Source organism: Streptomyces albus subsp. chlorinus (assembly GCF_013302895.1).
Lineage (GTDB): Bacteria > Actinomycetota > Actinomycetes > Streptomycetales > Streptomycetaceae > Streptomyces > Streptomyces chlorinus.
In genome coordinates this window covers 3,030,012-3,087,682 of record NZ_VJOK01000001.1, presented here as the reverse complement: position 1 = coordinate 3,087,682, position 57,671 = coordinate 3,030,012, and the positions used below count along the sequence as shown (strand labels likewise).

Below are 57,671 nucleotides of genomic sequence, written 5' to 3'. Positions count from 1 at the left end.
AGGCGACGCCGTCGGCGAACCCCCGGACAGCGGGACGGTGCGGCAGTTTTCCGTTGCCCAGGATGAGCGCGGCGACGTAGACGGCCAGGAAGCCGGAGCCGTGGGCCATGGCGCCCCCGGCGTAGGCGAGCACGCACAGCGCCAGCACGGCGATCGGGTAGAGGCCCGAGGAGGGCAGGGCCACATGGCGCATGCCCAGTTCGCCGAGCTTGCCCACCACGAGGCCGGCCAGCAGGCCGATGGCGAGTTCCAGGGCGATCTCGCCCAGCAGGAAGTACCAGGTGTGATGTTCGGAGCCGAGTGAGGAGAAGGTGACGACCAGCAGTACGACAGGCGCGTCGTTGAAGCCCGACTCGGCCTCCAGTACACCGGTGAGCCTCCGGGGCAGCGGCACCCTGCGCAGGACGGAGAAGACGGCGGCGGCGTCCGTGGAGGAGACCACGGCGCCCATCAGGAGCGAGGCCTGCCAGTCGAGACCGACCAGGTAGTGCGCCGCGAGTGCCGTGACGGTGACACTCACGGCCACGCCGAAGGTCGAGAGCACGGCGGCGGCGGGGACGGCGGGCCGGATGTCGCGCCACTTCGTACCGAGTCCGCCCTCGGCGAGGATCACCACAAGGGCGGCGTAGCCGAGGACTTGGGTCAGTTCGGCGTCGGAGAACCCGAAGCCGATGCCGTCCTGCCCTATGGCGACGCCTATCCCGAGGTAGACCAGCAGGCTGGGCAGCCCGCTGCGCGAGGAGAGGCGGACGGCCACGACGGCGATGAGCAGAACGAGGGCGCTGAAGAGCAGTAGCTGGTTGAGGCTGTCGACGGTCAGGGCACGGTCCTCTCTCCCGGGGCTTGCTCCTTGAGTGCGCGAGTGCGTCGGGGGTGTTTCTGACGGTCTCCTGACGGTTTCCTGACGTGTTCTTAACGCGTCACCCATGGTTGTGGGTGGCTTCCGGACAGTTGTCCGGGAGCCTCTAGTTCGTTTGGGTAGCTAACAATTTACCATTGCTTGAACAAGGCGCCGGGATGATCCGTAGTTGGCGACTCCCTGTCCGGGCGCGCGGAGGGTCGGCCTATGGTTGCTCCGTACGGATCGATTCCGTCCGGTCCCCAGTCAAGGTCCACCCTGCCCCTCGAAGGACAGCGATGCCCGCCAAGAAGACCTCGCGACGCGCCCGCCTCATCGTGATCGTGGTCGTGCTGCTGTTCCTGGCAGGCGTCGGCGGAGGCACGTACTGGGGCATCAGCACCGTGCGCGACTCCTTCCCGCAGACGACGGGTTCACTCAAGCTCGGCGGCCTCTCCGCGCCGGTCAGTGTCAAACGGGACGGCAACGGCATCCCGCAGATCTACGCCGACAAGTCCGAGGACCTCTTCCTCGCCCAGGGGTATGTGCAGGCTCAGGACCGCTTCTGGGAGATGGATGTGCGCCGCCACATGACATCCGGGCGGCTCTCGGAGATGTTCGGCGCCGAGCAGGTGGAGACCGACGCCTTCCTGCGCACCCTGGGCTGGCGTCGGGTGGCCGAGAAGGAGTACAAGCAACTCCCGGGCCGCACCAAGAATTTTCTCAAGGCCTACTCCGCCGGCGTCAACGCGTACCTCAAGGACCACAAGGGCTCCGCGCTGTCCGTCGAGTACGCGGCACTCGACCTGGCGGGCAAGGGCTACCAGCCCGCCAAGTGGAGCCCCGTGGACTCGGTCGCCTGGCTCAAGGCGATGGCCTGGGACCTGCGCGGCAACATGTCGGACGAGGTCGACCGGGCGCTGATGACCAGCCGTCTGGACAAGGACCAGATCGAGGACCTGTACCCGGAGTACCCCTTCGAGCGGAACAAGCCCATCGTCGACCACGGCGCTCTCGACCAGTCGACCAAGGAGTTCGATCCCGGGGCCGAGGCGGACCCGTCCGGCTCGCAGGGCGCCGCGGACGGCACCGGGTCCGGGCCGGGGACGGGCACGGGCCGGTCCGGCACGGGTGGTCAGGGCGCGGCTGAGGGCTCCGGAGGGGCTGCCACGACTCCTGGGGACTCCGGCTCCGCGAACGGCGCTCAGGGAGCCGGTCAGGCCGCTCAGGGGGCCGGCACCCAGATGGGCACCGTGGCCAAGAAGCTGGAGAAGGTCCCCGGTCTGCTCGGCCCGAACGGCAGCGGCATCGGCTCCAACTCCTGGGTGGTGGCCGGGAAGTACACGACGACCGGCAAGCCGCTGCTCGCCAACGACCCGCACCTGGCGCCGCAGCTGCCCTCCGTCTGGTACCAGATGGGCCTGCACTGCCGCTCGCTGGACAAGTCCTGCCCCTACGACGTCTCCGGCTTCACCTTCTCCGGCATGCCCGGCGTGGTCATCGGCCACAACCAGAAGATCTCCTGGGGCATGACCAACCTCGGCGCCGATGTGACCGACCTCTACCTGGAGAAGGTCAAGGACGGGCACTACCTCTACGACGGCAAGGAGGTGCCCTACCGCACCCGCGAGGAGACCATCAAGGTCGCCGGTGGGAAGAGCCGCACCATCACCGTCCGGGAGACCAACAACGGGCCGGTCATCTCCGACCGCGACAGGGAGCTGCGCAAGGTCGGCGACAAGTCACCCGTCGGCAACGCCGCGCCCGACAGAGGCGACGGCTACGCGGTCTCCCTCAGGTGGACCGCCCTGGAGCCCTCGAAGACCGTGGACGCGGTCTTCAAGCTCAACGAGGCCTCGAATTTCTCCGAGTTCCGCAAGGCGGCCCGCGAGTTCGCCGTCCCCTCGCAGAACCTCATCTACGCCGACGCCAAGGGGAACATCGGCTATCAGGCGCCGGGCCGGATCCCGGTGCGCGGCAAGGGCGACGGGCGCTACCCCGCGCCGGGCTGGGACCCGGCCTACCGGTGGAAGGGCTACATCCCCCAGCGCTCCCTGCCGTGGGAGTACAACCCCGGGCGCGGCTACATCGTGACCGCCAACCAGGCTGTGGTGGACCGGAAGAAGTACCCCTACCTGCTGACCGACGACTGGGGGTACGGCGCGCGCAGCCAGCGGATCAACGACCTCATCCAGTCGAAGATCAAGGACGGCGGGAAGGTCTCCCTCAAGGACATGGAGACCATGCAGATGGACAACAGCAGTGAGATTGCCAAGCTGCTGGTGCCCTACCTGCTCAAGATCGAGGTCAAGGACAAGTACGTACGGGACGCGCAGAAGCTGCTGGAGGGCTGGGACTACACCCAGGACTCCGACTCGGCGCCGGCCGCCTACTTCAACGCCGTCTGGCGCAACCTGCTCAAGCTCGCCTTCGGTGACAAGCTCCCCAAGGAGCTGCGCGTCAAGGGAGACTGCCTGTACGTGGCTCCCTCCGACGACTCCGGCCCGGTCGACGACCTGAACGGCAACGAGCGGCTGGTGCGCGAGTGCGGTGAGCGCTCACCCGACACCGCGCAGCCGGACGGCGGCGACCGCTGGTTCGAAGTTGTACGCAAGCTGCTCAAGCAGCCCGACAGCGAGTGGTGGAAGACGCGCGGGACCGCGCGGCGAGACGGTGACAAGAACCGTGACGACCTGCTGGCGCACGCCATGAAGGACGCGCGCTGGGAGCTGACCTCCAAGCTCGGCAAGGACATCAACACCTGGAGCTGGGGCAGGCTGCACCGGCTGATGCTCAAGAACCAGACCCTCGGCACCGAGGGGCCCGGTGCCGTGCAGTGGCTCCTCAACCGCGGCCCCTGGGACCTGGGCGGGGGCGAGGCGGCTGTCAACGCGACGGGCTGGAACGCGGCCGGCGGGTACGAGGTGACCTGGGTGCCGTCGATGCGGATGGTCGTCGACCTGAGCGACCTGGACAACTCCCGGTGGATCAACCTCACCGGTGCCTCCGGGCACGCCTACAACGCGCACTACACCGACCAGACCGACAAGTGGGCCAGGGGCGAGTTCCTCAAGTGGCCCTACAGCGAGAAGGCGGTCTCCAAGGCGACCGAGGACCAGATGGCCCTCACGCCCTGAGTGCCGCCCCGGCACCTGCTGGACGCCTTCCGGGTATCTCTTCGGGCCGGGCGGGACGGGTGACACCGCCCCGCCCGGCCCGGTGCTTCAGACGCTCCTGTCCGCGGCCCCGAGGCGGTGTACTCCGCTCGGGGTCACTGCCGTGCCGACCGGACGGTCGTGCCGCTCGCCCTCGATGTGCTCGACCACCTCGCCGTCGTGCAGCAGCACCGCACAGGGGGGCTCGGCGCCGGCGGCGGCCAGGCGGGTGAGCACTCTGTCGTAGCAGCCGGCACCCCGGCCCAGCCGCAGCCCGCGCCGGTCGACGGCCAGCCCGGGCAGCAGGAGTGCGTCCACCTGGAGGACCGCGTCGGGGCCGAGCCGCTTCCCGTTCGGTTCCCGCAGCCCCCTTCCCGCGGCGACCACGTCCGCGGGGCCGGTGTACTCGGCCCAGTCGAGGTCGTTGTCGGGCAGCAGGACGGGCAGGAGCACCCGCACCCCCCGTGCGCGCAGCGCCTCCAGCAGAGGAGCGGTTCCCGGCTCTGTACCGACCGACACATAGGCGGCGACCGTACGGGCGGCGGCGACCTCGGGGAGCTGGAGAACAAGCCGTGCCAGCTCCTGGGCGGCCGCCTGGAGGTCATCCGGCGTCAATGTCCCTCTCATCGCCAGGACAGCGCGGCGCAACTCGCGCTTACTACGGTGTCCGGCACTCCCCGGATCGCGCCTCACTGGTCCCACCCTCCTGGGTTCGCAAAACGCAACAAACCATGCGGACCCTTATCTTCCGGATCAAGTCAGCGGTTATGGTGCGGGACATGACTTCTCCCCGCTCCCGGATCACCAAGGCAGTCATCCCCGCCGCCGGCCTGGGCACACGCTTCCTGCCCGCGACAAAGGCCACCCCCAAGGAGATGCTCCCGGTCGTCGACAAGCCGGCGATCCAGTATGTGGTCGAGGAAGCCGTGGCGGCCGGGCTCTCCGACGTGCTCATGGTCACCGGCCGCAACAAGCGGCCCCTGGAGGACCACTTCGACCGCAACTACGAACTCGAACAGGTGCTGCGCGACAAGGGCGACGACGGGAAGCTCGCCCGGGTGCAGGAGTCCAGCGACCTGGCCACCATGCACTACGTCCGACAGGGCGACCCGCGCGGACTGGGGCACGCCGTCCTGTGCGCGGCACCGCACGTGGGGGACCAGCCCTTCGCCGTCCTTCTGGGCGACGATCTGATCGATCCGCGCGATCCTCTGCTCTCCCGGATGCTGGAGGTGCGGGAGGAGCGCGGAGGGAGCGTCATCGCGCTGCTGGAGGTCGACCCCAGGAGCATCCACCTGTACGGCGCCGCCGCGGCCAGTCCCACCTCGGACGGCGACGTCGTCCGTGTCTCCGACCTGGTGGAGAAGCCCCCCGCCGACCAGGCGCCCAGCAACCTGGCCATCATCGGCCGCTATGTGCTCGATCCGGCGGTCTTCGAGGTGCTCGGCAAGACGGAGCCCGGCAGGGGCGGCGAGATCCAGCTCACCGACGCCCTCCAGGCCCTCTCGGCCGACGAGTCCCTGGGCGGGCCCGTGCACGGTGTCGTCTTCAGCGGACGTCGCTATGACACCGGAGACCGGGGAGACTACCTGCGTGCCATTGTCAGGCTCGCGTGCGAACGTGAGGACCTGGGCCCGGAGTTCCGGGAGTGGCTGCGCGGTTACGTCACCGAGGAGATGTAGGTCTTGAGCGATACCTGGTCCGTCGACGATCACCTGGAGGACATCCTCCGCGGCATCCGCCCGCTGGACCCCATCGAGCTGAACCTGCTCGACGCGCAGGGCTGCGTCCTGGTCGAGGACGTCATCGTCCCGGCACCCCTCCCGCCGTTCGACAACAGCTCGATGGACGGTTACGCCGTACGGACCGCGGACGTCGAGGGAGCCAGCGAGGAGTTCCCCGCGGTGCTCACCGTCATCGGGGACGTCGCCGCGGGCAGCGGGGGACTGCCCACCGTCGCCTCCGGCCAGGCCGCCCGCATCATGACCGGCGCCCCGCTGCCGCCGGGCGCCGAGGCCGTCGTCCCGGTCGAGTGGACCGACGGGGGGACGGGAGGCGGCCCGGTGGACGCCATGCGGGCGCACAGCCACGCCCCGCAGGACGCCACGGGGCAGGTGCGCGTGCACCGCCCGGTCGTTCCGCGGCAGCACGTGCGGGCCAAGGGGAGCGATGTCCGGCCGGGCACGGTCGCCCTCCGTGCGGGCACTGTCCTGGGCCCCACCCAGGTGGGCCTGCTGGCGGCCATCGGGCGCGGCTCCGTCACCGTGCGGCCCCGCCCCCGCGTCGTCGTGCTCTCCACCGGGAGCGAACTGGTGGCACCCGGAGAGGCCTTGGGCCCCGGGCAGATCCACGACGCCAACAGCTATGTGCTCACAGCGGCGGCCCGCGCGGCCGGCGCCATCCCCTACCGGGTGGGGGCGGTGGCCGACGACGCCGAGACACTCCGCTCCACCATCGAGGACCAGCTCATCCGGGCCGACCTGATCGTCACCAGCGGTGGCGTCAGTGTCGGCGCCTACGACGTCGTCAAGGAGGCGCTCTCCCGGGTGGAGGCGTTCGCGCCCGGAGGGGAGGACGACGAACACCTCGACGGCGCCCGGGACGCGGTCGAGTTCCGCAAGCTGGCGATGCAGCCGGGCAAGCCGCAGGGCTTCGGCCTCATCGGACCGGACCGCACCCCGATCCTCACCCTGCCGGGCAACCCGGTCAGCGCGTACGTCTCGTTCGAACTGTTCGTGCGGCCCGCCCTGCGCGCCCTGATGGGCCGTGAGCCCCTGCAGCGCGACACCGTGCGCGCCCGGCTGACCGGAGAGGCCGCACTGACCTCCCCCGAGGGCAAGCGGCAGTTCCTGCGGGGCGCATACACCCCGCCGGGCGACGAGGAGGAGCTGGGCGGCGTCAGCCCGGTCGGCGGGGCCGATTCCCATTTGATCGCCGCCCTGGCGCAGGCGGACGCCCTCATCGACGTCCCGGAGAAGACCACGCGGCTCGCGCCGGGTGACGAGGTGACGGTCATCCCCCTCGACTGACGCGCCGGACAGTGCCCTTGCCCCTGCCGGTACCGTGTCTGGGCACAGCACAGGACCGGGAGAACCATGACCAGCCCCCAACAGCACCTCACCCATGTCGACGCGTCCGGGGCCGCGCGGATGGTCGACGTGTCCGGTAAGGACGTCACCGCGAGGACAGCACGCGCCACCGGACGGGTGCTCGTCTCCCCGCAGGTGGTCACCCTGCTGCGCGGTGAGGGCGTGCCGAAAGGGGATGCCCTCGGCACCGCACGCATCGCCGGGATCATGGGGGCGAAGAAGACACCGGATCTCATCCCTCTGTGCCACCCGCTCGCCGTCTCCGGAGTGAAGGTGGATCTCGCGGTCGCCGACGACGCCGTCGAGATCACCGCGCAGGTGAAGACCACCGACCGCACAGGCGTGGAAATGGAAGCGCTCACGGCGGTTACGGTCGCCGCTCTGACGGTCATCGACATGGTGAAGGCCGTCGACAAGTCGGCGGTCATCACGGACGTCAGGGTGGAGGAGAAAACGGGCGGCAAGTCGGGAGAGTGGAAGCGGGAGCCGCTCACCGGTGAGGAGGGCGTATGAGCGGTACGGGACACCACGGGTCCGGCACGCACGGTCACGGGCACGACGGCGGGAACGGCGGTGAGCACGGCCACCGTCCCCACCGCGCCCTTGCCGTGACCGCCTCCAACCGCGCCTCCGCGGGGGTGTACGAGGACAAGGGCGGCCCTCTTCTCGTCGAGGGCCTGACAGCCATGGGGTTCGCCGTCGACGGGCCCACAGTGGTGCCGGACGGTGAGCCCGTCCGCGCGGCGCTGCAGGAGGCCGTCGAGGCCGGATACGCGGTCGTGCTCACAACCGGGGGCACCGGCATCTCCCCGACCGACCGCACCCCGGAGGTGACCCGCTCCCTCCTGGATCACGAGATCCCGGGAATCGCCGAGGCCATCCGGGCGGAAGGCCGGGCGAAGGTCCCCACAGCGGCGCTCTCGCGGGGTGTGGCGGGCGTCGCGGGCCGGACCCTCATCGTCAATCTCCCAGGCTCCACAGGGGGCGTCAGGGACGGGCTGGCGGTACTGGCCGGCCTGCTCCCGCACGCGGTCGACCAGATCCACGGCGGCGACCACCCCGCCGAGCCGGGAGCGTCCGGGCAGCAGAGGGCACTCAGAGGGGACGACCAGCGCTGAACGCGCCGTGGCCCGCCGAGCTGGTGGACGGCCCCACGGCCCTCCGCCCCATAAGGCTGCGCGACCAGCGCGCCTGGCGTGAGGTCAACCAGCGCAACCGCGACTGGCTGCGCCCCTGGGAGGCCACCATTCCTCCGCCGCCCCCCGGACACCTGCCGCCGCGCCGCCCCACCTACCGCCAGATGGTGCGCCACCTGAGGGCCGAGGCACAGGCCGGAAGAATGCTGCCCTTCGTCGTGGAGTACGAGGGCAGACTGGCCGGCCAGCTGACTGTGGCGGGTATCACCTGGGGATCGATGTGTTCGGGGCACATCGGCTATTGGGTCGACCGCGCGGTGGCGGGGCGGGGTGTCATGCCGACAGCCGTGGCGCTCGCGGTGGACCACTGTTTCCGCTCCGTCGGACTGCACCGTGTGGAGGTGTGCATCCGTCCGGAGAACACACCCAGCAGGCGTGTCGTGGAGAAGCTCGGTTTCCGGGAGGAGGGCACCCGTCCGCGCTATCTGCACATCGACGGTGCGTGGCGCGACCACCTGGTGTTCGCTCTGACGGCGGAAGAGGTACCCGAGGGGCTGCTGACCCGATGGCACCGGTCCCGGCCCGGTCGCTCGACAGAAATAAAATAAACGTTCGAATATAGAGGTGGTAAGCCACCTCTTGCCGAACGAAAAGCGCCCTTCCGGTATTTATCGCCCCTCCCGGCATCATTCAGGCCGGCAAGCACGAAAAACGGTGGAGGGATCGGCCAGATCGTGCGACACACCGGGCTATTTGGCAGATGGGCTCACGTGATCCCCTCTACCGTGTGAGGGTGAGCAGCAGTGGCCTCATCTACGCAGTCATCGTCGGGGCCTGGGCCGCCTACTTGGTGCCGATGTGGCTTCGCCGACAGGACGAGCTGAACGAAGCCCGTCCGACGGAACGCTTCAGCACCGCCATCCGGCTGCTGTCCGGCAAGGCAGGCATGGAGCGCCGTTACGCGAGAGCCGCGGCCCGGCGCCGGGTGCGCGAGGGGTGGGAAGCGGAGGACCCGTACACGCCGGGGAACGACGCCGAGACCGGCTCTCCCAGCGCGTACGGCGGGCACGACGGTTACGACGACGATGCGTACGGGAACGAGCCGGACGCCGCCGGAGAGTCGGTGGACGTCCGGGCCTTCGCCGACCCCAAGACCATGGTCTGCGCCCCTGGATCCGAAGCACTGACCGAAGTGCTGCCCGCCGCACGCGCTCACCGCAGGCCCGAAAACGCCCCGCAGCGGGACACGCACGGTGTGCCCGACGGGCATACGGATACCTCCGCGCGCGACGCGCACGGTGACTCCGGCGGCTCCGGTCACAGTGACCAGGAATCCGCACGCCCCTCCGGCATCCCTGGGGAAGCGTCCCGTGAGCAGTACGGGCACGAGCAGGACGAGCGCCGGGACCACGCCGCGGAGGCGCGCGCCGCCGCGCTGGAGGGCAGGCGTGCCAAGCAGGCCAAGCGGGCCAAGCTGCTCGCCCGCCGTCGGCGCACCACGATGCTGCTGTTCCTGGCCTTCACCGTGGGCAGTGTCATCGCTGCCGTGCGCGGTCTGGCCCTGCTGTGGGTACCCGCGATTCCGGCCGTCCTTCTGAGCACCTACATCGCATACCTCCGCGTTCAGGAACGGCGCCGTTTCCTCGCCTCCATGGACCGGCGCCGGGCCGAGCAGGCCGCCCGTACGCTGCACGCGCGCGAGTCGCGTGGTGCCGCAGGGCGATCCCGTGCGGCAGACCGCGAAGCGGCACAGGAGGCCGACACCGAGCCGGGGGCCTCGGCGCGAGCCGCCCGCGCCGCCGTACGCGAGCCGCAGCGGCCCGACGCGGAACGGCTCTCCTCCGGCCGCGGCGAGCCCCGCCGGGACCGCACTCCGGGCGGCGCCCAGGAAGTCGTGGAGAGCACGTCTGGCGCCTCCGGAGACGCCCACCGGGCAGACCGGCGTACGGAGCGTACGGAGGAGGGGTGGAACGCGCAGGAAGCCCGTGTCCGCGCACGGGAAGCCCGCGCCCGCATGGAGGAGCAGGAGGCCGCCGAGCGTCGCGCCCTGGTCGAGCAGACCGACCACGCCGAGTGGGTGGACCAGCAGCGCGCCCGGGACCGCGACTCCTCCGACGGAGAGGGCTGGGATCCCGTGCCGGTGCCACTGCCCACCTACGTCAGCGCCCCTGTCGCCCCCCGCGCCACCCGGGGCGTCGACCTGGAGGCCCCCGACGCGTGGAGCTCCGCCCGCTCCAGCACCGTTCCCGCCGCTGAACCGCAGCCCGCGGAAGGCGGGCCCCGCGACGCCGAACCCGCCCGCCCCCGCGACCGCACCCCTCTCTTCGACCAGTACGAGGACGAGGACCGCCCCCGGGCCGCCAACGAGTGACCCGGTCCGGTCCGCTCCCGTGACCAGCACAGGAACGGATTTCCTCCCTGCCCGACGAGGATGCTAAGGTTTCACCCGTCGCAAGGGCCTGTAGCGCAGTCCGGTAGCGCATCTCGTTCGCAACGAGAGGGTCAGGGGTTCAAATCCCCTCAGGTCCACCGCACGAAAGAGCCCCATCGGATCCCGATGGGGCCCTTTCGTTGTGTTCTGCCGCACTGGCCGCGTGACAGGGTCAGTGGGTGCAGGAGCGGGCTGTGTGGATGGTGGTGGCTGTGAGGTAGAAGGCGTCGGGGCGCCAGAGGATGCTGGTGGGGGATTCAGGGTGCAGGAGGGCGTCGAGGGTGCTGAGGTCCTCGGCGTCCAGATAGGGGGCCAGTTGTTCCCGTCGGCGGGTCAGGTGGTCGTGCAGGTACTCGCGGGCGGCCGGGCCGAGGGGAGCCGGGTGGTCGGTGAGGAAGGTGCGGGTCCCGGTGGGCACGAGCCCCGCGCACGAGAGCATCGCGGGCCAGTCCTCGACCGTGGAGACGGAGCCGGGCAGGCCGGCGCGCATCGCGCTGAAGCTCTCCTCCGCCGCCGCGTCCATCCGCGCCTGGAGGCCCGGGCGGCCGATGCCGATATCACGGGGCAGGAAGCGGGGGGTCAGGCCGCGTTCGGCCACGGCCAGCAGGCCACCGGGGCGCAGGCGGCCTGCGAGCGCGTCCAGTGCGGCCTGCTGGTCGCCGAGATGGTGGACGGCGTGACTGGTCCAGATCAGCTCGGCTCGCTCCAGACCGTCCATCTCCTCGGGCAGGTCCGCCCGTCGAGTGGCGACACGGTCGGACAGGCCGTGCGCGGCGGCCCGCCGCCGGGTGCGCTCCAGGAGGCCGGGTGCCTGGTCGACGGCGACGACCTCGGCCTCGGGGAAGCGCTGGGCGAGCAGGCAGCTCACGACGCCGGGGCCGCTGCCGATGTCGAGAACGCGGCCGACCGCTCCCTGAGCCGCGCTGCCGGCGCACAGGAGAGCGTGCAGCCAGTCGGCCGTCGACTCCAGGGCGGCCGAGTGGAGTTCGGCCTCGCGCTCCAGCGCGGTGCCGAGGGCCTCCCAGTCGAGATCCGCGGCGGGACGGTGTGTCATACGGCAGCTCCCTCGGGGGCCGGGCGCCCCGCCGTGCGGTGTTCCTCCACGGCACGCTCGACCTCTTCCTCGAGCAGGTCGTGGACGATCGCGAATGCGGCCGCCGCTCCCATGCCTGCGGCCGTCGCCACCAGCGCGCGGGGGTCCGCCACATTGCCGACTGCCCACACACCGAATGCGCTGGTGCGGCCGGAACGGTCGGTGACGACCCAGCCGTTGTCGTCCTTCTCGCAGCCCAGGCCGTCCAGAAGCGTGTCGTTGGGGCTCATGTGGGGGATGACGAACACCGCGTCCCGGGCAACGACGCGGCCGTTGGTGAACTCGACACCGTGCAGCCTGTCATTGTCCACCACCACGCGCTTGACCTCGCCCTCGGCGATCCGGACACCGCGAGCGGACAGCTTTTCGCGATCCTGGCCGGACAGTGGGCGGGTGTGCGGGAAGTAGACGAGGTCGGGCGACCACTGGGCCAGCAGCAGGGCGTGCTGGGGTGCTCCCGGGTGGGTGCCCAGGACGCCGAGGGGCCGGTCCGCCACCTCGTAGGCGTGGCAGAAGGGGCAGTGCAGTACGTCGCGTCCCCACCGCTCCTGTACACCGGGAATTCCCGGAAGGCCGTCGCGCAGTCCGGTGGCCACCACCACCCTGCGTGCCTTGAGGACCGGGCCGCCGGACAGATGCACGAAGAAGCCGGGGGCTATGTGGTCAACATGGTTGTCGAAGAGAGGTACGCCGTACCCGGCCAGTTCTGCCCTGCCGGCCTCCACGAGGGCGGTGGGGGACATGCCGTCCCGGGAGAGGAAGCCGTGCATATGGGACGCCGGGGCGTTGCGGGGCCGTCCGGCGCCCACTACGGCCACCCTGCGGCGCGCCCTCGTCAGCAGCAGCGCCGCGTTGAGACCGGCGGCGCCCGCGCCCACCACGACGACGTCGTACACCGGCTCGCCCGTCCCGGAGCCACCCGCCGCCCGCTGTCTCACATCCTGTGTGTCGCTCATTGCGATCACCTCCTGCCCGCAGGCTGCGCCTGCCCCGGAGCCGGTGGCAAAGTTTGTTGCCATTTCCGGGACAAGCAGGCAGAGCGGGAGGGGCAGGGATTACTGGGAGCGGTTCCGGCGGCTTCCGGCCGCCGGGAGAGGACGCGTGCGACGGGGACTGGTGCGCGGGGCGTTCCGGTGAGAGTCCAGAACCGTTTCAGCCGGCCGAGCGGTGGCGGTTGGTGCCCTTGGGCGGACGGGCGTGCCGGGAGGGCGCGGTGGGTACCGGCGGGAGATCGAGCTGCCGCACCAACTGGTGGAAGCAGAGCAGCGCGGTGATGGGCGGCAGGCCCGCCACGGCGATGCCCGCAGGAGTGGCGGGGGCGTCGGCGACGCACAGCAGAGAGGCGACCGCGGCGAAGAAGAGCACCACCAGCCAGGAGTGCACCGTGCGGCGACGGTAGGCACGGGTGCGCAGGATGGAAAGCGTCGCGGCAACCCATGGGGCGTAGATCAGCAGTGGCCACGCCTGGGCGACGCTCGGGGGCGCCGACTCCTGGGCGAGGTCGTAGAGCGAGGGGTAGGACGCCTTTGCACCCAGAAAGCTGACCAGGACTACGATCATCGCGGTGAGAGTGATGGAGAAGGCGCTCAGGACCCGCCGCCAGGTCAGCTCGCCCCGGTGCTGCTGCCGCACCCGGTCAAGGGGGCCTTCTTTGCGGTGCCTGGCCCGGGCGAGCGCTGCGTGGGTCTCGGCCACCGCCTGCTGCTCGACGGTGTCGAGGAAGTGGGCGAGTTCAGCTTCCAGATCCGGGTGTTCGGGCTGCTCCGGGTACTCGACGCGCTCGGGGTGCGGCGGCGGGGGGAAGCGGAGGCCCAGGGTTCCGGTGTCGGTGGTTCCCGCGCGGGCGTAGAGGTCCTCGCTGACCGCCGTCGCGCCGTACGGATACGCGGAACTCGTGTCCGGTTCGGGAGGTTTTCTCGGACCGGGGAGGGCGCCGTCCTGGTCACGAGGCGCGTAGGACGCGTACATGTGCGACGTCTCGGTCAAGACTGAACTCTCTTCTGTGCGGGCAGGTTCAGACGACGTGTGCCGGGGCCGGTCCCGTCTGCGCACGGCGCTGCCAAAGGTGACCTACGGCGCGTAGCCCTGAGTCGTCCGCAGTGACCGGTGCTGGGGGAGGCCGGGGACGACCGTCTCGGTTACAACTCGTCAACGAATACTCCAGCTAGCGGAAACCCCTGTTCGCAGTACTCAGACTTATGAGCATGCGGTTGTCGGCCCGCGATTAATCCCTGAGTGCGAGGGGTTCGTGGCACTGGAGTGAATCCGTGTACTTTCACCAGATCTACGGCTGACATGCGCGGGGCGCCGCCCCGTCCCGCCGCAGCGCGCCGGGTATCCCTGTGCACTCCGCTCCGCTGGGCATGTCATGCTGCTACGAACGGGTGCCCTTGAGCGCTCCGTCGCGGCTCCGCCGTACTTCCGGAGCGAGTGACCATCCATGTCCCGTGACGCCTGCATGTCTTCCGCTACCGGTCCCGCCACCGGCCGGTCCTTCCCGCACTTCGCCCGCCGGTCGACGCGGGCACATCGCGATGGTCGGCATCCCGGCGGTCAGTCATGCGCTGCCGGGCCTGGAGGTCATCCGGCAGGGCGCTGCTGATCTCGCTGGGGCCTGCGTGCAGCGGGCAGCCGGAGTTCTTCGGTGCCGATCTCGCCGGTGTCTCACTGCGCGCCGACGACCTCGACTGGTCGTTGGGGACGGGGCCGCCGGTATCCGGCGCGGCGCAGGACATGCTGCTGGTCGCCTTCGGGCGCCGGCTGCCTCCCGGCCGGTTGCGGGGAGAGGCGGCGGACCGCTTCACCGCCGACGGGCCCCGGACGTGCGGCGGTAGCCTGGGAGGCCGTTCCCGGCCCGAGAAAGCACCCCCATGTCCGAACCGTCCGCCGCACGTCCCCGGGGCCCGCAGAGCGCTGCCCGCGGGGGCAATGACGTCCCTCAGGACCGCGACACCCGCCAGGACCGGGACCCGGCGCGGCGTAGCCCCTGGGAGACGCTGACAGGCGTCGTGCGCTGTCCCGTCTGCCAGGACCGGCTGGAGGCGGCCGAACGGTCGCTGCGCTGTCCGCGCCGGCACACCTTCGATGTGGCCCGGCAGGGGTACGTCAGCCTGCTGTCGGGCGGCAAACGCACGGTGAACGCCGACAGCGCGGCCATGGTGCAGGCACGCACGGAGTTCCTGGCCTCGGGCCACTACGCACCGCTGACGGACGCCCTCGCGCGGACTGCCGCCTCGCTGGGGCTGCCCGAGGACGCCACCGTTCTGGACGCGGGCGCGGGTACCGGGCACTACCTGGCCGCCGTCCTGGAGGCGCTGCCCGGTGCGGTCGGGCTGGCACTGGACGCGTCGCCCTACGCGCTGCGCCGGGCCGCGCGGGCGCATCCACGCGCGGGGGCGGCCAGCTGGGATGTATGGCGGCCTTTTCCCGTGCGGAACGGATGCGTCGATGTCGTCCTCAACGTCTTCGCGCCGCGCAACGGTGCGGAGTTCCACCGGGTACTGCGTCCGGGGGGAGCGCTGCTGGTCGTCACGCCGACCGGGCGGCATCTGCACGAACTGCGTAGCCGCCTGGGGCTCCTGGAGATCGATCCGGACAAGGAGGAGCGCCTGGAGCGCACGCTGTCCGGTCACTTCGTACGGGAGAGCTACGAAACGCTGGAGTACACCGCCTGGATGTCCGCACGGGATGTGGAGAGCCTCGCCTTCATGGGGCCCGCCGCACGCCACGTCGAGCCGGAGGAGTTGCGGACCCGTGTAGCTGCGCTGGGGGAGCGGGTGGAGGTGACGGCATCCTTCGGCGTGGCCGTGTACCGGGCCGGTGCGGACAGGTGACGGGCCAAGACGGCCGGGGGACGAAGCCCGGGCAGGCCCGGGCTCAGGCGGCGGTCCGTGCGCGCCCGGCGCCGTCCTGCGCCGCCTGCCTGAGGTGGTCCGGCGCCGCGGCGAGGACGTCGTCGAGAAGCCCGCGTGAGGTGTGCAGGGCCTCGATCTCGGCCGTCATGCGGTCCCGCTGGGTACGCAGTTGGGCGACCAGGTCGGGACAGGTGGGGACCAGGCGCTCCCCCTCGTCACGCAGGCACGGCAGGATGCGCGCGATCATCGCGGTGGGCAGTCCGGCCGTCAGCAGGCAGCGCACCCGGCGCACGGTGTCGACATCCGCCTCGCTGTACTCGCGGTAGCCGCTGGGCAGGCGCTTCGGGCTCAGCAGGCCCTGCTGCTCGTAGTAGCGCAGCAGCCGTTCGCTGACCTGGGTGCGGCGCACCATCTCCTTCATGCGCATCGCGTACGTCCCTCTGTATGAGGCCCGCGCCGTGCGGGCTTGACTCTGACACCGGTGTCGGAGTTTACCTTCGGGCGCATGACCAAGGAAAACCTTGCGGCGCCCGCCGCTGTTCTGACACGTCCTGACATGTCGTCCCCTGCCGACACCTCCTCCCGTGCCGACACCTCCTCCCGTGCCGGCGGGCCCTCCCGTATCGACGCGTCCCTCCTCGACGTCCATGTGCGGGGCAGCGGTCCCGCACTGCTCCTCGCGCACGGGGCGGGCGGCGGGATCGAGCCCAACTTCGGGCAGGTGCTCGACGACCTGGCCCGTGACCACACCGTCGTCGGACCGCACTACCCGGGCGCGGGTGCCTCCCCTGTGGCCCGTGAGCCACTGGATCTCGACGCTCTGGTGGACGCCGTCGTGGAGTCCGCCGTCTCGCGGGGACACGAGCGGTTTGTGCTGCTGGGGGAGTCGCTGGGAACGGTGGTCTCCCTCCGCGCGGCGGCGCGGTACCCACAGCGGGTGACCGGACTCGTGCTGACGGCGGGCTTCGCCGTGGCCGACCCTGTGCTCTCGGTCGCCGCCGAACTCGTCACCACGCTGGCACATGCCGGGGAGTGGGACACGCTCGCACGGTTCGCCACCTACGCGGGCCTGACCGACCGCGAGCTGAACGAGCTGCCCGGCGAAGCACTGGAGGCAGCGGTCGCTGCGACACGGGAAGGCATGCCCGCGGGCATGGCCGACCACTTCGACCTGGTCCGCCGGATCGACGTACGGGCCGATCTCGCGAGCATCCGCGTGCCCGCACTGGTGCTGATGCCGACCGGTGACCGCCTGGTGCTGCCCGACAGTTCACGGCGCCTCGCCGAGGCCCTCCCGGACGCCACTTTGGTGGAGATCCCGGGCGGCGCCCACATCCTGGGCGAGCGGGACCGCACGCTGTGGCTCGGGCACGTGCGGGAGTTCCTCACCGGGCTGCCCGGGTGACTCAGCAGCCGCCGCAGTTGTAGTAGGTGACGTCCCAGTGGTTGCCCTCGCCGTAGTAGATGTTGCCCGATCCCGACTTCCACTTGGAGCCGCCGATGGAGGCGAAGGTCCGCGTGTGTAACCGTCCAGGCAGCTGGAGAGCGACATGTCCAGCTTGTAGCCGTTCCAGTAGCTGTACGTACCCGAGGCGTGGCCGGTCTCCGTGCCGCCGGTGAGACGGACGGCGCAGCCCGATGCCTTCTTCAGCGTGACGGCACCGTCCGCCGTCTCCGAACGCAGTCCCTCGAACGACGTGCACGTGGGGTTGTTGCGGTCCGAACAGCCGCCGGAAGAGGACCAGGTGATGCCCGCGGCACGGAACTTGGCCGTCGCCTGCGCGTGGGTGAGCTTCGCGAGGAGCTGTGGGTTGTCCGCGGTACGGAGCGCACCGGGCACGCTGTCTGCTGCGTTGCCCGGTGCGCCGGCGGGTGTACCGCCGGGGGCACCCGGGCGTCCAATGCCGGCAGGGTGCCGCCCGGCGGTCCTGTCAGTGCAACAGCTTCAGCCCCACCACTCCGCCGACGATCAGCAGCAGGCACAGCAGACGCGCAGCCGACGCCGGGTCGCCCAGGACGGCCATGCCGTACAGAGCCGTGCCGACCGCGCCGATACCCACCCACACCGCGTACGCGGTGCCGAGCGGGATCTGCGAGACCGCGTAGGACAACCCCGCCATGCTGGACGCGAGAGCCACCAGGAAGAGCAGTGAGGGCCACAGCCGGCTGAAGTTCTTCGACGCCTCCAGGGCGGTCGCCCAGAGTGTCTCCAGACACCCCGACACGATCAGCACGCCCCACGCCGGCCCCATGTACCGCTCCTTCTGGTTCCTGTGCCGCCCTAACGCCGCCACCAGTGTTCCTCGCGCCCGCTGGCCCTCTCCTTCTCGCCCTCCCCGTGCGGCCCCACCTCGTGCCCGTGCGCCGTGACGGGACCCGTGGGCGCGTCCGAGGGATTGGGAGGCGTCTGCGGGGTCGAGAGCGTCTCCTCCAGGTCCCGGCGCACCCGGGAGGCCAGATAACGGCTGACACCCGGCCCCATGGCCTCGTCGACCGGTTCCGAGGACTCCTCCTCGACGTCGGCCACCACGACAGTGCTGCCGGGCGGGATCTCCGCGGTCAGCTCCTCCAGTCCCTCGTTCGTCTCGATCACCCGCCGCGCGTCATGACTGCCACCGATCAGTCCGCCCGCGCCGAAGCCGACCAGCGCGCCTGCCGGACCACCCACCAGCCCCACCAGTGCGCCGATCAGCCCGCCGACGGCGAACCCTGTGGCACTGCCGATGTTGTCCACCTCGCCGACGATCTCCGCGTTCCCGTCCGCGTCGCGGCCGATCACCCGTGCCTCGCGCAGTCTGAGGGTTCCGGCCCGGTGCGCGTCCTCCAGCCCGTCGAGCGCCTGGAGGGCCGCTCGGGTGCCGCGTCCGGTGAAGTCGGCGAACACGATGTTTTCCGTCATACGCCCACCATCGGCGCTCTCGGGACGTACGGCATCCGCAGAACGGGCGCGCGGGCTTCGAGTGGCGGCTCCGACTGGCGCCGCGGGGCCGTCACGGGTGAGGGTGGCCGCATGAGTGTCGCTTTCCTCTTCCCCGGGCCGGGCTCGCTGCGGCGCGGCATGCTGCACCGGCTGCCGGACACCGAGTCCGCGGCAGCCGTGCTCGCCGAGGCCGAGTGCGGCCACCCGGGAGGGGTCGCGCAGCTGGACACCGCGGAGGCCCTCGCGGAGTCCGAGGTGGCACGGCACGTCTGCCTGCTCGTCGCCGGGGTGGCCGGGGCCCGGGCACTGACGGAGGACGAAGGTGTGGAGCCGGTCGCCGTCGCGGGGCACGGGCCGGGGTCCTTCGCCGCCGCGGTCACCGCCGGGCTGCTCACCCTCCCGGAGGCGCTGCGGGCGGTGCGCATCCGGGCCGAGCTGCTGGAGCGCGCTGAGGAGCCCCCGCGCGACCTCGCCATCCGTATGGCGCAGCACCTGGCCACAGTGCGGCGCCGTGCGCACACACTGACGTACGTGACCTGCACGGCCGGTTCCTGCCTGCACGGCGACGCGAACGGGGTCTTCGACGATCTGGCCCGCTCCGTCGCCCTGCCCGTGCGGTGGGGAGAGACGGCCAGGGCGCTGCTGGAGACCGGAGCCGACTGCTGGGTGGAGCTGCCGCCCGGGCGGGCTCTCACGGAGCGCTTCCAGGCGGAGGGAACCGATGGCGCGCGAGTGGTCTCCATGGAGGAGCTGGGGATCGCCGAGGTCGCCGACTTCGCGCGGGGCGGGGCGGGGGAGGGGACGATGGCTGTGGGGTGAGGCCGGGGCTGCTTGCGGCCTGCCGGGACTTGGGGACGGGTGGGAGGGGAGCTTCGTGGGTGTGCGTAGGTGAGCGGGTTGCGCTAATAGCTTCGCTAACCTAGTTAGTTAACTAGCTTCGTTCAGCGTGCGGTGGATGGCCCCCGCTCGGTGTCACACCGTGGCAAGGCCGGTTTGGTGAATCTGGTTTTCTAACGGGGTTTAGAACATGCTTAACTAACGGCGTTCGCAAACCTGCTAAATGAAACGTGGTCGCTTAGCAGCTTCACGAACCACCTTCACGAACCACTTCACCAGCCGTCTTTCCGCAGCGGCTTCACAAAGCACCGGCTCTCCTCGTGGAACCGGTAGAGGCCGAACTTCTCGGGCGCCGGCACGTACCCGGACGAGGTGTAGAGCGCGATCGCCTCCGGCTGGTGCACGCCCGTCTCCAGCACCATCCGGGTCCGGCCCGCCGCGCGGGCGTCGTCTTCCAGCATGGCGAGGATGCGCCGGGCCAGACCGCGGCCGCGGGCCTCGGGAACGACGAACATGCGCTTCAGCTCCGCGTCGCCGTCCGCGTAGTTCTCGTCCTCGACCTCGTCCCCGTTGTCGTCCCCGCCCTCGCTGCCCGCGCCACCCGCCTCATCTTCACCGCCCTCGGCGTTCCGGTCGCCCCGGCCGGCGTCCATGGCACGCCAGCCGCCGGTGGCGACCGGGCGGTGATGGTCGTCGTAAGCAAGCAGGTACAGCCCGCGGGGCGGCTGGAACATGGCCGGGGCGAGCGGGGTCGCGTCGCCCTCCGGGTCGCCGTAACGCTGTGTGTACTCCTGGAGCACGAGATCGTTGAGCTTCCGGGCGTCCGGGTGGTCGAAAGGCGCGGGAACGATCTGCATGCGGGCATCGTATGGTGCACGGATGCGCAAGGTGAGCACGGTGAACGTCAACGGTCTGCGGGCGGCGGCCAAGAAGGGCTACGCGGAGTGGCTGGCGACCACGGAGTCCGACGTGGTCTGTCTCCAGGAGGTCCGTGCGGAGCCGGAGCAGTTGCCCGAGGCCGTACGGCACCCCGAGGGCTGGCACGCGTTCTGGGCGCCCTCCTCGGCCAAGGGCCGGGCGGGTGTCGCCCTGCTCACACGGCGCGAACCCGACGCGGTGCGTGTGGGATTCGGCACACCGGAGTTCGAGGAGTCGGGCCGCTATGTGGAGGCGGATCTGCTGGGGGTGACGGTGGCCAGTCTGTATCTGCCCTCCGGGGAGGTCGGTACGGACCGGCAGGACGAGAAGGAGCGTTTCATGGCGGCGTTCCTGCCCTACCTGTGCGACCTGCGCGAGCGGGCGGCCGCCGCCGGGCGCGAGGTCCTGGTCTGCGGCGACTGGAACATCGCCCATCAGGAGGCCGACCTGAAGAACTGGCGTGGCAACAAGAAGAACTCGGGTTTCCTGCCGGAGGAGCGGGCCTGGCTCTCCCGCGTGTTCGACCCGGCCGACGGGGGTTACACCGATGTGGTCCGGTCGCTGCATCCGGACGTGGAGGGACCGTACTCGTGGTGGTCCTACCGGGGACGGGCCTTCGACAACGACACGGGCTGGCGCATCGACTACCACGTCTCGACGCCCGGTCTGGCGCGCCGTGCGGTGAAGGCGTACGTCGAGCGGGCGGCCACCCACGCCGAGCGGTGGAGCGACCACGCCCCCGTGACGGTCGACTTCGCGGCGCCCTGAGCGAACGCCCAAGGGTCTCTGTGCACACCCGCCCGTCTTCTGAGCGGGTACCGAAGAGCGCCCATCCACGTGCGCCCGTGAGCCGGGGCGTGGCGCTCACGGGATGGCCCGGCGGCTTCGCTGTACCGCGGTCTTGTGCCGTCGGCGGGGGCGGGGTCACCGTGGAGCCCGGTATCGCGTGGGGTGAGGGAGCCCCGCCGTCTCTGCTGGGGGAGGCCCGCCATGGCCGCTGCTGCCGCGGATTCCGGAGCTGTCGTCCTGCCGTGCACGCGGGTCGGTGAGGGCGCGCACCATGTGATCGCCGTGCACGGCTGGTTCGCGGACCGGCGCGCCTTCAGCCCGGTCTGTGACGTCCTCGACCGTGTCACGTTCAGCTACGCCGTGCCCGATCTGCGCGGCTACGGAGAGGCGCGTGGAACACCGGGTGCCTGGACGACCAGTGAGGCCGCGGGCGACATTCTCGCCCTCGCCGACGCGCTCGGCTGGGAGCGCTTCTCCCTGGTGGGGCACTCCATGGGAGGTGCCGTCATCCAGCGTGTCCTGCTGGCGGCGCCCCTCAGGGTGCGCCGGATGGTGGGGATCGCGCCGGTGCCCGCGAGCGGGGTGCCCCTGGAGGGCGAGCGGTGGGAACTGTTCGCCGGCGCGGCACAGCGACCGGCCGCCCGGCGCGCGATCATCGACCTGAGCACGGGAGGCCGCCGCCCGGACGCCTGGCTGGACCTCATGGTCGAGCGCTCCCTGGAGTGCTCCGATCCCGCCGCGTTCCGCGCCTGGCTCGACTCCTGGGCGCTGGAGGACTTCCACGAGGACGTACGGGGCAGCCAGGTGCCGGTGCGGCTGGTGGTCGGAGAGGGGGACCCGACGCTGTCGGCGGAGGTGGTCCGTACGACATGGCTGAAGTGGTACGCGGCCGCCGAGTTGGTGGAGCTGCCCGCCGCCGGGCACTATCCGATGGACGAGACGCCGCTGGAGACCGTCCGCGCGGTGGAGGACTTCCTCCGGGCCGACGGGGACGGTGGGACGGCGGACGGCGATGACCGCACGTCTCTCGACGGCACTGCTGTCGGTACGGGCGGAACCGCTGGTGGCGCGAGCACCGGCGCCGCCGCGGACGACGTCCGTACGGACGGCACCCCCGGTACCGACAGCAGGGCGGCGACTGACAGCACCTGTGCGGGCCCCTCGCCCGACGGGACGAACGACGGGCGGGACGGGGCGGCCGGGGGCCGTGGTGCCCGGTGAGCGGTGTCCCCGGGGGCTCTGCGGGCTCGTGGTCCGCCCCCGGGTCCGTCCCCGATCCCGTCCCCGGCCACGGCTCCACCCCCGTCTCCGGCTCCGTGCCCACTCCCGCGTCCCTTCCGCCGTCCGTGCGCGTCCCCGACGTGTTCGATCCGCGCCGTTACGCGGCCGGGCTGCCCCATGACGACTTCAGGTTCCTGCGGGACGAGCAGCCGGTCGCGTGGCAGGAGGAGCACGAGGTGCTGGGGTGGCCGGCCGGGCCGGGGTTCTGGGCGGTGACGCAGCATGCGGACGTGGTGCGTGTGCTGCGCTCGCCCGCCGAGTTCTCCTCGTACGAGGGCGCCACCCAGATCCGCGACCCCGATCCGGCGGACCTGCCGTTCATCCGGCGGATGATGCTCAACCAGGACCCGCCCGCGCACAACCGGCTGCGGACCCTGGTCAGCCGGGCGTTCACCCCGCGCCGGGTGGAGCGGTTCACGGCGGACGTACGGGAGCGTGCCCGGCGGTCCCTGGAGGCGGCTCGTGAGCGGGCGGGAGAGCCGGGCGGCTGCGATCTGGTGGCGGCCGTCACGGACGACTTCGCGCTGCTGAACCTCGCCGACCTCCTGGGTGTGCCGCCCGAGGACCGGGGACTGCTGCTGGAGTGGACCGAGCGGATCATCGGTTACCAGGACCCGGACCGGACTCCTGCGCAGGTGCGCACAGCCGATGGCCGCCCGGCCGATCCCCGGTCACCCGCCATGCTGCGCGAGATGTTCGACTACGCACGCCGGTTGGCGGCGCACAAACGTGCCCACCCTGCCGACGACGTCATGACGGCGCTCGCCCATGAGCTGACGGGCGCGGAACTGGAGATGTTCTTCTTCCTGCTGACCGTCGCGGGCAACGACACGGTGCGCAGCGCGGCACCCGGCGGCCTCCTCGCGCTGGCGGTACACCCGGAGGCGCAGCGCACCATGCGCGAGCTGGCACGGTCGGGGGACACCGACGGGCTGGCCACGGCCGTGGAGGAACTGCTGCGCTGGCACACACCGGTCCTCACCTTCCGGCGTACAGCGGTGCGGGACGTCGTGCTGGCGGGGAGGCGTATCCGGGCGGGCGAGAAGGTGGTGGTCTTCCACGCCTCCGCCAACTTCGACGAGCGCGTCTTTACCGCCCCGCACACCCTGGACCTTGCCCGCAGACCCAACCCCCACCTGGCGTTCGGTGAGGGACCGCATGTCTGTCTGGGGGCCCACTTCGCCCGTCTCCAACTCCGTGTGCTCCACCAGGAGGCGGCTCGTGTGCTGCCTCCGTACGGTCTTGTGCCAGGCCCCCCGGGCGAGGTGCGCCGTCTGGTCTCCAATTTCATTCACGGCATCAAGACCCTTCCCGTCCGTCTCACCGGGCTTCCCGACTGAGCCGGAACGCAGGCTGTCCCACGGTTGGGGCGCGCCCCGTGTGCTGCCGTGTCCGGTTCCGTAGCGCCTGGAGGGACTCCCCGCCGGCAACGCCCCCTCTGGTGCGGCTGAGACGCCGTACCGTCAGGCTGGACTGCCACAGTTCCTGTACGGACAGCCCTGCCACACGCCAGGCGTGGAGCAGCGAGGCCCATGTCTGCCACGGCAGGCCGGCGAACTGCTGAGGACCCAGCTCCAGCAGTGCGTCCGTGCCGCCCCCCAGGGTGACCCAGCAGCGTGTCCCCATGTGGGCGGCCGCCACCAGGGCGTTGGGGTGCTCGCGTGCCAGGCGCCGCACGGCCTCCGGGCCACCGCCTCGCGCGACGACCACATCGGCCAGCTCGGGGCAGGGCAAGGGGGCAGGCAGCCGGACCCGTAAGTGGCGGTCCATCACGAAGCCCGCGTCCGCGGCCTTTTGGCCGCCGGAGGCGAACCCGCCGGAGGAGGGCGGCGTGTGGTCCCTCGGAGGAGGCGCCACCGTCACCTGTATCCACCGCGCCTCATGGGCACCGGAGACGTCCGTACGGCCACTGGTGAGAGTGACTCTCCGCACCGCACTGTCCGGGGGCACGATCTCCACCGACACGCACGGTCGCACCGTACGTCCCGCACCTCGCGCGACAAGAGGCCGCGCCTCCGGCCGCGCACGGTGCCCTGTGTGCGGTACCGCGACAGGTGTCCCACCCGCCGCCCCAGGAAGTCCCGCGTCGGGCGTCACAGTGCGTCTCCCCGCACGTCGAGTGCGGGCATGGGCACAGGTGCGGACACGGACGCAGGTACGGGCGCGGGGCGCCGTAGGGCGTCGAAGGCTGTTGTGTTCATCCGAGGTGTCTCCTGGAGCCGACGGTGGGGCGGGAACGGTCTGGCGGCCGACAGCGCCGATGTACCCGTGCCCTCTGGACGTCCGGCTTGCAAGAAGCTTGCACTCCCGGGAACCACCCGATGTGCGCCCGGCGTACGCACCCGTGCGCCCCTCCCCGCGACCGTTCAACCCGGGACGACAGTGAGAACGCTCACACCTACACGCGAACTCCCTCAGGGGGTGCGGGGAAGCCGTGACAGCAGCAGGGGGCGAATCGTGATCTTCGTCGCGCTGGGCAGCCCTGTCGAACTATGGGGCGGCGACCGGCAGTTCTCGCTCGGCTCCGTCAAACAGCGCTGCGTGCTGGCGGTGCTGCTGCACGCCCGGGGCGAGCCCGTTGTCGCCGAGACACTGATCGAGCGCGTGTGGGGGGACGACGCGGCCCCCACGGTGACCAGGGCCACCCTCCAGACGTATGTGTCCCGATTACGTGGCGTGCTCAAAAAGGCCGTGGGTGACAGGGCACGCATCGACCACCGGGCACCCGGCCTCTACCGTCTGCTGGTCGATGAGGAGGAGGTGGACCTGTGCCGCTTCCAGCGCCTCCGCAAGGACGCGGCGGAGGCCGCCGCGCGCGGTGAGCGGCAGATGGCCGTCGGCCTGCTGGCAACGGCCGAATCGATGTGGCGGGGAGAGCCCTTCGCGGAGTTCACCAGCGACTGGGGCCGGGCGGTACGGGCACGCCTGCACGAGGACCTGCGCGCCGTGCGCGAGGAGCGCATCAAACTGGCACTGGACCGCGGCGAGCACGCCGATCTCCTCGGCGAACTGCACCAGCTCGCCTCGGAGTACCCCACCGGGCAGCGCATCGTCGGGCTGCTGATGACCGCGCTCTACCGGTGCGGACGCACCGAGGAGGCCCTCGACCACTACCACTTGGCCCGGCGGCGGCTGCGCGAGAGGCTGGGCATCGAACCGGGCGCCGAGCTTCGCGACCTCCACCAGCGCATCCTGGAAGAGGACCGGTCGCTGCTGGTCCACGAGGCCGCACCGGCACGGTCCTCAGCCGATAGGGGTGCCTCCCGGGACGCCCGGCCTCGTAACAACCTCCCCCGGGACACCCGCGACTTCACCGGGCGGGAGCGCGAGCTGTCCCTCCTGATCGACGGGCAGGGGACCACCGGTATGCCGGGGCCTACCTGCACGCCGGGGCCCACCGACGCGCCGGGTCCGGCCGGCGCGCAGGATTCGCTCCCCGGGCAGGACCCGGCCAACGGGCAAGGCACGCGCGGCAGACAAGACCCGTCCGGCGGGCCGGGACCGTCCCGCATGCCGGGACAGCCCGGCGGGCGGAGTGCGCGACCCGCCGGGGGCGGGGCCACCCCCTGGATCACCGTCGTCCACGGGATGCCGGGGATCGGAAAGACCGCGCTCGCGGTGCACGCGGCGCACCGGCTGGCGCCCCGCTATCCCGACGGCGCCTTCTACGTGGATCTGCGCGGCTACAGCGACCAGCCGAGCTGCGAGCCGTTCGACGCCCTGGGGCTGCTGCTCAGCGACGCGGATGTCTGCTACGACCCCGAGTCGGTGTCGCTGGACGAGCGGACCCGCCGGTGGCGGGAGTGGACGTCCCGGCACGCTGCTCTCCTCGTCCTCGACAACGCGCGGGACGTACGACAGGTGGCACCGTTACTGCCCGCAGCCGCCGGCAACAGGGCGATCGTCACGAGCCGCAAACGCCTGCACGCGCTGCAGGGCGCCGACCACCTGGCACTGGACGCCCTCCCGGAACGGGACGCCGTCGCTCTCTTCGCCCGCGTCGTCGGGACCGCGCGCGCCCCCGAGTCGGCGGCGCTGCACAGCGCTGTGGGCCGGTTCGGAGGGCACCCCCTCTCCCTCACCCTGCTCGCGAGCGGTTTCAAGCACCGTGAGACATGGGATCTGCAGTACCTCGCCGAGCGGCTGGAACAGGCCGCCGACCCGCTGGACGAGGTGGACGACGACCTGGTGGGGTCCGCCTTCCGGCTCAGCTACGAGGACCTCGGAGACGCCGCCCAGTGCCTCTTCAGGCGCTGCTCCCTGCACCCGGGGCCCGACCTGTCAGAAACAGCCGCCGTCGTGCTCGGCGGGCTGGACGAGGCGGCCGGACGGCGGGCCCTCAGGACGCTCCTCGACCACCATCTGCTGGACGAGCGGCTCAGGGACCGCTACGCCCTGCACGACCTCGCCCGTGCCTTCGGGCGGCGGGTGTGCGAGGAGGAGGACACCGCGCACGAGCGGCGGGACGCCTTCGACCGGCTCGTCGCCTACTACCTGACCGCCGCCGACAGGGCGGACAGGGCGGCACATCCGCGCCGCCGCAGGCTTCCCCTTCCGCCCGCCTCCCGGTCGCCGTACGCACCGCACTTCGCGGACGCGGAGGAGGCGTCCGCCTGGCTCGCTGTGGAGCGGCCGAATCTGCTGGCCGTCGCCAGGGAGGCACTGCGGTGCACGCCCGGTACCGCGGCGCTGTTCCCGCATGTGCTCGCGCAGGCGCTCAAACTGTGGGCGGTGTGGGGCACCGCCGCCGAACTGCACAGCGGTGCCGTTCGGGCGCTGCGCAAACGGGACGACAAGCGGGCTCTCGCCCAGGCGCTGAGCGAATGGGCCGACGTGGTGGCCCAGGAGGACCACGAAAGGGCGATGGAGTGCGCCACCGAGGCGGCGGCACTGTTCGCGGAGGCCGGTGACGCGCACGGGTGCGCCACCGCCCGCCTCCAGACGGGGCGGGCCTGGCTGGCCGCGGGGCAGCACGCGAAGGCGCTGGAGGACCTGGCCGTCTCCCTGCGTCTGTTCCGCGCCTGCGGGGACGAGTACGGGGAGGCGGAAGCGCTCAACGTGGAAGGGGTCGCGCTGCACTACGCGGGGCGCTTCCAGGACGCGCTGGGGCGGTTCCGGAGGGTCTTCGATCTCCACGCACGTGCGGATGACGCCTTCGGGGAGGCGACGGCGCTGAACAATATCGGCCTCATCTCGTTCTTGGAGGGCCGGTACAGCGAGGCACGCCACCATTTCCAGGAGGCACTGGTACGGGCTCAACTGGTGGGCGGTCCACTGGACATCGCCCTTGAGGAGGGCAACATAGGTGCGGTCTACCAGGCGATGGGTGACACCGAACGCGCTGTGGCGTGTTTCGAGCGGGCCCTCGCCAGTTACCGCAAAAGTGGTGACTCGGCGGGTGAGGCGGACACGCTCATCCATCTGGGATCCGCCTGTGCGGAGACCGGACGGTTCGACGAGGCAGTCGGACATGTGCGGTCGGCCGAACAGGTGGCCCGCGAGGTGGGCAACGTCTACGAGTGCCAGCGGGCGATGACGGCGCTGGGGGAGGTGTGGCGGCTGTCGGGCCGCACCGAGGCGGCCCGACAGGTGTACGAGGAGGCGTTGGCGATGGCCCGGGACATCGACTTCCCGCTGGGCATTGCCCACGCTCTCGACGGACTGGCGCGCACCGCGCTGCTGTCCGGGCGGCCCGGACAGGCGCGGCGCCTTGGCGAGGAAGCCCTTGCTCTCTATGCGGAACTCGACGTCACGACCGAGGCTCGGGCGCTCCGGTTGGCTTTGCGGGAGGAGCGAGCCGCTGGCGGGTGAGATCTACCATTTGGCGCGCACCTGGGACGCGGCCAAGGTCGTGTAGGTGGCCGAAGAGGACTTGCCCGCTGTCGCCTTCGGCTGCTGCGCGGGGGACTCCGCACTCCCGGTGCCCTGGGTGAGGGTCAACGCCACCACTGCGGTGAGGGTGGCCAGGGCGGCGAGGGCGCTGCGCATCATCGTGCTCCATATGTAGCTGTGGTCTGTGAGGCGTGAGTGTATCCAACGGCAGTACGTCGCCTACAAGTTCGAGCACTCGATGGTGTGAAGGGCGGAAGATCCTGCCAAGCGTCGGACCTGAATGGTAGGGGGTGCTGGAGACCGGTAACGATCACTGAGTCTCCGTCCCCGACCCTTCCCTCCCGCCCAGCCACTCCTCCAGTTCGGCGCGTACGCGGCGGTCCATGGCCAGGCCCAGTTCGGCCTCGACGATCTGTTTCGCGAGGGGGGCGACGCGTTCCAGGAGGGTGTTGAGGTCGGGCGCCTCGGTGCTGTCCTGAAGGGGGAGGAGGTGGGTGCGGAAGAGGCGGACGAACAGGGCGGCGATCTCGTCGGCGCGGGTGCGCAGTTCGCGCCCGGCCTCCAGTACGGCGGCCAGCGGGACGCCCTTGGCGACCAGTTCCGCCGAGCCCTCCAGGAGGCGGCGGCTGGTGTGCACGAACTCGTCGCCGTCGATGGCGACGTAGCCGATGTCCAGGGAGGCGGCGAGGTTGTCGACGGTGACCTCGCCCTGGAAGTAGTCGGCCAGTTCCTCCGGGGTGAGGCGGACGGGGGTCTCCTCGGAGAACGGAGTGATCAGGGCGCTGTCCAGTCCCATCACCTCGGCCGCGGAGCGCACGTCGCGGCCCTTCTCGAAGGCGTGGAGGAGGTCGGCGATGCCGCCGAGGGTGTGGCCGCGGGCCAGGAGTGCCGAGATGCTGCGCAGCCGGGCCAGGTGGTGTTCGTCGTACCAGGCGATGCGGCCCTCCCGGCGCGGTGGCGGGAGGAGTTTGCGTTCCCGGTAGAAGCGCAGGGTGCGGGTGGTGATGCCGGCCGCCTCCGCGAGTTCGTGGGCGCGGAAGACCCGTTCGCCGTCCGCGGACGTGCGGGGCGTGTGCTCTGCGGGCGTCCCGGTCCCGTCCGTCGTGTGCTGCTCGTTCGCGCTGGCCACGTTCCACAGCCTAGGCGGCGGTCCGAGCCGGCCGCGCCGGTGCGACCGCCGGTAACTTCCTCGCGCTTACCCCTACCCATGAGTATTCCGCTGCCCTAATCTCGAACCGTGCCAGTGATTACTGGCACGGTTCGTGGGTGCGGACCGCGCGGGTCCGTGGCGCCACGAGACGCACCGCGCAGGACGCGACAGACCTCGGGAGGCGGCGGCATGGCGGCCGAGCACGAGCAGGAGCACGTACGGGTGGCGGTCATCGGCAGCGGCTTCGGCGGCCTGGGGGCCGCCGTACGGCTGCGCCGCGCGGGAGTGACGGACTTCGTCGTCCTGGAGCGGAGGGAGGCACTCGGCGGCACCTGGCACGACAACACCTATCCCGGGTGCGCGTGCGACATCCCCTCGCACCTGTACTCGTTCTCCTTCGCGCCCAACGCCGAGTGGCCGCGCAGCTACTCGCCCCAGCCGGAGATCCGCGCCTACCTGGAGCGGGTCGCCGACACCTTCGGGCTGCGCCAGCACATCCGCTTCCGCACCGAGGTGCAGCAGATGAGCTGGGACGCCGAGGAGCTGCACTGGCGGGTGGAGACCTCCGCCGGCACGCTGACCGCCGATGTGGTCGTCTCGGCGACCGGGCCGCTGTCCGAGCCGAAGCTGCCCGAGATCCCCGGTCTGGACTCCTTCGAGGGCAAGGTCTTCCACTCGGCCACCTGGGACCACGGTGTCGATCTGCGCGGCAAGCGGGTCGCCGTCATAGGCACCGGCGCGTCCGCGATCCAGATCATCCCCGCCATCCAGCCGGTCGTCGGTGAACTGACCGTATTCCAGCGCACGCCCGCCTGGGTCATCCCGCGCAACGACCGCCGTATCACCAAGGCGGAGCAGAAGCTGCATGCGAGGTTCCCCGTCACGCAGAAGGTGCGACGGTTCGCGCTGTGGGGGGTGCGCGAGCTGGAGACGCAGGTGTTCGCCAAGTACCCCAAGCTGCTGCCCGTCGTGGAACAGCTCGCCAAGCTCCACATGCGGCGCGCCGTCAAGGACCCCGAGCTGCGGCGGAAGCTGACGCCGGACTACCGCGTCGGCTGCAAGCGCACCCTGGTGTCCGACGACTACTATCCGGCGCTCGCGCAGCCCAACACCCATGTCATCGACTCCGGGCTCGCCCGGATACGCGGCAACACGCTGGTCTCCGCCGACGGCCGGGAGGCCGAGGTCGACGCGATCGTCTTCTGCAGCGGCTTCCACGTCTCCGACATGCCGGTGGCCGATCTCGTCAAGGGCGCGGACGGCCGGACGCTCGCCGAGTCCTGGGCCGAGGACGGAATGAACGCACTGCGCGGCACAACGACAACCGGGTTTCCCAACTTCCTGTTCATCATCGGGCCCAACACCGGCCTGGGTACCAGCTCGATGCTCCTGATCGTCGAGGCGCAGCTCACCTACATGATCGACTACATCAGGAAGCTGGACACCCTCGGCGGCGGTGACAAGGCGGCACTTGACGTGCGCCCCATCGCCCAGCACACGTACAACGCCAAACTGCGCGAACGCATCAAGTCGAGCGTGTGGGAGACCGGCTGCACCAGTTGGTACCTGGACGCGCAGGGCAGGCCGGTGGCGGTGTGGCCCGGCACCACCGCGGAGTTCCGGAAGGTGACGCGGGAGGTGTGGCTGGAGGAGTACGAAGTGCTGAGGCCACCACGGGCGAACGGCTCCGGGTATGGCTCCGCTGCCGGGGAGGCGCGCCGTCCGGCACCGCTGCTCGCCGGGAGCGTCAGCAGGGGAGCGGCCACCCACGCCTTCCACACCGCCGAGGAGAGGGGGGACGCGTGATGAGCCGGACCTCGGCGCGGGCCCGCACGAAGGGAGCTACCGGACCGACCGGACGGTATGCGCTTCCCGCGCCCACCCGCGAGCTGACCGCCCGCTCCGGCGACGGTGTGCGCTTCCCCGTCGAGGTGCACGGCCGCGAGAGCGACCCCGCCGTCGTCCTCGCGCACGGCTGGACCTGCTCGACGCTCTTCTGGGCCCCCGTCATCCGCGAACTGACCGCGAGCGGCCACCGCGTCATCGTCTACGACCAGCGCGGCCACGGCCGCAGCCCCGCCGCCGCGACGCCCATGGCCTACAGCACGGCGATGCTCGCCGACGACCTGTGCGCCGTGCTGGACGCCGCCCTGGAGCCGGGCGAACGGGCCGTCATCGGAGGCCACTCCATGGGCGGCATGACGCTCATGGCGGCGGCTGGCCGGGAGCAGCTGCGCGAGCGCGGCGCCGCGCTGATGCTGTGCAGTACCGGCGCCGAGCACCTGACCGGCGAGGCGCGCGTGCTGCCGTTCCGTTCCGAACGGGTACGCCGCATAACCCACCGCGCGCTCCTCGGCTCCAGCGCCCCGCTGGGCCCCGTGACATCGCTGACCCGCAAGGCGCTGGCGTACGGCACGCTCGGACCGGACCCGGACCCGGTGGTCGTCGAGACGACGGCGCGCATCGTGCACGCCTGTCCCACCCGGGTGCGGTCGGCCTGGGGAGGGGTGCTGGCCGGGCTCGACCTGTCCGCCAAGGTGCCGCGGCTCGACGCGCCGACCGCCGTGGTCATCGGCACCCACGACCGCCTCACCCCGCTGCCCCACGCCCACCGGCTCGCCGCCCTGCTGCCCGCCTGCACGGGGGTGCACCAACTGGCGCGACGCGGTCACATGACGCCGCTGGAGGAGCCGGAGACGGTCGCCGAGGTGCTCGCGCGCCTCGTGAGGGACCATCTCGCCGCCGCCCCGGCGCGGACCGCCGCGGGCGTCCCGGCAGACGCCCGCGCTCACGCAGCGAACACGGCGAGTGCGGCGAGTACGGCGAGCACGGCGAATAAGGCGAATAAGGCGACTACGGCGAACACGACGAAGAAGGAGAGCGCATGACCCGGGTCGGTCTGGAGGGGCAGGTCGCCGTCGTCACCGGTGCCGCACGCGGCGTCGGGGCACTGCTCGCCCGCAAGCTGTCGGCACGCGGCGCCAAGCTCGCGCTGGTCGGTCTGGAGCCGGACGAGCTGAAGCGGGTCGGCGCGTCGCTGCACGGGGAGTCGGCCCACTGGTACACGGACGTCACCGACCACGAGGCCATGGCCCAGGTCGCCCAGGAGGTCAAGGCCCGCTTCGGCAAGGTGGACATCACCGTCGCCAACGCGGGCGTCGCCGCGGGCGGTCCCTTCGTGGACTCCGACCCGGTCGCCTGGCGCCGGGTGATCGAGGTGAACCTCATCGGCGGCGCCGTCACCGGCCGCGCCTTCCTGCCGGTGCTGGAGGAGTCGCGCGGCTACTTCCTCCAGATCGCCTCGCTGGCCGCCATCACGCCGGCGCCGATGATGACGGCCTACTGCGCCTCCAAGTCCGGTGTCGAGGCGTTCGCGCACAGCCTGCGCGCCGAGGTCGGCTACAAGGGCGTGGGGGTGGGCGTGGGCTATCTGAGCTGGACCGACACCGACATGGTGCGCGGTGCCGACGCCGACGACGTCATGCGGGACGTGCGCAAGCGGCTGCCGTGGCCGACCAACAAGACCTATCCGCTGGGGCCCGCCGTGGACCGCATCGTCGCGGGCATCGAACGCCGCGCCCCGCACATCTACGGCCAGTGGTGGCTGCGGGCCATACAGGGGGTGCGCGGCTGTCTTCCCCCGCTCGTCGGGGGGCCGCTCGGCCAGCGCGAGATGAGGGCCGTCGCGCCCCGTATCGCCGCTTCCGGCGGCGTACCCACCGGGCTCGTCGGGGCGGGCGGCGAGGCGGACGAGAAGGCCCGCGCCGGCCGTTGATCCCCGGGCCGGACCGTGCCGGCCCGTGCCGGCCCGTGAAGCTGGTTCGCGAGCCTGCTTGTGAACGCCCTTTGTGAATCTGTTTTGCCAATCCCGTTAGAGAACCGGGCTTGTTGGTGGGGCTCGCGAAGGTGGTTCCCGAACCTGGTTCGTGAATCAGGTTCCCGCATCCGGTTCATGAACAGCTTCGTGAATCTGGTTCATGAATCCAGTTCGTGAACCCCTCTAGTCCGTGAATCTCTCTGCTCCGTGCCCCCTGAACCGGCCGGTGACGCCCCTGCGGGCAGGAGAGGAACGAACCCCGCAGGGGCGTCACCGGCCGGTTCAGGGGCCTCCGGTTCCACCTGCGGGGTTCCGCGTATCGAGGTGTATCGAGGTTCTTCGAGGGGTGCCGGGGAGCGCCCGCAAGGGGAGCCCCCGGTGGAGGAGCCCCCGGCGGAGGAGGCCCCGGGAGCGGGCTACTGGTTGCCCTTGTCCTTCCACTCCTGGGTGCGCTCCTGGGCCTTGTCCTTCATCTCCTCGGCCTTCTCGCGGGCCTGCTGCCCGCGATCGGTCTGCTGGCCGCGTTCACCGGACTTCTGCTGGGAGCTCTTCTCCTTGGCCTTGTTCTGCATCTGCTCCATCTTGTCCTTGAACTGGTCTGCGAGACCCATCGTCACTCCTTGGGGTGTGTGTCCTCACGGGCTCCTCTCCACCCTCGCACAGTGGTGCGAATCACGCATTCCGCAGCAAAACGGCAGAGAAGCCGCAATAAAACCGCACTACAGGCGCAGGTCGCTCAGGGGGCGGGACGGGGCGGCAGCGGGGGACGGGAGCGGTCGGGGGCGTCGCTGTAGTCCGGCGGGGTCCGGGCCGGGTGCCGCTCCAGCAGGTCCAGGGCACAGGTCACCGCCGTACCCAGGACGGAACTGCGCCCCTCCGCCCAGTCCAGCGGGGTGCGCAGCACCTCGATGTCGGGCTCCACGCCACGGTTCTCCACCGACCACCCGTAGCCCTCGAACCAGGCCGCGTTCATCGGCACGGTGATCACCGTGCCGTCGCCGAGCCGGTGCCGGCCCGTCATCCCCACCACACCGCCCCAGGTGCGGGCGCCGACGACCGGGCCGAGGCCCAGCAGCCGGAACGCGGCGATGATCATGTCCCCGTCGGAGGCGGTGGCCTCGTCCGCGACCGCGACCACCGGTCCCCGGGGCGCGTTGTCGGCGTAGCTGACGGGCTCCGCGTTGCGGGTCAGGTCCCAGCCCAGGATGGTGCGGGTCAGCTTCTCCAGGACGAGTTCGCTGATGTGGCCGCCCGCGTTGCCCCGTACGTCCACGATCAGCGCGGGCCGCGAGACCTCCAGGCGCAGGTCGCGGTTGAACTGCGCCCAGCCGGAGCCGCCCATGTCGGGGATGTGCAGGTAGCCGCAGCGCCCGTCGCTCAGTTCGCGGACGACGTCGCGGCGGCGGGCCACCCAGTCCTGGTAGCGCAGCGGGCGTTCGTCGATCAGCGGGACGGTGGCGACCCGGCGCGGCCCCTCCTGTTGCAGCGTCAGCTCCACGGTGGTGCCGCCGGCCGCCGCCAGCAGCGGGGCCGGGCCGCTGTAGGAGCTGACGGGCCGGGCGTCGACGTGGGTGAGCAGCGCCCCCTCGCGCACGGGCGCCCCTGCCAGGGGTGAGCGGGCCCGCGAGTCGGAGGAGTTGCCGGGCAGGATGCGCCCGATCTGCCAGGCGCCCTCGGGGGTGCGGATCAGGTCGGCGCCCAGGAAGCCGATGGGCCGCTGGTAGTGCGAGGGCCCCTCGTCGCGGCGGGCCGGGGTGACGTAGGCGTGCGAGGTGCCCAGTTCGCCGAGGACTTCGCGCAGCAGGTCGGCGAACTCGTCGGGGGAGGCGACGCGTTCGACCAGCGGGCGGTACTGGGCCAGGATCGCGTCCCAGTCGACGCCGCTCATCCCTGGATCCCAGAAGTACGCCCTGATCAGCCGGCCGGCCTCCTCGTACGCCTGGCGCCACTCCGCCGCCGGGTCGACGTCGTGCAGGATGCGGCGCATGTCGATGTAGGTGGTGGTGTCGGAGTCGGCCTGCTGGTCGGCGGGGATCACGCGGAGCACGCCGTCGTCGTTGACGACCAGCCGGGAGCCGTCGCCGCTGAGGGCGAACCAGTCGATGTCGCTGGTCAGTTCGGTGCGCTTGGCGGTCGTCAGGTCGAAGTGCTCCAGTGTGGGGCGGCCGGAGGTGTCGGCCGGGTTGACGAACGTCTCGCCGAGCGCGCCGGAGATCGGGTACCGCAGCCAGATCAGTCCGCCTCCGGCGACCGGTCGCAGCGCCGCGTACTTGGAGGCGGTCACCGGGAAGGGCGTCACCCGGTTCGCCAGCCCCTCCGCCTCCACGAGCACCGGTGTCTCGGGCCCCTCGTCGTCGGCGCCCGCCCCGACCCGGTCCTGCGGATCGAGTCCGCCGGCGGCCGGGCGCCCCTCGGGGGTGAGCGCGAACGGTGAGAGCGTCGCCGAGGCCAGTGGCACCAGGTAGGGGCGGCAGCCCAGCGGGAAGGAGAGGTCGCCGGTGTGCACGTCGTACACCGGGTCGAAGCCGCGCCAGGAAAGGAACGCCAGATAGCGGCCGTCCCGGGTGAAGACGGGCTGCTCGTCCTCGAACCGCCCGTCCGTGACGTCGAGGATCGTGGGCCCGCCGGCTGCCGCCTGCTCCGCCTCCCCGGAGTCGCCGGGTCCGCCGGGGGCGCCGCATCGCGCCGACTCCCCCGATTCCCTTGACGCCCCCGCCGACTCCGACGGCTCCGCCAACTCCGACGATCCCGCAGGCTCCGCCGACTCCGCCGACTCCGCCAACTCCGACGATCCCGCAGGCTCCGCCGACTCCGAGGGCTCCGACGACGCCTTCCTCTCCGCTGTCTCCCCCGTTGCCGACGGGTCCGGCGTCTCCTTCGTCCCCGACGGTTTCCTCGTTCCCGACGGCTCCCCCGTTTCCCCCGTTTCCCCCGTCCCCGACGGTTCGGACGAATCCACGTCCGCCGTGCCCGTCGGCAGTTCGGAGATCTTCGCGAGCCGGATGCAGGACAGCGACCGTCCCACTCCGGGGTGGGCCCAGGCCAGCCACCGTGAGTCGGGGGAGAAGGCCGGGTCGCGTACCGGACCGTTGCGGGAGCGGACGACCTCGGTGATCACGGCCTCGACGCCGGGGCCGCCCGGGTCGCCGGCGGCGCTGGTGCCGTTCTGGCCGGTGCCGTCCTCGTCGGTGTCGGGTACGTCCACGATCAGCAGTCGGCCGTCGTGCGTCACCACGGCCAGCCGTTCCCCCGACGGGGACGCCACCAGCTCCAGGACCCGTCCCAGGCGCCCGGCCGCGATCCGGTGGGCGGGGCGCTGCCGGGAGGCGCGCGGCAGGTCGGCGATCTCGATGGCGTCCTCGCCGTCCGCGTCGGTGATGTAGGCGACGCGCCCTGTGTCGCCCAGCATCTCGGGCAGCCGTACGCGCACCCCGGGCGTGTCGGCGAGGGCCCGCGCGGGGCCGTCGCGGTGGGTGAGCCAGTAGAGGCTGCCGCGTACGCCCACCGCGCTCGCGCGGCCCGTCGGGTCCACGGTCAGCGCGTCCAGGTGCGCCCCGGCCGGAACCTGGTAGGGGCGGCGCCCGGTGCGGGGCCCGCCCAGCCGGACGTCGAGCCGGCGGGGTTCGGCGTGGTGCGCGAAGTCGTCCACCAGCCACAGTTCCCCCGCGCACTGGTAGACCACGCGGCGCCCGTCGGTGGCCGCGTGCCGGGCGTAGAAGTCGGCGTGGTCGGTGTGCCGCCGCAGGTCGGAGCCGTCGGGGCGGCAGGAGTAGAGGTTGCCGACGCCCTCGTGGTCGGAGAGGAAGGCGATGCGGTCGCCCACCAGCATGACCGAGTCCAGATGGCCTTCCAGGTCCGGGAGCAGCCGTTCGCCCTGGAGCCACATCCGCCCCGTGGCGCCGCCCCGGTACCGCTTCCAGCTCGCGGGCTCGTGCGGGGGCGTGCCGGTCAGCAGCAGCGTGCGCCGCTCGCCCTCCTGTTCGGCGACGGCGATGTCCGAGACGGGCCCCCAGGGCAGCCTGCTGCCGGGGCAGGAGGCGTCCGGGTCGTCCTCGGGCGGTCCGTCGGGGCCGTCGACCGGGACGCGGTACGCCCACGCGCGGTGCGCGAACGGTTCACCGTGCGAGGCCACGGCCAGGACGTCCCCCTCCGGGGTCCAGCCGCGCACGCAGGTGTCGGTGGCACCCCAGTAGGTCAGCCGCCGGGCCCGCCCGCCGTCCACGGACACCAGGTAGACCTCCGGGTCGAGGCTGCGCCAGGAGGTGTAGGCCACGCGCCGGCCGTCCGGGGAGAAGCGCGGGTGGCCCAGGCGCGTGCGGTCGACGGTCAGCCGCCAGGCCCGCCCGGAGGGGGCACCGTCCTCGGGCAGCGGGGCGATCCACAGATCGTCCTCGGCCACGAAGCAGAGCAGGCCGCTGTGCAGGTGCGGGAAACGGAGATACGCGCCGTTGTCGATCATCCCTCCCATGGTTCGGGCCGAGTTGGCCCTCGGCAAGTTGTGACGTACCCCTCATTCCTGACTACCGACTCATCCTTTTGCTGCGAGCGAGCGTCGATTGACATGAACTCTCATGTTTTCCTCTTCGTTTGTCCGACCTCGAGACCGGAGAACCTCTCGTGGCCACGTTTCTGTACAAGCTCGGCAGGCTCGCCTTCCGGCGCCGCCGCATCGTCGCCCTCGTATGGGTGGCGCTGCTGGTGGCGGCCGGGGTGGGCGCGTCGACCGCCTCCGCCCCACCCGATGACGACTTCGCACTGCCCGGGACCCAGGCTCAGAAGGCCTTCGACGTCCTCGAGGAGCGCTTCCCCGACGCCAATGCCGAGGGCGCCACAGCCCGTATGGTCTTCCGCGCCCCGACCGGCGAGAAGATCACGGCCACCGAGAACCGGGCCGCCGTCACCAAGACGGTCGAGGAACTGGCGGGCGGCCAGGCGGCCTCCGTCGCCGGCCCGTTCGACCCGAAGAACAAGGGAGCCGTCAGCGCGGACGGCAGCATCGCCTACGCCTCGGTGACCTACAAGGTCCCGGCCCAGGACATCACCGACAAGACGCGTGAGAAGATCAAGGACGCCGCGCAGTCGGCCCGCAAGGCGGGGCTGACGGTGGAGACCGGCGGTGACGCGATCCTCGTCGAGCCCGAGATGGGCAACGCGGAGATCTTCGGTATCGCCATCGCGGCGATCGTCCTGATCCTCACCTTCGGCTCCCTGGTCGCGGCCGGGCTGCCGCTGATCACGGCGCTGATCGGGGTGATGATCGGCATCTCGTCGATCGCCGCCCTGGGCGCCACCCTCGGGCTGTCGGCCAACACCACCACGCTGGCCATGATGATCGGCCTGGCGGTCGGCATCGACTACGCCCTCTTCATCGCCTCCCGCTACCGCGCGGAACTCACCGAGGGCCGCGAACGCGAGGACGCGGCGGGACGCGCGGTCGGCACGGCCGGTTCCGCCGTCGTCTTCGCCGGTCTGACGGTCGTGATCGCCCTGGTGGGCCTCTCCGTCGTCAACATCCCGATCCTCACCAAGATGGGCCTGGCCGCGGCGGGCACGGTGGTCATCGCCGTGCTGGTGGCCCTCACGCTGGTGCCGGCGGCGCTGGGCATGGCGGGCAAGCGGATCTTCGGGCGCCGGGTGCGCAAGGCCAACCCCGACACCGGGGTCCCGCCGGCGGCCGACGCGGAGGGCCAGCGGCCCAAGGCGGGCGCCCGGTGGGCGAGCTTCGTGCTGCGCCGTCCGCTGCTGGTGCTGGTGACGGCCGTCCTCGCGCTGGGCACGCTCGCGCTGCCCGTGGGCGGCATGAAGCTGGGCCTGCCCGACGAGGGCAACCAGCCGCCGGACACCACCCAGCGCAAGGCGTACGACCTGCTCGCCGACGGCTTCGGGCCGGGCTTCAACGGCCCCTTGATGACGGTCCTCGATCTGCGGGGAGCCGAGAACCCCAAGGCCGCGGCGGCCGAGGTGGCGCAGCGGCTGAAGAAGACCGAGGGCGTGGTCGCGGCCTCCCCGCCGGTCTTCAACAAGAGCGGCGACACCGCGACGATGACCGCCGTGCCCAAGTACGGTCCCAGCGACGCGCGGACCGAGGACGTGGTGCACGCCATCCGCGACCAGGCGGACGACATCAAGGCGAAGACGGGCGCCACCGTGCTGGTCACCGGCACCACGGCGGTCGCCATCGACTTCTCCCAGGTGATGAACGACGCGCTGGTGCCCTATCTGGCGCTGGTGGTCGGGCTGGCGTTCGTCCTGCTGACGATCGTCTTCCGCTCCCTGCTCGTCCCGCTGAAGGCCGCACTCGGCTTCCTGCTGTCCGTGCTGGCCGCGCTCGGCTCCGTGGTGGCCGTCTTCCAGTGGGGCTGGGCGGCGGACCTCATCGGCGTCGAACAGACCGGGCCGATCATGAGCATGATGCCGATCTTCATGGTCGGCGTGATCTTCGGCCTCGCAATGGACTACGAGGTCTTCCTCGTGACGCGGATGCGCGAGGCGTACGTCCACGGGGAGGGCCCCGGGCAGGCCATAGTCAGCGGGTTCCGGCTGGGGGCCCGGGTGGTCACCGCCGCGGCCGTCATCATGATCAGCGTCTTCGCCGGGTTCATCGGATCCTCCGAAGCGATGATCAAGATGATGGGCTTCGGCCTGGCCATCGCCATCCTCTTCGACGCGTTCGTGGTGCGGATGGCGATCGTGCCGGCCGTGCTCGCCCTGCTGGGACAGCGCGCCTGGTGGCTGCCCCGCTGGCTGGACCGCGTCCTGCCCTCCGTGGACGTCGAGGGCGAGCGGCTCCGTGAGGAGCTGCGCTCCCAGGAGCAGCGCGCGGCGGCGCGGCCTCCGCGCGAGCCGGAGCGTACCGGGGTGTGAGGGAGCGCCCGGGGGTGCGCGCATCCCCGGGCGCGCCGGCTGCCCCCGGCAGCCTCCGCAACGGGCATCAAGCACCGAGGGCCAAGCATCAAGCACCAAGCCCAAGCAAGCCCAAGCACCAACGGGAAAGGGGGTCTCTCCGGCAGCTGCCGGAGAGACCCCCTTTCCCGTCTGCTTTTTCGTCTGCCCCGTCCGCACGGGCACCGTCTCCCCGGGTACCGCCCGCATGAGCACTGTCCGCCCGCGTGAGCACTGTCCGCATGGTCACCGTCCGGGCAGGCGGCGGCAGGGAGGTGTCACGGCAGGGAAGGTACGCAGGAGAGGTCACACCCCGCGCAGCAGCGCGTCGAGTCCCTCTTCCAGATGGAGGAGCGCACCCTCCGCACCGGGCGGTACCGCCTCGTAGGTGCGGCGCAGGAAGTCCCTGAGGTCGGCGGCGGGGAACTCGAGGACGGCCACGCCCTCCCCGGCGTGCAACTCGATCACTGTGCGCTGCTGCCCGCACGGACAGATGTGCACGTCTCCCTCCCCGGCCGGACCGAGCAGGCCCTCCGCGAGGAGGTCGCGGGAGAACGCCCAGGCGACCTCCTCCCCGTCGAGGGAGATCTCGGCGGGGAAGACGAGGCGCACGGCCAGCGGGTCGCCCGTGTCGTAACGCAGAGCAGGTGTCAGGGGACGGGTGGCGGGCGGCCGGGTGATCAGTTGGGCCTGCACGGTGCGGGTGATGACCTTGGACACATCTGCTCCTCTGGGTCGGGGACTCCCGGTGCGCTGATCGCTCGGACCGAGTTGCCCCTTCGCCCTGTCAGACGCATGACGACCGTGCACAGTCACCCGAGGACCCTGGTGAGCTGTGCCACAGGCTGTCCTTACGTCCGGGATGTACGGGGATGCCGTCCACGCTCTTGCGAACTCTTTGCATTTGACCGCTATTCTCAAAAAGCTCCGGGTCGTCGTGAGAAGGGGAGTGCCTCGCATGCACGTACCCGATGGATTCATCAACGCCCCCGTCTCGGCCGGTACCGGTGCCGTCGCCGCCGTGGCCGTCGCCGCCTCCCTGCGTGGCGCCCGGCGCGAACTGGGCGGCGGTCCGGGCGAGACGGGGGAGCGGACGGCGCCACTGGCGGGTCTGGTGGCGGCGTTCATCTTCGCCGTCCAGATGCTCAACTTCCCCGTCGCCGCGGGCACCAGCGGCCATCTGCTCGGCGGCGCGCTGGCCGCGGTGCTGGTCGGCCCGTACACGGGGGTGCTGTGCGTCTCCGTCGTCCTGCTGCTGCAGGGCGTGCTCTTCGCGGACGGCGGGCTGACGGCGCTGGGCACCAACATCACGGACATGGGCGTGGTGACCGTCCTCGTCGCCTACGGCCTCTTCCGCGCGCTGCTGCGGGTGCTGCCGCGACGGCGCTCCGCGGTGACCGCCGCCTCCTTCGTCGCCGCGCTGGTCTCCGTCCCGGCCGCGGCGGTCGCGTTCACCGCCGTCTACGCGCTGGGCGGCACGACCGACGTGGCACTCGGCAAGGTCTTCGCGGCGATGGTGGGGGTGCATGTGCTCATCGGCGTCGGTGAGGCCGTGATCACCGCCGCGACGGTCGGCGCGGTGGTGGCCGTCCGCCCCGACCTGGTGTACGCGGCACGGGACCGGCTGGCCCCCCGCCTGGAGCTGCGGACCTCCCCGCTCACGGCCCCCGCCGGCCCGCATTCGCAGCCGCAGACGGAGCCGCAGACGGAGTCGCGATCGCGGCCGCGGCCCGGGGGCGGACCGCGGGACCGCTCCGGGAGCCCTGCCCCCGCCCGGCGCCGCTCCCTGCGGCCCCTGTGGATCACCGGCCTCGTCGTCACCGTGCTGTGCGCGGGAGGGCTGAGCTTCTACGCCTCCTCCAGCCCGGACGGTCTGGAGAAGGTCGCCGCCGACAACGGCATCGACAAGAAGGCGGAGGACCACGCCGCCAAGGACTCCCCACTGGCCGACTACGGCGTCAAGGACATCAGTGACGCCCGCCTCTCCGGTGGCCTCGCGGGCATCATCGGCGCCGGCGCCACCCTCGCAGTCGGCACGGGCGTGTTCATGGCCGTACGGAGGAGGCGCGCCGACGAGGACAGTACTGCCGCCGTACGCGCTGACGGGGGTCCTCCTCCCTCCGCACCCGCCGGCTCCTACGGCGGCAGCCCCGCCGGTGCCGGTCGCGCCGGTGCCGATCCTGGCGTCACCGACCGCACCGGTACGGCTGCCGCCGGTACAACTCCCGGCGTCGCCGGCCCCGTCAGGGCGGCTCCCGCCGGTGCCGCACCCGTCGACGCCGACCGTGTCGGTGCCGCTCCCGCCCGCCCGTACGGCACGGACGCCAGGGCCTCAGCACCGGCGCCGGATGCCCCGGCCGCACCGCCCGCTCCGTCCCGTACGGACGGCGCGTCCGCCGACACCTCCGCACCGGCGCCGAACGCTTCGGCCGTCCCGCCGGCCGTCCCGCCGACCGCCCCTCCGGACGCCCCTCCGGACGACGGCGCCGCCTCCCGCCGTCCCGAGCGCTGAGGGCGGGGGAGGGGCCGGGATGGGTGGCGGACACGCGCACAAGCTCTACCAGCGCGCGCACTCGCCCGTGCACGCGCTGCCCGCGCAGTGCAAGCTGGCGGCGGTCTTCTGTTTCGTCCTCGTCGTCGTGGCCACTCCGCGCGAGGCGGTGTGGGCGTTCGGCGCGTACGGGGTGCTGCTGGCGGCCGTTGCCGCCGCCTCGCGCGTCCGGGCGCGCCATCTGCTGACCCGGATGGTCATCGAGGTGCCGTTCGTGGCGTTCGCCGTGCTGCTGCCGTTCGTCGCCGAGGGGGAGCGGATCACCGTGCTGGGCGTGCCGCTGTCCGAGCCGGGGCTGTGGGGCGCCTGGAACGTGCTCGCCAAGGGAACCCTCGGCGTCGCCGCCTCCGTGCTGCTCGCCTCGACGACCCGGCTGGACCAGCTCCTGCTGGGGCTGGCGCGGCTGCGGCTGCCGCCGCTGCTGTGCCAGATCGCCACCTTCATGGTGCGCTACGCCGACGTCATCAGCGACGAGATGCGCCGGATGCGTACCGCCCGCCTCTCGCGCGGCTTCGAGGCGCGCGGGCCGCGGCACTGGGGGGTGCTGGCCAAGTCGGCCGGGTCGCTGTTCATCCGCTCCTACGAGCGCGGTGAACGGGTGCACCTGGCGATGCTCAGCCGCGGCTACACCGGCACCATGCCGTCCGCACTCGGTGCGGGCGCCGCCGCCCCGCCCGAGTGGGCCCGCGCGGCGCTGCTGCCGCTGACCGCCCTCGCGATCTGCCTGTTGGGATGGACCCTGTGACCTCCACCGCCGATGTGCCCGAAGAACCGGCAGAGGCGCCCGAAGAGCTGGCCGGGGTGCCCGGAAACCCCGCCGAGGTGTCCGGGCACCGCGCCGAGGCGCCCCAGGAGGCCGCTCCCTCGCTCGAGGTGCGCGGTCTCGCCTACGCCTACCCGGACGGCCACCAGGCGCTGTTCGGCGTCGACCTGACGGTGCCGCGCGGCCAGCGCGTCGCGCTGCTCGGGCCCAACGGCGCGGGCAAGACCACACTGGTGCTGCACCTCAACGGCATCCTGACGCCGGGGGCCGGCTCGGTCACCGTCGCCGGGCTGCCGGCCACCCGTCCGAACCTGGCCGAGATCCGGCGCCGGGTGGGCATCGTCTTCCAGGACCCGGACGACCAGTTGTTCATGCCCACCGTCCGCGAGGACGTCGCCTTCGGGCCCGCGGCGGCGGGGCTGCGCGGCGCCGAGCTGGAGGCGCGGGTCCACGAGGCGCTGGAGCGGGTCGGGATGGCCGAGCACGCCGACCGGGCGCCGCACCACCTCTCCTTCGGGCAGCGCCGCCGCGTCGCCGTGGCCACGGTGCTGGCGAGCCGCCCCGAGATCCTGGTGCTGGACGAGCCGTCCTCCAACCTCGACCCGGCGGCCCGCCGCGAGCTGGCCGACCTCATCCGCTCCCTCGACCTGACGGTGCTGATGGTCACCCACGACCTGCCCTACGCGCTGGAGCTGTGCCCGCGCTCGGTGGTGCTCAGCGACGGCGTGCTGGTGGCGGACGGCACCACCCAGGAGCTGCTGTCCGACGCCGAACTGATGCGCGCCCATCGGCTGGAGCTGCCCTTCGGCTTCGACCCCCGCTCGGTGACCGCCCCCGTCTGCTAGCTCTCCCGGCCGCGTAGGACCATGGGGGGCGCGGCGCACGAAAACGCCTCCAAGGCGACAGGCGCCCCCAAGGCGACAGGAGCGAATCAAACGTGGCTGAGGTCGTTCACACAGCGGCGACGGTGCATGGCACGCGGGTGGCGGTGCACGGCACGGTGGCGGAGGGCTACGAGCCCGTCCGGGACGCCTTCGTACGCAACTTCGCCGAGCGCGGCGAGAAGGGCGCGGCGGTGGCCGTGCACCGGGACGGACGCGCAGTCGTCGACCTGTGGGGCGGCACCACCGATCCGGCCGACCCGCAGGCGCCGCCCTGGAGCCGGGAGACGGCCGTCGTCGTCCGCTCGGCCACCAAGGGGCTGGCCGCCGCCGTCCCGCATCTGCTGCACCAGCGCGGCCAGCTCGACCTGGACGCCCCCGTCGGCTCCTACTGGCCGGAGTTCAAGACGGCGGGCAAGGAGCGCCTCCTCGTCCGCCACCTGCTCGCCCACCGGGCGGGGCTGCCCGTGCCGGCGGCGCCGCTCACCCCCGCCGAGGCGCTGCACCCGGGCAACGGTCCGCGCGTGCTCGCCGCGCAGGCGCCCGAGTGGGAGCCGGGTACGGCGCACGGCTACCACGCGCACACCTTCGGCTGGCTGCTGGCCGAACTGGTGGTGCGGGCCAGCGGCGGGCGCAGCCTGGGCCGTTGGTTCGCCGACGAGATCGCCGGCCCCCTCGGCCTCGACGTGTGGATCGGGCTGCCCGACGAGGTGGCCGCCTCGGGCCGGGTGGCCCGGGTCGCCGAACTGCCCGCCCCCGAGGCGGTGCCCGGCGCGCTGCGTACCCGTCCCAAGCGGTCGGTGACCGATGCCTACGCCGATCCGCGCTCGCTCACCCGCCGCGCCTTCGACGCCATCACGCCCCGGCCCGACGAGAACGATCCGGCCTACCGCGCGGCCGAGCTGCCCGCCGCGAACGGCATCGCCACCGCCCGCTCCCTGTCCGCGTTCTACGCCGCGCTGCTGGGCCCGCTGGAGGGCCGGCGCCGGCTGTTCACCCCGGCGACCCTCACGCAGGCCCGCTCCCTGGAGTCGGACGGCCCCGACCGCGTACTGGTCATCAACACCCGTTTCGGACTGGGCTACATGCTGCACGGCTCCGCCTGCCCGATGCTGGGCCCCGGCTCCTTCGGCCACCCCGGCCGGGGCGGCTCCCTCGGTTTCGCCGACCCCGAGACGGGAACGTCCTTCGGCTATGTGACCAACACGCTCCACCGCTCCGTCACCAGCGACCCCCGCCCCCAGTCCCTGGTGCGGGCGCTGCGCGCGGCGGTGGGGTCCGCCACGTGATCCTGAACCGGGACCGGGACCGGGGCCGGCCGGACACGGGCACTGTCAGACCGGCCATTGCCCTGTCACACCACCGTGTCGCCCCGGGACACTGCCCGTGTGGCCCCGGCACACCGCCGCCGCCCCGGCACACGCCGTGCCGGCGCCATCGCCGTGGCCCCGTCACACCACCGTGGCGCCGGGGGCCGGGGCGGTGGTGGCGCGGGCGGTGCGGCAGGTGCCGGAGGCCGTCAGGGTGTGCGCCGTACGGGCCGCGGAGTCGGCGTCCGCCGTCAGGAACGCGCAGGTGGGGCCCGAGCCGGAGACCAGCGCGGCCAGGGCACCCGCCTCGCGCCCCGCGGCCAGCGTCTCGCGCAGCGAGGGGCGCAGGGAGAGCGCCGCGGGCTGGAGGTCGTTGTGCAGGGCCGCGGCCAGCGCCTGCGCGTCACCGGCGCGCAGCGCCGCCAGCAGGGCCTCGTCGGCGGCCGGTTCGGGCACGTCGGTGACCGAGGAGCCGGTGCCCTCCGCCTCGCGCAGCCGGTCGCACTCGCGGTAGACGTCGGGGGTGGACAGCCCGCCCTCCGCGACGGCGAACACCCAGTGGAAGGTGCCGCCGACCTCCAGGGGGGTGAGCACCTCGCCCCGCCCCTGGCCGAGCGCGGCGCCGCCCGCGAGGCTGAACGGCACGTCGGAGCCCAGCTCGCCGCAGAGCGCGAGGAGTTCCTCGTACGGGGTGTTCAGGCCCCACAGCCGGTCGCACGCCAGCAGGGCGCCCGCCGCGTCCGCGCTGCCGCCCGCCATGCCGCCCGCGACGGGGATGTCCTTGGCGATGTGCAGGTGCACATCCGGCTCGATGCCGTGCCGCTGGGCCAGCAGCCGGGCGGCGCGGGCCGCCAGGTTGGTGCGGTCCTGCGGGACGAGTGCCGCGTCCGGGCCCGAGACGGTCAGCCGGGGCGAGTCGGCGCGGGTGGCGCTGACCGAGTCGTGGAGGCCCACGGCGAGGAAGACGTTGGCCAGTCCGTGGAAGCCGTCGGGGCGCAGTCCGCCGACCGACAGCTGGACGTTGACCTTGGCCGGGACGCGCACGGTGACCGTCCCGGCGGGGGCGGCGGCTGACTGGGTCACGCGGGGTGCTCCTCGACTGGGTGCTGCACGGACTGGGGACCGTGTTCGGCGATGGCGGCGAACTCCTCGACGGTCAGCGACTCCCCGCGCGCCTGCGGGGACACCCCGGCGGCGCGAAGTGCCGCCTCCGCGGCGGCGCCCGAACCGGCCCAGCCGGCGAGGGCGGCCCGCAGCGTCTTGCGGCGCTGGGCGAAGGCCGCGTCCACGACGGCGAACACCTCCTCGCGGCGGGCGCTGGTGGCGGGCGGGCGGGGGCGCCGGACGAGGGAGACCAGTCCGGAGTCGACGTTGGGCGCCGGCCAGAAGACGTTCCGCCCGATGGCCCCGGCCCGCTTGACCTCGCAGTACCAGGCGGCCTTGACCGAGGGCACCCCGTACACCTTGGAGCCCGGCGCTGCGGCCAGCCGGTCGGCGACCTCGGACTGCACCATCACCAGCGTGCGCCGGATGCCGGGGAATGTCGCCAGCAGGTGCAGCAGCACGGGGACGGCCACGTTGTAGGGGAGGTTGGCGACCAGCGCGGTCGGCGCGGGGCCGGGCAGCTCGCTCACCCGCAGGGCGTCCTCGTGCACGAGGGAGAAGTGCTCCTCCCGCTCGGGCAGCCGGGCCCGGACGGTGGCGGGCAGGGCGGCGGCCAGCGTGTCGTCGATCTCGACGGCGGTCACGTGCCGTGCCGCGGCGAGCAGCGCCAGCGTGAGGGAGCCGAGCCCCGGCCCGATCTCCAGCACCGTGTCGTCGGGCCGCACCTCGGCGGTGCGCACGATGCGGCGCACCGTGTTGGGGTCGATGACGAAGTTCTGGCCGCGCTGCTTGGTGGGGCGCACCCCCAGCGCGTCCGCCAGCTGACGCACGTCGGCGGGGCCGAGCAGCGCGTCGCCGCCCAGCGCGTCGGACACGGCGTCGGACGGGGTGGCGGACGGATCGGAAGGGGCTGCGCTCACCGGGCCAGTTTACGGGCGCGCACCGGCTCGCCCGGACGCCGGGCGAAGGCCCGGGGAAGGCCGCGCGTGCGCCGTGCGGCACCCCGGCGTGCGCGCGGAGCGGTCAGTACCCGAAGGGCGGGGCGGTCAGTACCCGAAGGCGCGCGCCGTGTTCGCGGCCACGTGCCGGGCCAGCGTCTCCTCCGGCATGCCCTTCGTCCGGGACATGGCGCGCAGGGTGAGCGGAATCAGATACGGGGCGCCCGGGCGGCCCCGGTAGGGCGCGGGGGTCAGGAACGGGGCGTCCGTCTCCACCAGCAGCAGTTCGGGCGGCGCCACGGCGAGCGCGTCCCGCAGCGGCTGCGCGTTCTTGAAGGTGACGTTCCCCGCGAACGACATGAAGTAGCCCTTGTCCGCGCACACCCGGGCCATCTCGGCGTCGCCGGAGAAGCAGTGGAAGACGGTCCGCTCGGGGGCGCCCTCCTCGTCGAGGATGCGCAGCACGTCCGCGTGGGCCTCCCGGTCGTGGATGACCAGGGCCGCGTCCAGCCGCTTGGCCATCTCGATGTGCGCGCGGAAGGAGCGCTGCTGCGCCGCGACACCCTCCGGGCCCGTACGGAAGTAGTCCAGCCCCGTCTCGCCCACGGCCAGCACCTGGGGGAGCGCGGCCAGCTCCTCGATGCCCGCCAGCGCCTTGTCCAGCAGCGCGTCCCCGCCCTCGGCGGCCAGCCTGGGCGCCTCGTTGGGGTGCAGCGCGACGGCGGCCCACACGTTCTCGTGCGCGGCGGCCGTCTCGGCGGCCCACCGGGAGCGCTCCAGATCGCAGCCGACCTGGATGAGGGTCGTCACGCCGACCGCGGACGCCGCCGCCAGCGCGTCGGCCACGGACGGCTCCTGCATGTCCAGGTGGGTGTGGGAGTCGGCGACCGGATACGCGAGCGGCTCGGGCGGCGGCGGGGGTGCCTGCGCCGCCCGAGCCTTCGCGGCGTGCGTCGCGGCGGCACTCCCCGGGGAGTCCGCCCCGGGGCCCGCCGGGGGGTTCGGTGTCGGGTCGGGGGTCGCTGAGCTGGACATACCGGCGATGATAGAGCGCGGGTATGTCACCGCCCTCAGTGGTGCGGGAGCGCGGCCTCCGCCGTCGAGACGCGGCCGGACCGCATGATGCGGACGAGGTGCCCGTCGCAGAACTGGCATGTCGGCCTGGTGAGCGGCGAGGGGACGCGCTGTCCGTCCGCGTAGTAGACGACCAGGGGCTTGCCGTCCGCGTATTCGAGGTGCCGTATCTCGTAGTCCTGTTCCCAGCCGTGCCCGCACCTCATGCAGGCGAACGAGTACGCCTCGTGCACTGTGCCCGTGCCCTTGTCGTTGCCGCTCTCGTGGCTCATGGCAGCTCCTTTCCAGCAGGCGGTGACGCCCACTGCCAGTGCACTCCTCATATGAACGCACTGGAAGGAAAGGCGGCGGTACTTTCCCTCCGTTTGGGGAAATTTGGGCCGAGCGTCAAGGTAACGGGCGTCCCTGGACGCTCCCTTTGCCTTACCGCGCAGGTCCTTTACCCTCCCCCCGGACCGGCCCGCACCCCGGCCCGGCCGCCCTCCTCGCGCCGCCCGGCCGCCTTCCCCGCGCCGGCCCGGTCAGCTCTCCGCGCCCGCCCCGCCGTCCCTGTGCGCGGCGCTCTCCGCCGCACCCTTCGCAGCGCTCGTCGCAGCGCTCGTCGCCGCGCTCTTCGCGGCGACGACCGCGTCGAAGACCTCGCGCTTGGGTACGCCCGCCTCTCTGGCCACCTCGGCGATGGCCTCCTTGCGGCGCTCGCCCGCTTCCTCGCGGACGGCGACACGGCGAGCCAGTTCCGCCGCGTCGGGCGGGCCGCCCGACGCTGCCTCGGCGCCGCGGACGACCACGGTGATCTCGCCGCGCACACCGTCCGCGGCCCACCGGGCCAGCTCCTCCAGGGCGCCCCGCTTCACCTGCTCGTAGGTCTTGGTCAGCTCGCGGCAGACGGCCGCCTCCCGCCGGGGGCCGAACACCTCGGCCATGGCGGTCAGTGCCGCCTCCAGGCGGTGCGGCGACTCGAAGTACACCAGCGTGCGGCGCTCGCCGGCCGCCTCCCGGAGCCTTGCCAGCCGCTCGCCCTGCTTGCGCGGCAGGAACCCCTCGAAGCAGAACCGGTCCACCGGCAGCCCGGAGACGGCCAGCGCGGTGAGCACCGCCGAGGGGCCCGGTACGGCGGTGACCCGTACGCCGCGCTCGACCGCGGCGGCCACCAGCCGGTAGCCGGGGTCGGAGACCGAGGGCATGCCCGCGTCCGTCACCAGCACCACCCGCGCCCCGCCCGCCAGCGCGTCGGCCAGCTCGGGCGTACGGGCGGCCTCGTTGCCCTCGAAGTAGGAGACGACGCGTCCGGCGGGTGTCACGCCCAGCGCCTGCGTCAGGCGGCGCAGCCGCCGGGTGTCCTCCGCGGCGACGACGTCGGCCGCGGCGAGTTCGGCCGCGAGCCGCGGCGGGGCGTCCGAGGGGTCGCCGATGGGGGTGCCGGCGAGCACGAGCGTTCCAGTCACGCGTCCATCCTCCCAGCGGCGGCGACGCGCCCGCGCACACCGCCCCCGCGATCCCTACGATGGCCCGCGTGACGACCAGTGACACCGTGGGGGCCGCCGGCCGCGAGCAGGACGGGTCCGGCGGACCGGACAGCGGGGCCCGCCCCGGCGAGCATCCCGGGGGCGGGCCGACCGGGTGGCAGGTGCGGCTGCGCCGGTTCGGCTACCCGGCCAGGCCGCGTCCCGGTGTCCCCGACAGGCTGACCCCCGCCTTCCCCGAGCCGGACCCCCGCCCGGGCGCGCTCCTCGGGCTGGCGCCCGAGGTGTCGGTGCGGCTGGCGCGCTGGGCCGCCTGGGGCGGCCCGCTGCTGGTCGCCCTGGTCGCGGGGGCGCTGCGGTTCTGGGACCTGGGCTCCCCGCACGCCGTCATATTCGACGAGACGTACTACGCCAAGGACGCCTGGTCGCTCATCCACCTCGGGTACGAGGGCACGTGGCCGGACAATGCCAACGACCGCATCCTGGGCGACCCGCAGCGCATCCCCCTCTCGCCGGAGGGCTCCTATGTGGTCCACCCGCCGGTCGGGAAGTGGGTCATCGGCCTGGGGGAGGCGGTCTTCGGGCTGAACCCGTTCGGCTGGCGCTTCATGATGGCGCTGCTGGGCACCCTCTCGGTGCTCATGCTGTGCCGCATCGGGCGCCGCCTGTTCCGCTCCACCGCGCTGGGGTGCCTGGCGGGCGCGCTGATGGCCGTGGACGGGCTGCACTTCGTGATGAGCCGGGTGGCGCTGCTGGACCTGGTGGTGATGTTCTGGGTGCTGGCCGCGTTCGGGTGCCTGCTCGTCGACCGGGACAGGACCCGTGCCCGGCTCGCCGCCCGGCTGCCGCGTGGCAGCACCGACGCGGGGCCCGGCACGGGGCCCGCGCTGCCCGACGCCTTCGTCGGCGACCGGACGAGCCTGGGCCGGCGTCCCTGGCGGCTGCTGGCGGGTGTCTGCCTGGGGCTGGCCTTCGCCACCAAGTGGAACGGCCTGTACGTGCTGGCGGCGTTCGGCATCCTGACCGTGCTGTGGGACATGGGGGCGCGGCGGACCGCCGGTGCCTCGCGCCCCGTCCTGGCGATGCTCCGCAAGGACGCGCTGCCCGCCTTCGTCTCCCTGCCCGTGCTGGCGCTGGCCACCTATGCCGCCTCCTGGACGGGCTGGTTCGCCACCTCGGGGGGCTACTTCCGGGACTGGGCGGACAAGCAGGGCGCCGCCGGGCCGTGGGGCTGGCTGCCCGGCCCGCTGCGCAGCCTGTGGCACTACGAGAACGAGGTGTACGACTTCCACGTCCATCTCACCTCGCACCACACCTACCAGTCGAACCCGTGGAGCTGGCTGGTCCTGGGCCGCCCGGTCTCCTACTTCTACGAGTCCCCCAAGGCCGGCACCGACGGCTGCACCGACAAGGCCGAGGGCTGCGCCCGCGAGGTGCTCGCCCTGGGCACCCCGGTGCTGTGGTGGGCGGCCTGCGCGGCCCTCGTCTACGTCCTCTACCGGTGGTTGTTCCGCCGCGACTGGCGCGCGGGCGGCATCCTGTGCGGCGTCGCCGCCGGCTACCTGCCGTGGTTCGCCTACCAGGAGCGGACCATCTTCCTCTTCTACGCGGTGGTGTTCGTCCCGTTCCTGTGCCTGGCGCTGGCCATGGCGGCCGGCGCCCTGGCCGGACCGCCGGGCACCAGCGACCGGCGGCGCACCGCGGGCATCGTCGTGACGGGTGTCGTGGGACTGCTGATCGTGTGGAACTTCGTCTACTTCTGGCCGATCTACACCGGGCAGACCCTCCCGCTGGGAGAGTGGCGGCACCGGATGTGGCTGGACACCTGGATCTAGCGGACCGCGGCGGCGGTCGGCCCGGCGGACGGCAGGGGGTACCGATGTCGCTCTCGACGGCGGAGGCGTGGCGCCGGCTGGCCGGGGCCCGGGTGCTCCGCCTGGCCACCGCCGACGCCGACGGGGTGCCGCACCTGGTGCCGGTCACCTTCGCCGTCGAGGGGGAGACGATCGTGACGGCCGTGGACCACAAGCCCAAGCGCCACCGGGACCTGCGGCGGCTGCGGAACCTCGCGCACAACCCCCGGGCCTGCCTGCTGGCGGACGTGTACGACGAGGACTGGAGCCGGCTGTGGTGGGTGCGCGCGGACGGCCGGGCCCGCGTGCTGGAGGGGCCCGCGAGCCGGTGCCCGCTCGACCTGCTGGTGGCCAAGTACCCGCAGTACGCCGGGCGGCGGCCGGAGGGGCCCGTCATCGCCGTCACCGTGACCCGGCTGTCGGGGTGGGCCGCGGCGTCCTCGTGACCGAGCGGAGGGACGGGTGGGCGAGGGGCGGGAGCGGTCCGGAACGAGCGCTTCCCGGCGGGAAAGATCACGAAAACGCTCATCGAAGATCGCGATTCGGACACAAAGCCGTGATCCGGAACCGAACGCCCCGTCCTGCACGTCTGCCCCATGGGCCGCGGGAACGCGGCGGCCGCCGCGGGGCGGTTCCGTTCCCCGGCCCGAAACCCCGGAACCGGTGAATCGTGGTCACCACATCCTCCGAGGACGGGGCCAACCGGGCATACGAGGGCACGTTCTGTCATGAGCGTGCTCTAGGGTGCCTCGCGTCAGGACTTCGGCCGACTGGGCCGGAGCGGGGTGGAGGGGCAGAACGCGGATGCGCGACACACAGAAGATGGCCGTGATCGGCGGGGTCGCCGCCGTCGTCGTCGGACTCACCGGCGTCGGCGTCTGGGCCCTGGTCGCGGACGGTGACAGCGGGGACACCGGCACCGTCGCCACCAGTGGCGACGGCAAGGCGCCGCGCCAGATCAAGAAGGGCCCCCTCAGCGCCAAGGAAGTGCGCACCGCGGCCCAGGAGTTCCTCGGCGCGTGGGCCGAGGGCGACACCAAGAAGGCCGCGGCCCGTACCGACGACTCCGCCGCGGCGTCGAAGGCCCTGGCGGGCTTCCGCAGCCGGGCACACGTCTCCAAGGTCGCCACGTCCGCCAAGGCGGCTCAGGGTGAGAAGGTGCCCTTCGCCGTCACCGCGCAGATCGCCTACGGCGCCAAGCGCACCTCCTGGTCCTACGATTCGGCGCTCCAGGTCGTGCGCGACACCTCCACCGGCGAGCCCGTCGTCGACTGGAAGCCGTCCGTGCTGCACCCCGGCCTCAAGGACGGCCGCACGCTCAGGACGGACGAGAAGGGCACCCCGCCCGTGCGGGCCGTCGACCGCGAGGGCAACCCGCTCACCGCGGCCCAGCACCCCACGCTCGCCGACGTCATCACCGACATCGGCAAGCGCTACGGCGACAAGACCGACGGCTCCGCCGGGCTCCAGATCCGCATCGCCGACGCCAAGGGCAAGACGGAGCAGGTGCTGCGGCAGCTGAGCAAGCCCACCCCGGGCAAGCTGAAGACCACCCTCGACGCGAAGGTGCAGCGCGCCGCCGAGGAGGCGGTGAGCGGCAAGCCGAAGGCGTCCGTCGTCGCGGTCAAGCCCAGCACCGGCGAGATCCTGGCCGTCGCCAACTCGCCCGCCAAGGGCTTCAACAGCGCCCTGCGCGGCTCGCTGGCGCCCGGCTCCACGATGAAGGTCGTCACCAGCGCCATGCTGCTGGACAAGGGCCTCGCCTCGCCCGGCAAGGCCCACCCCTGCCCCAAGTACGCGTCCTACGGCGGCTGGAAGTTCCACAACCTCGACAAGTTCGAGATCAAGGGCGGCACTTTCGCGCAGAGCTTCGCCCGCTCCTGCAACACCGCCTTCATCACACAGGCGTCCAAGCTGCGGGACGACGACCTCACCAAGGAGGCCAGGGACGTCTTCGGCCTCGGCCTCAACTGGAAGACCGGCACCGGCACCTTCGACGGCAGCGTCCCCGTGCAGTCCGGCACCCAGATGGCGTCCTCCCTCATCGGGCAGGGCGGCGTGAGGATGAACCCGCTCACCATGGCCTCCGTGGCCGCCACCGTGCAGAGCGGCACCTTCCGGCAGCCCGTGATCGTCCCCAGGTCGCTGGACGGCCGCACGCTGGCCAAGGCGCCCCGCGCCATGAAGCCCGGCGTCCACAAGGACCTGAAGTCGCTGATGAAGCTCACCGCCACCAGCGGCACCGCCGCCGAGGCGATGGCCGGGCTCAGCGGCGACGTGGGCGGCAAGACCGGTTCCGCCGAGGTCGACGGCCAGAAGAAGCCGAACGCGTGGTTCACCGCCTACTCCGGTGACGTCGCCGCCGCCGCGGTGGTGCCCGCCTCCGGCCACGGCGGTGACAACGCCGGCCCGGTGGTCCGCAAGGTCCTCCAGTCCGCCGGGGGTTGATCCCCCCGGCCGCGCCGGCCGCTCGCGCCGCTGCCCCTCTCCCGGGTCCGGGGGAGGGGCAGCGGCGCGTTCACCTGGCGGTACCGTCCCGTACATGACGCATGCAGCCACCGCACACCCCCGGTTCGCCCAAGCGCTCAGCGCCCTCGGGCTCGACCAGGTCGCGGTCCGGGCCTTCCCGGAGGAGACCCGCACCGCGGCACAGGCCGCCGCCGCGCTCGGCTGCGACCTCGGCCAGATCGTCAAGTCCCTCGTCTTCCAGGCCGACGGCAGCCCGGTGCTGGTCCTGGTGGGCGGCTCGTCCCGGGTGGACGTGGGCCGGGTCGGCGAGGCGCTGGGCGGTGCCGCCGTCGAGCGCGCCGACGCCGCCACCGTCCGCGCCGCGACCGGCTACGCGATCGGCGGCGTCCCGCCCTTCGGCCACGCCACCCGGATGCGCGTCCTGGCCGACCGCGGCCTGCTCGCGCACGAGACCGTCTGGGCCGCCGCGGGCACCCCGTACACCGTCTTCCCGCTCGACCCCGCGACCCTGATCCAGCACGCGGGCGGCACCCTGGCCGACGTGCGCGAAGGGGCCCGGGACGAGGGTGCCGGGCGCGCCGGGAACGGGAGCGAGGGTGCCGGGGCCGGGAGCGAGGGTGCCGGACGCGCGTCCGCCGCGGAGCCCGCGCCGTGACCCCGGTGGTCGTCGCCGCGGTCCTGGCCGCGGCGCTCACCCACGCCAGCTGGAACGCCCTCGCCCACGGCATCAAGGACCAGCTGCTGGCCTTCACCCTCGTCGGGGGCGGCGGCGCGCTGTGCGGCGCCGCCCTCGCCTGCTTCGCGCCGCTGCCCGCCGCCGGGGCCTGGCCCGCGCTGGTGGCCTCGGGAGCGCTGCACGTCGTCTACCAGGCGCTGCTGATGCGCTCCTTCCGACTGGGCGAGTTCGGCCAGATGTACCCCATCGCGCGGGGCACGGCGCCGCTGGTGGTGACCGTGCTCGCGGCTGTCTTCGTGCACGAGATGCCCGGCCCCTGGCAGCTCGCCGGGGTGCTGCTGGCCTCCGCCGGGCTGGTCGGGGTCGCGCTGTGGGGGCTGCGGGGGACGGGCGGAAAGGGCGCGAAGGGCGCGGAGGACGGCTCGGGGAAGGACGGTTCGGGGAAGGGTGGCTCGGGGGAGGGCGGCGGTGCGCAGGGGCCCGCGCTGGCCGCGGCCGTGGGCACGGGGCTCGCCATCGCCTCGTACACCGTGGTCGACGGTGTGGGCGTACGGGCCTCCGGCACCGCCCTCGGCTACATCGCCTGGCTGATGATCCTGGAGGGGATCGGCATCCCCCTGTGGGCGCTGGCCACCCGCCGTGGCCGCCTGGCCGCGCAACTGCGGCCGATCGCGCTGCGCGGGCTGCTCGGCGGCGCGCTGTCGGTACTGGCGTACGGACTGGTGCTGTGGGCGCAGACCCGGGCGCCGCTCGCGCCGGTGGCGGCGCTGAGGGAGTCGTCGATCATCGCGGGCGCCGCGATCGGGGCGCTCTTCTTCAAGGAGCGCTTCGGCTGGCCCCGTACCGCCGCCAGCGTGCTGATGGTGGGCGGCATAGCCCTGATGCTCCACGGCACGTGACCGGCCGAGCGGCCGGAGGAGCCGGCCCGGGCCCGCTCCGCGGCTCCTCCCCGGCGGCGTACCCCGGACCGGGGCTACCCTTGGGGGCTGGTCCCCAACAGGAGTGAGATGGCTGTCAATCTCGTCAACCTCGAAGCCGTCGACAAGGTGCACGGCACCCGCACCCTCCTCGATGCCGTCTCCCTGGGCATCAGCGAGTCCGACAAGATCGGCGTGGTAGGCCGCAACGGCGATGGCAAGACCACCCTGATCAGGGTGCTGTCCCGGCTGGAGGAGCCGGACGCGGGCCGGGTCACCCACGCGGGCGGCCTGCGCCTGGGCGTGCTCACCCAGCACGACTCCCTCGACCCCGAGGCCACCGTCCGGCACGAGGTGGTCGGCGACATGGCCGATCACGAGTGGGCGGGCGACGCGAAGATCCGCGATGTGCTGACGGGCCTCTTCGGGGGCCTGGAGATGCCGGGCTTCCCGCAGGGCCTGGACACCGTGATCGGCCCCCTCTCCGGCGGCGAGCGCCGCCGCATCGCGCTGGCGAAGCTGCTGATCGCCGAGCAGGACCTGATCGTCCTGGACGAGCCGACCAACCACCTCGACGTCGAGGGGATCTCCTGGCTGGCGGGCCACCTGCGCGCGCGCCGGTCCGCGCTGGTGTGCGTCACGCACGACCGCTGGTTCCTCGACCAGGTCGCCACCCGGATGTGGGATGTGCAGCGCGGCGCGGTGCACGAGTACGAGGGCGGCTACTCCGACTACGTCTTCGCGCGGGCGGAGCGCGAGCGCATCGCCGCGCAGGAGGAGAGCAAGCGGCAGAACCTGATGCGCAAGGAGCTGGCGTGGCTGCGCCGGGGCGCCCCGGCCCGCACCAGCAAGCCGCGCTTCCGCATCGAGGCGGCGAACGCGCTGATCGAGGGCGAGCCGCCGCCGCGCGACAGCCAGGAGCTGATGCGGTTCGCGAACTCGCGCCTGGGCAAGACCGTCTTCGATCTGGAGGACGTCACCGTCCAGGCCGGGCCGAAGGTGCTGCTCAAGCACCTGACCTGGCAGCTGGGGCCCGGGGACCGCGTCGGCCTGGTCGGGGTCAACGGCGCGGGCAAGACGTCCCTGCTGCGTGCCCTGGCCGATACGGCGCGCACCCACGGCGAGCGCCCCTCGCCCCTGGTGACCGAGGGGCGGGTCAAGGTCGGCAGGACGGTGAAGCCGGCCTACCTCTCGCAGGAGGTCGCCGAGCTGGACCCGGCGCTGCGGGTGCTGGAGGCGGTGGAGGCCGTCCGCTCCCGCGTCGACCTCGGCAAGGGCCGCGAGATGACGGCGTCGCAGCTCTGCGAGAAGTTCGGCTTCGCCAAGGAGAAGCAGTGGACGCCGGTGGGCGACCTGTCCGGCGGTGAGCGGCGGCGGCTGCAGATCCTGCGGCTGCTGATGGACGAGCCGAACGTGCTGTTCCTGGACGAGCCGACCAACGACCTGGACATCGAGACCCTGACCCAGTTGGAAGACCTGCTCGACGGCTGGGCGGGCTCGCTGGTGGTCATCTCCCACGACCGGTACTTCGTCGAGCGGACGACGGACCGGGTCTACGCGCTGCTCGGGGACGCGACGCTGCGGATGCTGCCGCGCGGCATCGACGAATACCTGGAGCGCCGCGCCCGGATGGAGGCGCGCGCCGCCGCG

45 protein-coding genes, 1 tRNA gene and 5 pseudogenes (1 of these 51 only partly in view) are annotated in these 57,671 nt (G+C 72.3%); 30 read left to right on the top strand and 21 right to left on the bottom strand.

The window, feature by feature from the left end; all coding sequences use genetic code 11:
• A protein-coding gene (locus FM076_RS13760; RefSeq protein WP_243274487.1) for a potassium/proton antiporter crosses the window boundary here: on the bottom strand, positions 1-928 show its 5' portion. Its footprint begins 689 nt before the window's first position; the window shows 928 of its 1,617 coding nt (coding positions 1-928); the start codon lies at positions 926-928; its stop codon lies off the left edge, out of view.
• Positions 929-1,137: 209 nt separating this feature from the next.
• Between FM076_RS13760 and FM076_RS13755 the strand changes: the two genes are divergently transcribed.
• A complete protein-coding gene (locus tag FM076_RS13755; protein WP_173870707.1) occupies positions 1,138-3,975 on the top strand; it encodes a penicillin acylase family protein in 2,838 nt (945 codons plus the stop codon).
• Positions 3,976-4,062: 87 nt separating this feature from the next.
• Here FM076_RS13755 and FM076_RS13750 read toward each other — a convergent pair whose 3' ends face one another.
• A complete protein-coding gene (locus FM076_RS13750; protein ID WP_173870705.1) occupies positions 4,063-4,641 on the bottom strand; it encodes a 5-formyltetrahydrofolate cyclo-ligase in 579 nt (192 codons plus the stop codon).
• A 131-nt stretch (positions 4,642-4,772) separates the two neighbouring features.
• Between FM076_RS13750 and galU the strand changes: the two genes are divergently transcribed.
• From galU to FM076_RS13715, 7 genes are all read left to right on the top strand, one after another.
• Positions 4,773-5,675, top strand: a complete 903-nt coding sequence (galU, locus tag FM076_RS13745; protein WP_173870703.1) for a UTP--glucose-1-phosphate uridylyltransferase GalU — start codon at positions 4,773-4,775, stop codon at positions 5,673-5,675.
• Positions 5,676-5,678: 3 nt separating this feature from the next.
• Complete coding sequence (glp, locus tag FM076_RS13740; protein WP_173870701.1) at positions 5,679-7,022, top strand: molybdotransferase-like divisome protein Glp; 1,344 nt, start codon at positions 5,679-5,681, stop codon at positions 7,020-7,022.
• A gap of 66 nt (positions 7,023-7,088) precedes the next feature.
• Positions 7,089-7,595, top strand: a complete 507-nt coding sequence (gene moaC, locus FM076_RS13735; protein WP_173870699.1) for a cyclic pyranopterin monophosphate synthase MoaC — start codon at positions 7,089-7,091, stop codon at positions 7,593-7,595.
• Complete coding sequence (locus tag FM076_RS13730; RefSeq protein ID WP_173870697.1) at positions 7,592-8,200, top strand: MogA/MoaB family molybdenum cofactor biosynthesis protein; 609 nt, start codon at positions 7,592-7,594, stop codon at positions 8,198-8,200. Before moaC ends, FM076_RS13730 begins: the two co-directional genes overlap by 4 nt.
• Complete coding sequence (locus FM076_RS13725) at positions 8,197-8,826, top strand: GNAT family N-acetyltransferase (RefSeq protein ID WP_173874725.1); 630 nt, start codon at positions 8,197-8,199, stop codon at positions 8,824-8,826. Before FM076_RS13730 ends, FM076_RS13725 begins: the two co-directional genes overlap by 4 nt.
• 185 nt (positions 8,827-9,011) lie before the next feature.
• Complete coding sequence (gene sepX / locus FM076_RS13720) at positions 9,012-10,589, top strand: divisome protein SepX/GlpR (RefSeq protein ID WP_428814845.1); 1,578 nt, start codon at positions 9,012-9,014, stop codon at positions 10,587-10,589.
• Between the two features lie 84 nt (positions 10,590-10,673).
• Positions 10,674-10,747, top strand: a tRNA-Ala gene (locus tag FM076_RS13715).
• Positions 10,748-10,821: 74 nt separating this feature from the next.
• On the opposite strand, the gene FM076_RS13710 is transcribed toward FM076_RS13715, so the two are convergent.
• The 3 genes from FM076_RS13710 to FM076_RS13700 form a co-directional block, all read right to left on the bottom strand.
• Positions 10,822-11,703 (bottom strand): class I SAM-dependent methyltransferase, encoded by an 882-nt coding sequence (locus FM076_RS13710; protein ID WP_173870694.1) that lies wholly within the window; start codon positions 11,701-11,703, stop codon positions 10,822-10,824.
• Positions 11,700-12,698 (bottom strand): NAD(P)/FAD-dependent oxidoreductase, encoded by a 999-nt coding sequence (locus FM076_RS13705; protein ID WP_173870692.1) that lies wholly within the window; start codon positions 12,696-12,698, stop codon positions 11,700-11,702. Before FM076_RS13705 ends, FM076_RS13710 begins: the two co-directional genes overlap by 4 nt.
• A 196-nt stretch (positions 12,699-12,894) precedes the next feature.
• A complete protein-coding gene (locus FM076_RS13700) occupies positions 12,895-13,728 on the bottom strand; it encodes a DUF2637 domain-containing protein (RefSeq protein WP_173870690.1) in 834 nt (277 codons plus the stop codon).
• 651 nt (positions 13,729-14,379) lie between these two features.
• On the opposite strand from FM076_RS13700, the pseudogene FM076_RS35305 reads away from it, so the two are divergent.
• Both FM076_RS35305 and FM076_RS13695 read left to right on the top strand, forming a co-directional pair.
• Positions 14,380-14,547: pseudogene (locus tag FM076_RS35305) on the top strand (maleylpyruvate isomerase family mycothiol-dependent enzyme); the annotation flags it as partial.
• Positions 14,548-14,612: 65 nt separating this feature from the next.
• Positions 14,613-15,575 carry a putative RNA methyltransferase gene (locus tag FM076_RS13695; RefSeq protein WP_173870688.1) on the top strand — a complete coding sequence of 321 codons (963 nt, stop codon included), beginning with the start codon at positions 14,613-14,615 and terminating at the stop codon, positions 15,573-15,575.
• A 43-nt stretch (positions 15,576-15,618) separates the two neighbouring features.
• Here the strand turns inward: FM076_RS13695 and FM076_RS13690 are convergent, their stop codons facing one another.
• On the bottom strand, positions 15,619-16,023 hold the full coding sequence (locus FM076_RS13690; protein WP_173870686.1) for a MerR family transcriptional regulator: 405 nt from the start codon (positions 16,021-16,023) through the stop codon (positions 15,619-15,621).
• Positions 16,024-16,101: 78 nt separating this feature from the next.
• Here FM076_RS13690 and FM076_RS13685 point away from each other — a divergent pair, with 78 nt between their 5' ends.
• Positions 16,102-17,001, top strand: a complete 900-nt coding sequence (locus FM076_RS13685) for an alpha/beta fold hydrolase (RefSeq protein WP_243274484.1) — start codon at positions 16,102-16,104, stop codon at positions 16,999-17,001.
• A 1-nt stretch (position 17,002) separates the two neighbouring features.
• Here the strand turns inward: FM076_RS13685 and FM076_RS33750 are convergent.
• The 3 genes and pseudogenes from FM076_RS33750 to FM076_RS13675 all read right to left on the bottom strand — a co-directional run bounded on the left by FM076_RS33750 (position 17,003) and on the right by FM076_RS13675 (position 18,495).
• Positions 17,003-17,436, bottom strand: a pseudogene (locus tag FM076_RS33750) (hypothetical protein).
• Between the two features lie 91 nt (positions 17,437-17,527).
• On the bottom strand, positions 17,528-17,848 hold the full coding sequence (locus tag FM076_RS13680) for a DMT family transporter (RefSeq protein WP_173870684.1): 321 nt from the start codon (positions 17,846-17,848) through the stop codon (positions 17,528-17,530).
• A 29-nt stretch (positions 17,849-17,877) separates the two neighbouring features.
• Entirely contained in the window at positions 17,878-18,495 is a 618-nt protein-coding gene (locus FM076_RS13675) for a DUF1269 domain-containing protein (protein ID WP_173870681.1), read from the bottom strand.
• A gap of 111 nt (positions 18,496-18,606) precedes the next feature.
• Here FM076_RS13675 and FM076_RS13670 point away from each other — a divergent pair, with 111 nt between their 5' ends.
• Entirely contained in the window at positions 18,607-19,335 is a 729-nt protein-coding gene (locus FM076_RS13670) for an acyltransferase domain-containing protein (protein ID WP_173870679.1), read from the top strand.
• Positions 19,336-19,625: 290 nt separating this feature from the next.
• On the opposite strand, the gene FM076_RS13665 is transcribed toward FM076_RS13670, so the two are convergent.
• Positions 19,626-20,210 (bottom strand): GNAT family N-acetyltransferase, encoded by a 585-nt coding sequence (locus tag FM076_RS13665; protein WP_173870677.1) that lies wholly within the window; start codon positions 20,208-20,210, stop codon positions 19,626-19,628.
• Positions 20,211-20,232: 22 nt separating this feature from the next.
• Here FM076_RS13665 and FM076_RS13660 point away from each other — a divergent pair, with 22 nt between their 5' ends.
• The 3 genes and pseudogenes from FM076_RS13660 (at position 20,233) to FM076_RS13650 (ending at position 23,681) form a co-directional block, all read left to right on the top strand.
• Positions 20,233-21,039, top strand: coding sequence for an exodeoxyribonuclease III (locus tag FM076_RS13660; RefSeq protein WP_173870675.1), 807 nt, complete (start codon positions 20,233-20,235; stop codon positions 21,037-21,039).
• Between the two features lie 222 nt (positions 21,040-21,261).
• Positions 21,262-22,050 (top strand): annotated as a pseudogene (locus FM076_RS13655) (alpha/beta fold hydrolase); the annotation flags it as partial.
• Between the two features lie 356 nt (positions 22,051-22,406).
• Complete coding sequence (locus FM076_RS13650) at positions 22,407-23,681, top strand: cytochrome P450 (RefSeq protein ID WP_345944990.1); 1,275 nt, start codon at positions 22,407-22,409, stop codon at positions 23,679-23,681.
• On the opposite strand, the gene FM076_RS13645 is transcribed toward FM076_RS13650, so the two are convergent.
• Positions 23,662-24,306, bottom strand: a complete 645-nt coding sequence (locus tag FM076_RS13645) for a hypothetical protein (protein WP_173870671.1) — start codon at positions 24,304-24,306, stop codon at positions 23,662-23,664. The two genes, FM076_RS13650 and FM076_RS13645, sit on opposite strands and share 20 nt — an antisense overlap.
• A gap of 492 nt (positions 24,307-24,798) precedes the next feature.
• On the opposite strand from FM076_RS13645, the gene FM076_RS13640 reads away from it, so the two are divergent.
• Positions 24,799-28,152 carry a tetratricopeptide repeat protein gene (locus FM076_RS13640; protein ID WP_173870669.1) on the top strand — a complete coding sequence of 1,118 codons (3,354 nt, stop codon included), beginning with the start codon at positions 24,799-24,801 and terminating at the stop codon, positions 28,150-28,152.
• Positions 28,153-28,155: 3 nt separating this feature from the next.
• Here the strand turns inward: FM076_RS13640 and FM076_RS13635 are convergent, their stop codons facing one another.
• A complete protein-coding gene (locus FM076_RS13635; RefSeq protein ID WP_173870667.1) occupies positions 28,156-28,332 on the bottom strand; it encodes a hypothetical protein in 177 nt (58 codons plus the stop codon).
• A gap of 151 nt (positions 28,333-28,483) precedes the next feature.
• Entirely contained in the window at positions 28,484-29,302 is an 819-nt protein-coding gene (locus FM076_RS13630) for a MerR family transcriptional regulator (protein ID WP_173870665.1), read from the bottom strand.
• 210 nt (positions 29,303-29,512) lie between these two features.
• Here FM076_RS13630 and FM076_RS13625 point away from each other — a divergent pair, with 210 nt between their 5' ends.
• The 3 genes from FM076_RS13625 to FM076_RS13615 are packed head-to-tail and all read left to right on the top strand — an operon-like array spanning position 29,513 to position 33,098.
• Positions 29,513-31,129, top strand: coding sequence for a flavin-containing monooxygenase (locus FM076_RS13625; protein ID WP_173870663.1), 1,617 nt, complete (start codon positions 29,513-29,515; stop codon positions 31,127-31,129).
• Entirely contained in the window at positions 31,129-32,211 is a 1,083-nt protein-coding gene (locus FM076_RS13620) for an alpha/beta fold hydrolase (RefSeq protein WP_173870661.1), read from the top strand. The genes FM076_RS13625 and FM076_RS13620 overlap by 1 nt, the downstream gene beginning before the upstream one ends.
• The gene (locus FM076_RS13615; protein ID WP_173870659.1) at positions 32,208-33,098 is read left to right on the top strand and encodes an SDR family oxidoreductase; all 891 of its coding nucleotides are present in this window, start codon (positions 32,208-32,210) and stop codon (positions 33,096-33,098) included. Before FM076_RS13620 ends, FM076_RS13615 begins: the two co-directional genes overlap by 4 nt.
• 458 nt (positions 33,099-33,556) lie before the next feature.
• Here FM076_RS13615 and FM076_RS13610 read toward each other — a convergent pair whose 3' ends face one another.
• Complete coding sequence (locus tag FM076_RS13610) at positions 33,557-33,751, bottom strand: hypothetical protein (protein WP_173870657.1); 195 nt, start codon at positions 33,749-33,751, stop codon at positions 33,557-33,559.
• A 125-nt stretch (positions 33,752-33,876) separates the two neighbouring features.
• A complete protein-coding gene (locus FM076_RS13605; protein ID WP_173870655.1) occupies positions 33,877-37,608 on the bottom strand; it encodes a S41 family peptidase in 3,732 nt (1,243 codons plus the stop codon).
• Between the two features lie 149 nt (positions 37,609-37,757).
• On the opposite strand from FM076_RS13605, the gene FM076_RS13600 reads away from it, so the two are divergent.
• Entirely contained in the window at positions 37,758-40,004 is a 2,247-nt protein-coding gene (locus FM076_RS13600) for an MMPL family transporter (protein WP_173870654.1), read from the top strand.
• Between the two features lie 324 nt (positions 40,005-40,328).
• On the opposite strand, the gene FM076_RS13595 is transcribed toward FM076_RS13600, so the two are convergent.
• Positions 40,329-40,742, bottom strand: coding sequence for an SsgA family sporulation/cell division regulator (locus FM076_RS13595; RefSeq protein WP_173870652.1), 414 nt, complete (start codon positions 40,740-40,742; stop codon positions 40,329-40,331).
• 238 nt (positions 40,743-40,980) lie between these two features.
• Between FM076_RS13595 and FM076_RS13590 the strand changes: the two are divergent.
• From FM076_RS13590 to FM076_RS13575, 4 genes and pseudogenes are all read left to right on the top strand, one after another.
• A pseudogene (locus FM076_RS13590) lies at positions 40,981-42,097 on the top strand (energy-coupling factor ABC transporter permease); the annotation flags it as partial.
• A 456-nt stretch (positions 42,098-42,553) separates the two neighbouring features.
• Positions 42,554-43,318: a cobalt ECF transporter T component CbiQ gene (gene cbiQ, locus FM076_RS13585; RefSeq protein ID WP_173870650.1), complete on the top strand. Its 765-nt coding sequence runs from the start codon at positions 42,554-42,556 to the stop codon at positions 43,316-43,318.
• Complete coding sequence (locus FM076_RS13580; RefSeq protein WP_243274480.1) at positions 43,306-44,181, top strand: energy-coupling factor ABC transporter ATP-binding protein; 876 nt, start codon at positions 43,306-43,308, stop codon at positions 44,179-44,181. The genes cbiQ and FM076_RS13580 overlap by 13 nt, the downstream gene beginning before the upstream one ends.
• Positions 44,182-44,273: 92 nt before the next feature.
• Positions 44,274-45,506, top strand: coding sequence for a serine hydrolase (locus tag FM076_RS13575; protein ID WP_173870648.1), 1,233 nt, complete (start codon positions 44,274-44,276; stop codon positions 45,504-45,506).
• Positions 45,507-45,668: 162 nt separating this feature from the next.
• Here the strand turns inward: FM076_RS13575 and FM076_RS13570 are convergent, their stop codons facing one another.
• From FM076_RS13570 to rsmI, 5 genes are all read right to left on the bottom strand, one after another.
• On the bottom strand, positions 45,669-46,610 hold the full coding sequence (locus FM076_RS13570) for a 4-(cytidine 5'-diphospho)-2-C-methyl-D-erythritol kinase (protein WP_173870647.1): 942 nt from the start codon (positions 46,608-46,610) through the stop codon (positions 45,669-45,671).
• On the bottom strand, positions 46,607-47,506 hold the full coding sequence (gene rsmA, locus FM076_RS13565; RefSeq protein WP_345945417.1) for a 16S rRNA (adenine(1518)-N(6)/adenine(1519)-N(6))-dimethyltransferase RsmA: 900 nt from the start codon (positions 47,504-47,506) through the stop codon (positions 46,607-46,609). The genes FM076_RS13570 and rsmA overlap by 4 nt, the downstream gene beginning before the upstream one ends.
• Before the next feature lie 171 nt (positions 47,507-47,677).
• Positions 47,678-48,604: a TatD family hydrolase gene (locus tag FM076_RS13560; protein WP_173870643.1), complete on the bottom strand. Its 927-nt coding sequence runs from the start codon at positions 48,602-48,604 to the stop codon at positions 47,678-47,680.
• 35 nt (positions 48,605-48,639) lie between these two features.
• Positions 48,640-48,915 (bottom strand): hypothetical protein, encoded by a 276-nt coding sequence (locus FM076_RS13555; protein ID WP_173870641.1) that lies wholly within the window; start codon positions 48,913-48,915, stop codon positions 48,640-48,642.
• Positions 48,916-49,164: 249 nt separating this feature from the next.
• The gene (gene rsmI / locus FM076_RS13550; protein WP_173870639.1) at positions 49,165-50,088 is read right to left on the bottom strand and encodes a 16S rRNA (cytidine(1402)-2'-O)-methyltransferase; all 924 of its coding nucleotides are present in this window, start codon (positions 50,086-50,088) and stop codon (positions 49,165-49,167) included.
• A 59-nt stretch (positions 50,089-50,147) separates the two neighbouring features.
• Here rsmI and FM076_RS13545 point away from each other — a divergent pair, with 59 nt between their 5' ends.
• From FM076_RS13545 to FM076_RS13520, 6 genes and pseudogenes are all read left to right on the top strand, one after another.
• Entirely contained in the window at positions 50,148-51,941 is a 1,794-nt protein-coding gene (locus tag FM076_RS13545) for a dolichyl-phosphate-mannose--protein mannosyltransferase (protein ID WP_173870637.1), read from the top strand.
• Between the two features lie 44 nt (positions 51,942-51,985).
• Entirely contained in the window at positions 51,986-52,405 is a 420-nt protein-coding gene (locus FM076_RS13540; protein WP_173870635.1) for a TIGR03668 family PPOX class F420-dependent oxidoreductase, read from the top strand.
• 358 nt (positions 52,406-52,763) lie between these two features.
• Positions 52,764-54,407 (top strand): penicillin-binding transpeptidase domain-containing protein, encoded by a 1,644-nt coding sequence (locus FM076_RS13535; protein WP_173870633.1) that lies wholly within the window; start codon positions 52,764-52,766, stop codon positions 54,405-54,407.
• 94 nt (positions 54,408-54,501) lie between these two features.
• Positions 54,502-54,984, top strand: a pseudogene (locus FM076_RS13530) (YbaK/EbsC family protein); the annotation flags it as partial.
• Positions 54,985-55,079: 95 nt separating this feature from the next.
• Positions 55,080-56,003 (top strand): EamA family transporter, encoded by a 924-nt coding sequence (locus tag FM076_RS13525; protein ID WP_173870630.1) that lies wholly within the window; start codon positions 55,080-55,082, stop codon positions 56,001-56,003.
• A 108-nt stretch (positions 56,004-56,111) separates the two neighbouring features.
• Positions 56,112-57,671, top strand: a 1,560-nt coding sequence (locus tag FM076_RS13520) for an ABC-F family ATP-binding cassette domain-containing protein (protein WP_173870628.1), incomplete at its 3' end; no start/stop codon positions are given.

Coding starts and splice junctions, on each gene's coding strand:
- FM076_RS13755 (WP_173870707.1), top strand. CDS start 1,138: ATGCCCGCCAAGAAGACCTCGCGACGCGCCCGCCTCATCGTGATCGTG.
- galU (WP_173870703.1), top strand. CDS start 4,773: ATGACTTCTCCCCGCTCCCGGATCACCAAGGCAGTCATCCCCGCCGCC.
- moaC (WP_173870699.1), top strand. CDS start 7,089: ATGACCAGCCCCCAACAGCACCTCACCCATGTCGACGCGTCCGGGGCC.
- FM076_RS13730 (WP_173870697.1), top strand. CDS start 7,592: ATGAGCGGTACGGGACACCACGGGTCCGGCACGCACGGTCACGGGCAC.
- FM076_RS13710 (WP_173870694.1), bottom strand. CDS start 11,703: ATGACACACCGTCCCGCCGCGGATCTCGACTGGGAGGCCCTCGGCACC.
- FM076_RS13705 (WP_173870692.1), bottom strand. CDS start 12,698: ATGAGCGACACACAGGATGTGAGACAGCGGGCGGCGGGTGGCTCCGGG.
- FM076_RS13695 (WP_173870688.1), top strand. CDS start 14,613: ATGTCCGAACCGTCCGCCGCACGTCCCCGGGGCCCGCAGAGCGCTGCC.
- FM076_RS13690 (WP_173870686.1), bottom strand. CDS start 16,023: ATGCGCATGAAGGAGATGGTGCGCCGCACCCAGGTCAGCGAACGGCTG.
- FM076_RS13685 (WP_243274484.1), top strand. CDS start 16,102: ATGACCAAGGAAAACCTTGCGGCGCCCGCCGCTGTTCTGACACGTCCT.
- FM076_RS13680 (WP_173870684.1), bottom strand. CDS start 17,848: ATGGGGCCGGCGTGGGGCGTGCTGATCGTGTCGGGGTGTCTGGAGACA.
- FM076_RS13675 (WP_173870681.1), bottom strand. CDS start 18,495: ATGACGGAAAACATCGTGTTCGCCGACTTCACCGGACGCGGCACCCGA.
- FM076_RS13670 (WP_173870679.1), top strand. CDS start 18,607: ATGAGTGTCGCTTTCCTCTTCCCCGGGCCGGGCTCGCTGCGGCGCGGC.
- FM076_RS13665 (WP_173870677.1), bottom strand. CDS start 20,210: ATGCAGATCGTTCCCGCGCCTTTCGACCACCCGGACGCCCGGAAGCTC.
- FM076_RS13660 (WP_173870675.1), top strand. CDS start 20,233: ATGCGCAAGGTGAGCACGGTGAACGTCAACGGTCTGCGGGCGGCGGCC.
- FM076_RS13635 (WP_173870667.1), bottom strand. CDS start 28,332: ATGATGCGCAGCGCCCTCGCCGCCCTGGCCACCCTCACCGCAGTGGTG.
- FM076_RS13625 (WP_173870663.1), top strand. CDS start 29,513: ATGGCGGCCGAGCACGAGCAGGAGCACGTACGGGTGGCGGTCATCGGC.
- FM076_RS13620 (WP_173870661.1), top strand. CDS start 31,129: ATGAGCCGGACCTCGGCGCGGGCCCGCACGAAGGGAGCTACCGGACCG.
- FM076_RS13615 (WP_173870659.1), top strand. CDS start 32,208: ATGACCCGGGTCGGTCTGGAGGGGCAGGTCGCCGTCGTCACCGGTGCC.
- FM076_RS13610 (WP_173870657.1), bottom strand. CDS start 33,751: ATGGGTCTCGCAGACCAGTTCAAGGACAAGATGGAGCAGATGCAGAAC.
- FM076_RS13605 (WP_173870655.1), bottom strand. CDS start 37,608: ATGGGAGGGATGATCGACAACGGCGCGTATCTCCGTTTCCCGCACCTG.
- cbiQ (WP_173870650.1), top strand. CDS start 42,554: ATGGGTGGCGGACACGCGCACAAGCTCTACCAGCGCGCGCACTCGCCC.
- FM076_RS13580 (WP_243274480.1), top strand. CDS start 43,306: ATGGACCCTGTGACCTCCACCGCCGATGTGCCCGAAGAACCGGCAGAG.
- FM076_RS13560 (WP_173870643.1), bottom strand. CDS start 48,604: ATGTCCAGCTCAGCGACCCCCGACCCGACACCGAACCCCCCGGCGGGC.
- FM076_RS13555 (WP_173870641.1), bottom strand. CDS start 48,915: ATGAGCCACGAGAGCGGCAACGACAAGGGCACGGGCACAGTGCACGAG.
- FM076_RS13545 (WP_173870637.1), top strand. CDS start 50,148: ATGGCCCGCGTGACGACCAGTGACACCGTGGGGGCCGCCGGCCGCGAG.
- FM076_RS13540 (WP_173870635.1), top strand. CDS start 51,986: ATGTCGCTCTCGACGGCGGAGGCGTGGCGCCGGCTGGCCGGGGCCCGG.
- FM076_RS13535 (WP_173870633.1), top strand. CDS start 52,764: ATGCGCGACACACAGAAGATGGCCGTGATCGGCGGGGTCGCCGCCGTC.